The following is a 57,671-nucleotide window of genomic DNA, read 5'->3' as shown; positions in this document are numbered from 1 at the left end:
CGCCGCGGTGGAGCAATTGCAGAAGATTGAGGCCGCTATTTCCGCGAACGGCGACGCTGCGCAGACCGCTGCGGTGGTGAAGGCGCAGGCCTTGGTCGAGCAGGCGCGCTTCCAATTGCGCGGCTACACCTACAGTCTCAAACCCGAGCTTGAAGCACCGGCCAAAAAAGCCATCAGTGACGCTCGCGCCTACACCACTGTCCTTGGCCAGGCGCTGCCGGCGGCACAAAACGATGCCGTGCAGCACCTCGGCTCGGCCCTCGACGCTTATTTGCTGACGGTCAGCCAGTTCAGCGAGGCTCAAGCGGGAGCCGCCAACGCTCAGTTGGGGTTGAACGAAGACATTGCCAGCCTGTTTGCCGCCAGTAACGCACTGGCAAAAAATCAGGCCGTATTGCGCAGCGAAGATGTGGACGCCGCCCGTAACGTGTTGGGCGGCGCGACACTGGGCGCATTGATCCTCGGCATTCTTGCGGCCTGGCTGATCACTCGCTTGATTGTCCTGCCCTTGATGGACGCGCTTCGCACTGCCGAGCAGGTGGCCGGTGGTGACCTGACAAATGCCCGTGTGGTGTCGCGCAAAGACGAACTGGGCATGTTGCAACGCAGCATGGCGCGGATGACGGTCAACCTGCGCGAACTGATTGCCGGCCTGCGCAATGGCGTGACGCAGATCGCCAGTGCCGCCGAGGAATTGTCAGCGATCACCGAGCAAACCAGTGCGGGCGTCAATAGCCAGAAGATCGAGACCGATCAGGTGGCGACGGCCATGAACGAGATGGCGGCCACGGTGCAGGAAGTTGCACGCAACGCGGAAAGCGCTTCCGAGGCCGCGGCCACCGCCACCCGTGAGGCCCGTGACGGTGACGAGGTGGTGCGTCAGGCCATCAATCAAATTGAGCGCCTGGCCACCGAAGTCGGCCACTCGACGGTCGCCATGGCGGACCTGAAAACCGAAAGCGGCAAAATTGGCAGCGTCCTCGATGTCATCAAGTCAGTCGCTCAGCAGACTAACTTGCTGGCGTTGAACGCCGCCATCGAGGCTGCGCGTGCTGGCGAGGCGGGAAGGGGCTTTGCGGTGGTCGCTGACGAGGTGCGCAGCCTGGCCCAGCGTACCCAGTCTTCCACTGAAGAAATCGAGCAACTGATCACCGGTCTGCAGAGCGGCACGCAGCAGGTGGCGGGGATCCTTGAAAACAGCCGCGTGCTGACTGACAGCAGTGTCGAACTGAGCCGGCGCGCCGGGGTGTCCCTGGGCGGCATCACCCGCTCGGTGCTGTCCATCGAGTCGATGAACCACCAGATTGCCGCTGCCGCTGAAGAGCAAAGCGCCGTCGCGGAAGAGATAAACCGCAGCGTGATCAGCGTTCGCGAAGTCTCCGAGCAGACATCGGCCGCCAGCGAACAAACCGCAGCGTCCAGTGTTGAACTCGCCCGGTTGGGCGTGCACTTGCAGACGCTGGTCGGAAAATTCAAGGTGTGACCGCCGAGGCGCACTTGCACGACGGGCAATGGCGTCAGTCTGCGCGGGGGAGCGCGTCCACGACGCAGCTTCTGAACAATTCCAGCAGCGGTGTGTGCCGCTGCAGGTATTTGCTCACCAGCACGATCTCGCGGAAGAAGGTCAGCTCACCGAGGTCGATGATCCGCACGTCCTCCGCATGCTCCAGCCACAACCCGGCCATGGGCACCAGCGCCACGCCCAACCCGGCGCGGACCATCTTGACGATGGCGTCCAGCTCATCGAGCTCCAGGGTTTGCCGCACCTCAAGTTTGCGCTCGCGCAGGAACTGCGTGACCCGGCGGCCGCCGAACGAGCGCTGATCGTAGCGAATGAAAGGGTGGTCGCAGAGGATCTGCCGAGGGTCGTCGCCCTGCATGCCGGATGGTGTGATCAGCACGAAGGGTTCTCTGGCGAGGACCTCGGCGTGCAGCTCTTTGGGCAGGGCGAACGGCGGTTTGATCATGATCGCCAGATCGAGCTCGCCGGCGTCCACCTGACTGAGCAGGTTCAATGAAACCCCAGGCACCAGACTGGCCTCGATGAACGGCGCCTTGCTGCGCAGCGCCACCAAGGCTTGCGGCAGGATGCCGGTCTGCGCCGTGCTGATGGCGCCGATGCGCAGCGCGCCGCGAAAGTCATTGGCGCTGTCGGGGCTGCCCATGCGCCCGAACAGCTGCAGCATTTCTTCGGCCAGTGCCACGGCGCGTTGTCCGGCGGCGTTGAGGGTGGCGGCGCGGCCGGTGCGATCAAAGAGGGTGACGCCCAGAGCGTCTTCGAGGTTCTTGATCTGCGCGCTCACCGCCGATTGGGTCAGCCCGACCTCGCGCCCGGCCGCCGCAAAGGTGCCTCGACGCGCGACGCAGACGAAGGTTTTCAACTCTCTGATCATCGGCAGGTCCTTGAAGGAAATTCAAATCGGGCAGGGCGCACCCACAGGCGGCCGGCAGCGGATAGTAACCAGTGCCGTCGACAAATAAAAATGCCGCCTCAAGGGCGGCATTTTTTTACGCGGGACGCTTAACGATAGCGTTCCAGCCAGTGCGCGTAGGGCGCAGGCAGGGTCCACGAGGCTTTGTCGACGCCCAGTTCTTTGGCGGCGAAATAAGCCCAATGCGGATCCGCCAGGTGCGCCCGGCCGATCGACACCAAGTCCAGCTGACCGTTCTGCACGGCGGCCTGAGCCAGTTTCGGATCGCCAAAACCCCACGCCGAGGTCACCGGGATATCGGCTTCACGGCGTACGCGTTCGGCGATCGGGCCCATGAAGGCCGGGCCCCACGGGATGTTGGTTTCCGGGATGGTGAAACCGACGCTGACGCTGAGCAGATCAAGACCGCCGGCCTTGAAGCGGCGCGCCAGTTCGATGGATTCGCTGAGGGTCTGCTCGTCACGGCCGTCGTACTCGATCACACCGAAGCGTGCGGTCAGGGGCAGGTTTTCCGGCCAGACTTCACGCACGGCGGCCAGGGTTTCCAGCAGGAAGCGGCTGCGGTTGTCGAAGCTACCACCGTAGGCATCGGTGCGCTGGTTGGAGTGTTCGGAGAAGAAGCTCTGGCCCAGGTAACCGTGGGCGAAGTGCAGCTCGATCCACTCAAAGCCGACTTCACGGGCACGGCGTGCAGCGTCGACGAAGTCCTGCTTGACCCGGGCGATGTCGTCCAGGGTCATTTCCTGGGGGACTTTCGGCAGGTTGGCGCCGAAGGCGATGGCCGAGGGTGCGATGGTCTGCCAGCCACGGGCATCATCGGCGGCCATGTGGTCGTCACCTTCCCATGGACGGTTGGCGCTGGCCTTGCGACCGGCGTGGGCGATCTGGATGCCCGGGACCGAGCCGGCTGCCTTGATCGCTTGCACCGCAGGAATGAACGCCTTGGCGTGCTCGTCGCTCCAGATGCCGGCGCAACCCGGAGTAATGCGGCCTTCAGGGGAGACGGCAGTGGCTTCGACGACCACCAGGCCCGCACCGCCGCGGGCCATGCTCGCGAGGTGAACGTGGTGCCACTCGTTGATGACGCCGTCGTCTGCCGTGTACTGGCACATTGGAGGGATGGCAATGCGGTTACGCAGGGTCACGTCCTTCAGCGTGAAGGGTTCGAACAATGCAGACATGAAATACTCCTGATGATTGAATTCGCTTGTTCGATAGTATTCGAAATATGGCGAAGAATGAAACCCCTCGCTATGATGCGCGGCATGCGCGCCTTCAAACATCCGTTACCGACCGAACTCACACTTGAGCGTTTGCTTTACGCATTAAGTGACCCCGTACGCCTCGAAATCGTTCGCTGTCTTTCCACGGTGGCGGAGGCGACCTGCGGCGAGCTCGACGGCGGACGGCCCAAGTCCAGCATGTCTCACCACTTCCGCGTGCTGCGCGATGCAGGCCTGGTGCATACGCGCAACATCGGCACCACGCACATGAATTCGCTGCGCACCGAGGAGCTGGATATTCGCTTTCCGGGGTTGCTGGGGTGCATTCTGGCTCAAGCGTGAACCGGCGTTTTCAGACGTACGGTGCGGTTAGTAGACCCGCCCTCAGCGCAAACAAAAATGGCCCGATCTTGCGATCGGGCCATTTAATTTGCGGGCTTGAACCTGACGCTTAGACGGCGCCGACGATCTTCGCAGCCGGTTGGGTACGACGACCCATTGCACCGGCACCGGCTGCCACGAGGGCAGAAACCACGAGGGTGATCAGCAGGATCCAGGCGGCGCGGGAAATGTTTTTCGCCGCAACGTCAGCCGCTTCACGGGCTTTCTGCTCGGCTTGGGCTTTCAGCTCCTGGTACTTGGCGTACGCCTGGCGGTAGCTGGCCTGGGCCTGATCGACGATCTGGTTGGCTTCGGCGTCGGTCTTGTTGCCGCGGGCCTTGATCAGGTTGACGAAGGCCTGACGGTCAGCGGCGTCCCACGCCTGGTCGCCCTTGGCTTTCAGACGGTCGAGCAGGCCGCTCAGTTGCTCGTCAGCCTGTTGTGGGGCTTCGGCGCTGCGTTGTACGGTGTTTTTCGCGTCTTCCTGGGTGGTAGCAACGTCCTGCTTGACCTTGTTCGGGTCCAGCTCAGGCTTGCCGGTCTGGCGCATGGCTTGTTCGATTTCGCCCTGGATATCGTCCAGATTGAAGTCGATGCCTTGGGCGCGCAGCTGCTCCTGGATCTTGCCGCCAACGGCCGGGGCCACTTGCGCAATGCCGCTGCCCACTGCCGACAGGCCGCTGCCCGCCAGATTCAAACCGCCACGCACGACGCCGGTCACGGCGCTGGACACCAGGTAAACGCTGATCAGCGAAACGCTGGCCCAGACCAGAATGCCGTGGAAGGCGCCTTCGCGATGGGCCAACCGGCCGGCGGCCCAGCCCCCGACGAACAGGGAAATGACCATACTCACACCCAGCCAGATGCCGGTGCCTTTGCCCATGCCTGCCAGCGGATCGGCTTCTTGCAGCGGATCGATGCTGGCGCTGCCGATGGCGGTGCCCAGCAGGCTGAGCATCAGCGAGACCACGAGCGCGAGTACCACACCGGCCAGAATGGCGCCCCAGGAAATTCGTTTGAGCAAGGGGGCAACAGCAGTCCCCCGGTAGACAGGATCGTCGTAGGCGGCAGGTGTAACTCGGTCATCGCGAATCATAGTGGCAGTTCCTTTGGTCATTGGCAGAGCGCAAGACGTGTTGCGCGTAATTCAATGACCTCCGCACTTTTTGATTAGTTTTATGCAGGCGGAAAATAAAATGCTGGCAAAATGCCTAAGCATCAAAATTGCCGAAAATTCAAAGGTCTGCAAGCAGATTAAATTGGAATCAGTGTTATTCCCAGTCGCGATATGGCGTCACCCCGGACGCTGTCCTTGGCTACCTTCTATACCACCGTAATAATTTTTCCCGAGACAGCCTGATGAATACCCTCACCGCCGATGACCGCACTCAGGTCACTCGGGAAGCCACCGTTGAATACTGGAAACACATCATCCCGATCGTGCAAATCGCGTTCGCGATTCACGTGCTGTTGCTGGGTTTGTTCCTGATCGTGGACCTGCCCGTGATGTGGGTCACCAACGCGGCGAGCGTCGCGGCTTACATCGCCTGTCTGCTGGCAATCAAACGCCGGCTGTATCGCTGCGCCGGCATGCTCATCTGTATCGAAATCATCGCCCACGCCGCCATCGCCACCTGGGTGCTCGGCTGGGACAGCAACTTCCACCTCTACGTGTTCTGCATTGTGCCGATCATTGCTTTCGGCTTTCATTCCTCGCCGGTGCGCAGAGGCTGCCTCAGCGCCGCCGTGCTCATCGTCACCGTGGGCGGGTACCTGCTGCGCAACAAAGTGCCGGTCTTCAGCATCAGCGAAAACGTTCAGGACCTGTTTGGCGCAGCCAACGCATTGACCGCAACGGCGTTGTTGCTGCACGCCACGGCGTTGTCGGTGCGCTTCAACCTGTCGATGCACATGAACCTTTATCACTCCGCCCACCGCGACAGCTTGACCAATCTCTATACCCGGCGGCGGGTGCTGCAGCGTCTGCGTCAGCTAGGCGGGGGGCGGCGGGAGATCCCCACGGCGCTGGTGCTGATCGACATTGATCACTTCAAACAGATCAACGACAAGCACGGTCATGACATGGGCGATGTGGTGCTGCAGCAGGTGGCCGCTGTCATCGCCCAGTGTGTACGCACCACGGACATCGCCGCGCGCTGGGGCGGCGAAGAGTTTCTGGTGTTGATGCCCAACACCCGCTTCGAGGACGCCCGGCTGATCGCCGAACGGATACTCACGCACATTCGCGAACAGGGCGGGGAGATCAGGCAGAGCCTGAACCTTACGGCGACCCTTGCGGTGGCCATCCTGAAAAACGGGGAGACGTTCCGGGATGCGCTGAACCGGGCGGATCAGCGCTTGTACGAGGGTAAGCAGGAGGGACGCAACCGGGTCATGCTGGCGGAGTGAGCGCGGCGGGCCTCGCGAAGCCCGCCCGATGCACCCGCTGAATGTAAATTCTCTGCAAAGGTCGGGCTCGTCGCTTGTTCCTGCCGATCACGCAGGGCTAAATGTCGCAACAATTCGAAACACCTCAATCCGAACGTCAGCCTGCCGGCCAGGCGGCGCCTGCTGCACGACTGCAGCGCGCCGCGCGCATCGACGTCGCCTGGCGCAGCGTTTTGCACGCCATACCGATCCGCCCGGCAACGCGCTGGCCGACGGCTTCACTTTTGTCCCTTGGCCACAAAGAAGTAAACCATGACCCAGATTTCGGCAGCCCGCTCACGAAAGCGCCTTGTCCTTGCGCTCCTCATAGCCGTAGCCGTTGGGGCTGTTTATGTCTACTACCGGCACGCCTCCAACCCGACGCCGTCGACCGATGCTGGCGCGACTGTTTCCGCCGGACCCGGTGGTCGCCACGGTGGGCCGGGCATGGCGGACCCCAACGCAGCGGTCAGCGTCGCAGTGGGCACAGCCGGTACGGCGGATGTTCCAGTGATTCAGCAGGCGCTCGGCACGGTCGTCCCCAACTACTCGGTCACCGTGACCAGTCGGGTCGACGGTGAGCTGATGGCCGTGTATTTCACCGAGGGCCAGTACGTCAAGAAGGGCCAGTTGCTGGCGCAGATCGACCCCCGTGCCTACCAGGCCACCCTGGACCAATACCTGGGCGACATGGCCCAGAATCAGGCGCTGCTGAAAAGCGCGCAACTGACCGCCGAACGCTATAAGCGGCTGTTCGCCAAGGACTCCCTCGCCAAGCAGGACCTGGACACGCAGATCGCCACCGTCGGCCAGTACGCCGGCGCCGTGAAGGCCGATCAGGGCCAGATCGATGCGGCGAAACTCAATCTGCTGTACGCGAAAATCGTCTCGCCGATTGATGGCTACGTCGGCCTGCGGCTGGTGGATCCGGGCAACATCGTTTCGTCCAGCAGCACCACCGGCATCGTCACCGTGACCCAGACCAACCCGATCGCCGTGACCTTCAGCCTGCCCCAGGCGCAATTGGCGACCCTGCTGCCCAAGGTCCGCAAGGGCGAGCCGCTGAGCGTGCAGGCCCTCGATCAGTTGGGCAACACGCCGCTGGCCAACGGCGCGCTGAAATTCATCAGCAACGAAATCGACACCACCACCGGCAGCATCAAACTGAAGGCGCTGTTCGATAACCCCGCCGAGAAGCTTTACCCCAACCAGTTCGTCAACGTGAAGCTGACCACCGACACCCTGCACAACGCCGTGGTGGTGCCGTCGGCCGCCGTGCAATTGAGCAGCGACGGCGAGTTTCTGTATGTGGTGAAAGACGGCAAGGTCGCCCGCCGCAGCGTCAAGGTCGGCCCGGTCTTCGGCGAGCAAACGGTCATCAGCCAAGGCGTGGACAAGGGCGATCAGGTCGTCACCCGAGGTATCGATCATTTGCGTGACGGCAGCACGGTGACCATTGAGGCGGACAAACCGGCCGGCGCGGATGTCGCCGCATCCAGAACCCCTGCCAGCGCCACGCAGCCGGCTGCCGGCAACGCTGCCCCATGAATCCTTCAAGACTGTTTATCCAGCGCCCGGTGGCAACGGTGCTGCTGATGCTCGCGGTGATGCTGGCCGGTATTTTCGCGTATCGCCTGCTGTCGACCTCGGCGCTGCCGGAAGTGGACTACCCGACCATCCAGGTCACCACGCTGTACCCCGGCGCCAGCTCCAGCGTGCTGGCCTCGGCGGTGACTGCGCCGCTGGAGCGCCAGTTGGGGCAGATGTCGGGGCTGGCGCAGATGTACTCGACCAGTTCGGCCGGGGCGTCGGTGATTACCCTGAAGTTCTCCCTGGACTTGTCGCTGGACGTCGCCGAACAGGAAGTGCAGGCGGCGATCAATGCCGCCGACAGCCTGCTGCCCACCGACCTGCCGAATCCGCCGACCTATAAGAAGGTCAACCCGGCCGACACCGCCGTGCTCACCCTCGCGGCGACATCGGACAGCCTGCCGCTGACCCGCGTGCAGGATCTGGTCAACACCCGTGTGGCGCTCAAGCTCTCGCAGATTTCCGGTGTCGGCATGGTCAGCCTGGCCGGCGGTCAGCAGCCCGCCGTGAAGATCGAAGTGAACCCCACCAGCCTGGCGGCCCACGGCCTGACCCTGGAAGATGTCTACGACAAGGTCAACGCCGCTAACGTCAATGGCTCCAAGGGTGGCTTCGATGGCCCGTCCCACTCCATCACCATCGACGCCAACGACCAGTTGCGCGATGCGGTTGAGTACGGCGAGCTGGTGCTGGCCTACGAGAACGGGGCGGCGCTGCGTCTGAAGGATGTCGCGACCACGTCCGAAGCGCCGCAGGATCAGTACCTGGGGGCCACGGCGAACGGGCAACCGGCGATTGTCATTGCGGTCCAGCGTCAGCCGGGGGCCAACGTCATCGACGTGGTCGACAGCATCAAGCAGAAGCTGGCGACCCTGCAAACGGCCTTGCCCGACTCGGTCAAGCTGACAGTCATCAGCGACCGCACCCAGACCATCCGCGCCTCGATCAAGGACGTGCAGATCGAGCTGTTGCTGTCCATCGGGCTGGTGGTGCTGGTGACCTTTGCGTTCCTCGGCAACTTCACCGCGACGCTGATCCCGAGCCTCGCGGTGCCGCTGTCGCTGATCGGCACCTTCGGCATCATGTACCTGGCCGGCTTCAGCGTGAACAACCTGACGCTGATGGCGCTGACCATCGCCACCGGTTTCGTCATCGACGACGCGATTGTGGTGGTGGAGAACATTTCCCGGCACCTGGAGGAGGGCGAAGAGCCCATGGCGGCGGCGCTGAAAGGCTCCCAGGAAATCGGCTTCACCATCATTTCCCTGACCTTCTCGCTGATTGCCGTACTGATCCCGCTGCTGTTCATGGGCGACGTGGTGGGTCGGCTGTTCCGCGAGTTCGCCATCACCCTGGCGGTGGCGATTCTGGTGTCGATGGTCGTGTCACTGACCCTTACGCCGATGCTCTGCGCGCACCTGTTGCGGCATGTGCCCGAAGGCGAAAAGGGCCGCTTCGCCGCCTGGGGCGATCGCCAGTATCAAAAGGTGCTGAACGGCTATGACCGGGGTCTGGTGTGGGTGCTCGATCACCAACGTCTCACGCTGCTGGTGGCCGTCGGCACCGTGGCGCTCACCGGCTTCCTTTATCTGGTGGTGCCGAAAGGGTTCTTTCCGACCCAGGACACCGGCCTGATTCAGGGCTTCACCCGTGCCTCCCAGGACGTTTCGTTCAGCGAGATGGCCCGTCGTCAGCAGGCGTTGGTGGAAGTGGTGCGTCAGGACCCGGCCGTGGAGTCGGTTTCGTCCACCATCGGCGTCGACGGCAGCAATGATTCGCTGAACAACGGCCGCCTGCAGATCGGCCTCAAGCCCTTCGACGACCGCGACGACACCGCGACCCAAGTCATCACCCGGCTTGAGAAATCCGCCAGCGCCGTGTCCGGCATTCAGCTGCATCTGGTGTCGTCCCAGGACCTGACCGTCGATGACCAACTGACCCCGAGCCAGTACCAGTTCACCCTCGACGACTCGGAGAGCGCGAATCTGTCGACGCTGACGCCCCGGCTGATCGAGAAATTGCAGCACCGCCCGGAAATGCGCGACGTCGTCGACAACCTGCAAGACCAGGGCCTGGTGGCGTACGTCGAGCTGAACCGGGCGGCCGCCATGCGCTACGGCATCAGCGCCTCCGACGTCGATACCGCGCTGTACAACGCCTTCGGCCAGCGGCTTATTTCGACCATTTTCACCCAGTCCAACCAGTACCGCGTGGTGTTGCAGGTGCCGGGGCAGTTCCAGCAATCCCTGGCGGCGTTCGACAACATCTACCTGGCGGCGGCGACCGGTTCTGCCACGACGACGGCCAGCACGACATCGGGCACGTCTTCGAGCACCTCCACCCAGAGCACGTCATCCAGTTCGACCACCACCACCGGCACCCCGGCGCAAATGGTGCGCCTGACGGACATCGCCAAGGTCGGCCAGCGCACCGGTTCGCTGTCCCTCAGCCGCCTGGACCAGTTCCCGGCCGTGACGGTGTCGTTCAACCTGGCAGACGGCTATTCCCTGGAGCAGGCGCAGCAGGCCATCAGCGAGGTGATGACCGAGCTGAATGCGCCGACCAGCATTACCCTGCGTTACCAGGGCGCGGCCGAAGCGTTTCAGACCGCCACGGGCAACACGCTGTGGCTGATCCTGGCGGCGCTGGTCACCATGTACATCGTGCTGGGCATGCTTTACGAGAGCTTCATCCATCCGGTGACGATTCTTTCGACGCTGCCCTCGGCGGCGATCGGCGCCTTGCTGGCGCTGCTGCTGACCGGCACCGAATTCAGCCTGATCGCGCTGATCGGCGTGGTGCTGTTGATCGGGATCGTGAAGAAGAACGCGATCATGATGATCGACTTCGCCCTGGAGGGTCGCCAGCATCAGCGCCTCAACGCCCGGGACGCCATTCACCGGGCCGCGCTGCTGCGCTTGCGGCCGATTCTGATGACCACGCTGGCGGCGCTGTTCGGCGCGCTGCCGCTGATGCTCGCCACGGGGGCCGGCGCTGAACTGCGTCGGCCGCTGGGGCTGGTGATCGTCGGCGGGCTGTTGCTCAGCCAGGTGCTGACGCTGTTCACCACGCCGGTGATCTACCTGATGTTTGATCGTCTGTCCGAGCGGGCCAGGGCACGCTTCACGCGGGGCGGCAATCGGGGCAGCACCCGGAATGGCGATCAGGGCAGTGCGCGGCCATGAATCTGTCTCGGCTGTTTATCCGCCGTCCGGTGGCGACGCTGTTGCTGAGCCTGAGCATCACCCTGGCCGGCATTCTCGGTTACACGCTGTTGCCGGTGGCGCCGCTGCCCCAGGTGGATTTCCCGACGATCATGGTCAGCGCCTCGCTGCCCGGTGCCAGCCCGGAAACCATGGCCGCCACGGTGGCCACGCCGCTGGAGCGCAGTCTCGGGCAGATCGCCGGTATCACCGAGATGACGTCCACCAGCAGCCAGGGATCGACCACGTTGATTCTGCAGTTCGAACTGGATCGCGACATCAATGGCGCCGCCCGGGATGTGCAGGCGGGCATCAACGCCGCGCGCAGTCTGCTGCCCAGTTCGATGCCGTCGCTGCCCACGTACCGCAAAGCCAATCCGTCCGAGGCGCCGGTATTGATGCTGGCGCTGACCTCATCGACACGCAGCCCCGGCGAGCTCTACGACCTGGCCTACAGCAAGTTGCAGCAGAAGATCGCCCAGGTGAACGGGGTGGGCGAGGTGTCGGTGCGGGGCGGCGCCTTGCCGGCCGTGCGCATCGACGTTCAGCCCAACCTGCTCAACCACGCTGGCATTTCCCTGGAGGCCGTGCGGCAGACGATCAACGACGCCACCAAGGCCAAGCCCAAGGGCATTCTCCAAGGGGAAGGGCAGAGCTGGGTCATCGACGGTAATGACCAGATCGACAAGGCCGCCGATTACCAGGACCTGGTCATCACCTACCAGAACGGCGCTGCCGTGCGGTTGCGCGATGTGGCCAACGTCTACGATTCGGTGGAAGACACCTTCGTCGGCGGCTATTACAACGGCCAGCCCTCGGTGACGCTGGGGGTGACCCGCCAGGCCGGCGCCAACATGCTCAAGACCATCGACAGCATCAAGGCGCTGATGCCCGAGTTGCAGCGGGAAATTCCCGGTGATGTGCAACTGATCAGCGTCATCGACCGCGGTCCCACCGTGCGTTCGTCCCTGCATGACACCGAAGAAACCCTGCTGATCGCCACCTTGCTAGTGATTGCCGTGGTCTTCGTGTTTTTGCGCAACCTGCGCGCGACGCTGATTCCGGCGGTGGTGCTGCCGGTGTCGCTGATTGGCACCTGCTCGATCATGTACCTGCTGGGTTATAGCCTCGACAACCTGTCGCTGATGGCGTTGATCATTTGCACCGGTTTTGTGGTGGATGACGCGATCGTGGTGCTGGAAAACATCGCCCGCTATCAGGAGCAGGGCATGCGTCCGCTGCGTGCGGCACTGATGGGCACCCGTGAAGTCGGTTTCACGGTGCTGTCCATGACCCTGTCGCTGATCGCGGTGTTCATTCCGATCCTGCTGATGGGCAGCATTGTCGGGCGGCTGTTCCGGGAGTTCGCGGTGACCTTGAGCATCGCGCTGGGCCTGTCGATGCTGGTATCCCTGAGCCTGACCCCGGTGCTGTGTGTCCTGCTGCTGCGCCAGCCCGCCCATGACGCCCGCGAGCCGCGGTTTTATCGCTGGATTGAAGCTGGCATTGCGCGGATGCAGGGCGCCTATCTCACGGCATTGGCCTGGGTCATGCGCCATCGGCTGTTGACCATGTTCAGCCTGCTGCTGACCGTGGGGCTCAACGTGTACCTGTACGCCACGGTGCCAAAGGGGTTTTTCCCGGCCCAGGACACCGGCGTGCTGATGGGCGCCGTGCGGGCTGACCAGAACATCTCCTTTCAGGCGCTCAAGCCGCATTTGCTGCAGATCGCCCATGACCTGGCGGCCGATCCCGACGTCGAGGCGGTGATGTCGTCGACCGGCAGCGGGCGGGCCGGGTCGCGCAACACCGGCGACTTCTTCATTCGGCTCAAGGACTACAAGCAGCGCACCAGCAGCGCCGCAGCGGTGGCGAACCGGCTGACGCGGGCGAACAACAAGGTGGCGGGGATTCAGGTGTTTCTGATGCCCGCCGAGGACATTCGTGTGGGCGGGCGCAGCGCCAACGCCACCTACCAGTTCAGCCTGCAGGCGGATGATCTGGACCTGCTGCGGGTGTGGGAACCGAAGGTCGAGGCGGCGCTGCGGGCATTGCCGCAACTGACCGGTATCGACTCGGACTCCCAGACCGGCGGCCAGGAGATGAAACTGCACATCGACCGTGCCGCCGCGAGCCGGCTGGGAGTCAGCGTCAGCGACATCGACAACCTGCTGAACAACGCCTACAGCCAGCGGCAGGTGGCGACCTTGTACAAAACGTTGAACCAGTACCACGTCATCATGGGCCTGGACCCGGTGTACACCCAGGACGCGACGATGCTCGACCGCATGTACGTGATCAACGCCGATAACCAGCAAGTGCCGCTGACCGCGTTTGCTACCTTCAGTCCGGACAATGCGCCGCTGGCCGTGGCGCATCAGGGTCAATCGGCGACCAGCACCATCGCCTTCAACCTGCAGGACGGCGTCTCTCTGGAGCAGGCCACGGCGGCCATTAATGCGGCCGTCGACAAGGTCGGCTTGCCCCGGGACATCCAGTACGGTTTTGCCGGGACCGCTCAGGCTTACGCCGCACTCGCCGCCAGCATGCCGTGGTTGATCGGGGCGGCCTTGCTCGCGGTGTACATCGTGCTAGGGGTGTTGTACGAAAGTTACATCCACCCGCTGACGATTCTGTCGACCTTGCCGTCGGCGGGGGTCGGCGCGTTGCTGCTGCTCAAGGCGGTGAACATGCAACTGACGGTCATCGCCCTGATCGGCATTCTGTTGCTGATCGGCATCGTCAAAAAGAACGCCATCATGATGATCGACTTCGCCCTGATGGCCGAGCGCGACCGCAAGATGTCGCCTGAGCAAGCCATCATTGAAGCCTGTCGCATGCGCTTCCGGCCCATCATGATGACCACGCTCGCCGCCTTTTTCGGCGCTTTGCCACTGGCCCTCGGCAGCGGCGGCGACGCCGACCTGCGCAAGCCGCTGGGCGTAGCGATTGCCGGCGGCCTGGTGCTGAGCCAGTTGCTGACCCTGTTTACCACCCCGGTGGTGTACCTCTATCTCGATCGCCTGAGCCGTTCTTCGCGGCGTTTCTGGCACACGCGTATCCGCCGCACTCACGTGCCCGGCTGACTGACAAGGTTGAATGAATGAACGCTGCGCTGCCGTCCCGTCTGTCCATCGCTCTGCTGCTGACCGGCACCCTGTTGACGGGCTGCATGGTTGGGCCTGACTACCAGAAACCCAGTGCGCCGATCTCCGCCACCTTCAAGGAAGCCCAGGGCTGGAAGGCGGCGAGCCCCCAGGACGAGTTGCCCAAGGGACCGTGGTGGGCGCTTTATCAGGACCCGCAACTGGATGCGCTGGTGTCCCAGGTGCAGCTCAATAACCAGAACGTCGCGGTCTACGCCGCGCAATACCAACAGGCCCTGGCGCTGGTGCGTCAGTCCCGCGCCGAAGAATTTCCGACGTTGACCGGCACCGGGGCGAGCAGCCGCAGCGAGTCCGCCAGCGGCTCGTCGTCCAGCGGGGCAGGGGGTGTGAGCAAGGTGCATTCGGCCACCCTGGACCTGAGTTGGGAGGCTGACATCTGGGGCAGACTGCGCCGCACCAACGAACAGGACCGCGCCAGTGCACAGGCCAGCGCGGCCGATCTGGCCAACGCCACTCTCAGCGCGCAATCGTCCCTGGCGCAGGATTACTTCCAGCTGCGCCTGCTGGACCGGCGTATCACGCTGTACCGCGAGACTATTGCCGGCTACGAGCGCTACCTGCAAATCATCCAGAACAAGTACGACGAGCAGATCTCGTCGCGGGCCGATCTGGCGACGGGCAAAACCCAATTGCAGAGCGCTCAGGCCTCGATGCTCGACTTGCAGTGGCAGCGCGCCCAGTACGAGCACGCCATCGCTTTGCTGATGGGCAAACCGCCGGCGGACTTCTCCCTCGCCGCAGACCCGGCCTGGCAGTACCACGTGCCCGGCGTGCCGTTGGGTGTGCCCAGTCGCTTGCTGGAACGTCGCCCGGACATCGCCGCCGCCGAACGGCAAATGGCCGCCGCCAACGCTGCGGTCGGGGTGGCAACGGCGGCGTATTACCCGGACCTGACGCTGAGCGCCAGCGGCGGCTACCAGAGTTCCACCCTGAGCAACCTGTTCTCGCTGCCCAACCGCTTCTGGTCGATCGGCCCGAGCCTGACCGGCACGATTCTCGATTTTGGCGCCACCCGTGCCAGCGTCGAACAGGCCCGTCATTCCTACGACGCCACCGTCGCGACCTATCGCCAGACCGTGCTGACCGGTCTGGGCGAAGTCGAGGATTACCTGGTCGAACTGCGCACCCTGGAGCCTGAGCTGGAAGCCCGACGCAATTCCGCGCAGTCGGCGGAAGATTCCGCAGCGGTGAGTCGCGATCAGTACGAAGCCGGCGTCATCGACTACCTCGACGTCGCCACCACCCAGGCCACCAGCCTGAACGAACGCCAGACCCTGCTCAATCTGGTCGCCACGCAGTTGATCACCAGTGTTCAGCTGCAGGCAGCGCTGGGTGGGTCGTGGGTGACAGAGTGATTTCAGGCGGGTGCTGCTGATTCGGTGTCGGCTGCTTTTGATTGGTAGGACCGGCTTCAGCCGGGAAGGGACCGGTGCGTTCGCCATCAATTTTGCAGTGTTGCACCCGACGCCTTCCCGGCTAAAGCCAGTCCCACTAAAGGGACGCGGTGTGTCAGTGGCGGATGCTGTTGATCTCAGTGGGACCGGCTTCAGCCGGGAAGAGGCCGGTGTGGACGCCATCAATTTTGCAGTGTTGCACCCGACGCCTTCCCGGCTAAAGCCAGTACCACTAAACACGTGCGGTGTGTCAGTGGCGGATGCTTTTGATCTCAGTGGGACCGGCTTCAGCCGGGAAGAGGCCGGTGCGTACGCCATCAATTTTGAGGTGTTGCACCTGACGCCTTCCCGGCTAAAGCCGGTCCTGCTCTGCGCATTCCCGCTTCTTCAGCTGAGTCGGGTCAGATACGCCGGGACGGGCTGTTCAGGCAGTACCGACAAGACTTTCAGCCGCTGCAGCATCCGCTGACGGGCACGGTTGAGGTGTTCCTTGAGGTTCAGCGCGGCCGCATCAAACGCGCCGTGCAGCAGTAATTCGAGGATCAACCGATGCTCGGCGAGCATCGCTTCGTCGGGGCCGATGCCCAACTGACTGTAGAAAATCCGGCTGATGATCATCGGGCTCTGGCCCTGGCGGATCAGCGTCGCAATCTTGCGGTTGCTGATGCCCGCCAGGCAGTGGTGATGCAGGTCTTCTTCCAGTCGCTCGATGTCTGCCAGGCTGCACTGCGGATTGTTCTGCGCGGCTTCAACGCGCGCGAGCATGGCGGCCAGGTCGTCCCGGCTCAGGCTTGGCGCGGTCTGGCGCAGTGCTTCTGGCTCGAGGCAGGCCCGCAGCTCGTAATCCTCGGTCACTTCCCGAGCGGTAAGCGGCCCGGCCAGCCACTGGGAGTAAGGCTCCTTCTCCACCAGCCCCCGGTCACGCAAACGCATCAGCGCCTCGCGCACCACGGCCCGGCTGACGCCATAGTGCTCGGCGGCAATTTGCTCATCGAGCCGATAATGACCGAACGCGATACAGGTCGATAACGCCGCACCGATTTCCTCGAAAATCCGTTCGCCGAGGGGACGCGTGTCCACCAGCTCTTCACTGCTATCGAGGCCCAATTGATGGTGGGTCAGGGCCAGGCGCACTGGCTGTACGTCGTTGCCGTTGGGATTGACCAGATAACCGCGCCCATCAAACCGACTGATCAGGCCTTCTCCATGGAGCATATCCAGCGCCCGACGCACCGGCACCCGACTGGTGCCGAACAGCTCTGCCAGCGGCGCTTCGAGCAGCACCAATCCCTCAACCACGTCACCGTTGACGATGGCATCGCGCAGGACCTGTCGGATCGTGGCGTAGCGGGACGCGGTGCGGGAATCCTCGGCGGACATCGATTTCATACACTTCTCGGAAGGCGGGCGGCGATTCTCGCACAAGACAGCGCGTCACTGCGGGACACGGCAGAACGCACGGTATTGGAGCTGTTGTTACTTTTCTGCACTAAAACGTACCTTTGCATAACTATCCATCCTTGATGGCATACCTGTGATGACGCTTACAGTCCTGCGCACCACCTCGTGCTTTAAAATCGCACGAGGTATCTAGCGCGGGGATCTTGGCCCGCATGCCCACGCAATCATCGCTCCGCGAATCAAGGTACTCAGACTCTGGCACGCTTTCTGCCTTTAAGAAATGTACATTCTCCAAATATGTACATTAAAGGGTAGATGAAATGTCCGACGCTCGCTTCCCGGATCCGACACTCGCCGATGCGCTGGCAATGGCCGAAGCGTTCGCCAACGGGACGAACGACCCGGTGCAGGCCCTGGACGCAGCGCTGGCGAAGGCTGCCGCCGTCGATGACGTGTTCATCTCTTTCTCCACTCCCCGGGCACGCCGCGAAGCAGAAGCCTCGGCGGCACGCTGGAAGGCCGGGCAACCGGCGAGCGCTCTGGACGGCGTGCCCATCGCCTGGAAAGACTTGTTTGACCTCGCTGGCAGCCCGACCACCGCCGGCGCCGCGTTGCGCCGTGAATACGCGCCGGTGCTGCTGGATGCGCAGAGCGTCGGCCTGCTGTCACGGGCCGGGATGGTCAGTGTCGGCAAAACCAACCTCAGTGAATTCGCTTACTCGGGGCTGGGCCTGAACCCCCATTTCGGCACGCCGCATAATCCCCTCGGGCGTGACCAGCCACGCATTCCGGGTGGCTCTTCGTCCGGCTCTGCGGTCGCGGTCGCATGGGGTATCGTCCCTGTCGCCATGGGCACCGACACGGCCGGCTCGATCCGCATTCCGGCCGCCTTCAACGGCCTGGTGGGCTTTCGCAGCAGTTGCCGCCGCTACAGCCGCGACGGGGTCTTCCCCCTCGCGCACACCCTCGACAGCCTCGGCCCGCTGACCCGCAGCGTGCGCGATGCGGTCGCCATTGACGACATCCTGCGGGGTCGCACAAAACCGACCTCTTTGCTGGCGCGCCCGTTGGCCGGTCAGCGGTTCCGGGTCGATCAGGCTGTTCTTGAGGACGACCGCGTCGAGCCATCTGTGCGGGACAACCTGCTGCGCTGTGTGAGCGCGATGCAGGCCCAGGGCGCGCTGGTCGAGGTGCGTCCTTCGCCGGCTTTTCAGGCCGCCCTTGATCTCATTCAGCAGCAAGGCTGGCTCGGCGCGGCAGAAGCCTTCGCCCTGCATCAGCCCTTGCTCGACAGCGAGGCGGCCGCGCAACTCGACCCTCGCGTACGACGCCGGCTTGAAGCGGCGCGGGCATTTCCGGCCAGCCACTTGATCAACCTCTACAGCGCCCGCGAGCGGCTTCAGCAACAGATGAGCGACGAACTCGATGGCGCCTTTCTGATCACCCCGAGCGTGGCCCATGTGGCGCCGCCGCTTGCGCCGTTGCTGAGCGACGACGACCTGTTTACCCGCACCAACCTGGGCACGTTGCGCCTGACCATGCCGGGCAGTCTGCTGGACATGCCGGGCGTGTCGCTGCCCAGTGGCTGCGACGCCCTTGGCCTGCCCACCGGCCTGTTGATCAGCGCGCCCAGTGGCGAAGACTCACGTTTATTGCGCGCAGCGCTGGCCGTTGAAGCCGCGTTGCGCACGTCCCGAAACCAAGGATCCGATAACTCCGCTGGAGAACGATGATGGCTAAAGAAATTCTGTGCGCCTTCGGTGTCGACGTAGACGCCGTGGCAGGCTGGTTGGGTTCGTACGGTGGCGAGGATTCGCCGGATGACATTTCCCGTGGCCTGTTCGCGGGGGAGGTCGGTGCGCCGCGCCTGCTCAAGCTGTTCGAGCGCTACGGCCTGCGCACCACCTGGTTCGTGCCCGGTCACTCGATGGAGACCTTTCCCGAGCAGATGAAGGCCGTGTTCGACGCCGGCCACGAAATCGGGGTCCACGGCTACAGCCACGAAAACCCGATCGCCATGACGCCCGAGCAGGAAGAAATCGTCCTCGATAAGTCCATCGAGCTGATCACTCAGATGACCGGCAAACGTCCGACCGGCTACGTCGCGCCGTGGTGGGAGTTCAGCAAGGTCACCAACGAGTTGCTGCTCAAGAAAGGCATCAAGTACGACCACAGCCTGATGCACAACGACTTCCATCCGTACTACGTGCGCGTGGGCGACAGCTGGACCAAGATTGATTACACCCAGCACCCCGACACCTGGATGAAACCGCTGGTGCGCGGTGAGGAAACCGACCTGGTGGAGATTCCGGCCAACTGGTACCTCGACGACCTGCCGCCGATGATGTTCATCAAAAAGGCGCCCAACAGCCACGGTTTCGTCAACCCGCGCCATCTGGAAGAGATGTGGCGCGATCAGTTCGACTGGGTCTACCGCGAGCACGAACACGCCGTGTTCACCATGACCATTCACCCGGACGTCTCCGGGCGCCCGCAAGTGCTGCTGATGCTGGAGCGTCTGATCGAGCACATCCAGAGCCACGCAGGCGTCAAGTTCGTCACCTTCGACGAAATCGCCGACGACTTCGTCCGCCGTAACCCGCGCCACAGCTGATAGCCCCTTCATTCCGAGGCGTGACCCATGTCCATTTACAACAAGCTTGATCTGACCGGCTGGAAACCCCGGCAACTGACTTCCGAAGAAGTCCGCTACGCCACCTGGATCGCGTTCTTCGCGTGGGTCTTTGCGGTGTACGACTTCATCCTGTTCGGCACCTTGCTGCCGGAAATCGGCCGGCACTTTCAGTGGGGCGAAGCGGAACAGGCGGAAATCGCCACCTGGGCCGCGGTCGGCACGGCGGTCATCGCACTGGCCATCGGTCCGTTGGTGGACCGCCTCGGCCGGCGCATGGGCATCATTTTCACGGTCACCGGTTCCGCGATCTGCTCGGCGCTGACGGCGCTGGGCGGGTCATGGGGCAAGTCGCCGTTGATCCTGATCCGTTCTTTGAGCGGGCTGGGCTACGCCGAAGAAACCGTTAACGCGACCTACCTCAGCGAAATTTATGCGGCGTCGGAAGACCCGAGACTGGCCAAACGCCGTGGCTTCATCTACAGCCTGGTGCAAGGCGGCTGGCCGGTCGGTGCGCTGATCGCTGCAGGCCTGACCGCCGTGCTGCTGCCGATCATCGGCTGGCAGGGCTGCTTCGTCTTCGCCGCCATCCCTGCGCTGGTAATTGCGTTCATGGCGCGCAAGCTCAAGGAAAGCCCGCAGTTCCAGATTCACCAGCGCATCACCCAGCTGCGCAAGGCCGGCGACGCCGAGCAGGCCAAACAAGTGGCAATGACCTACGGCGTGGATTACGAAGAGCATCGCACCGCCGGCATCGGCGCAGCGTTCCGTGGCACCTCGCGCCGGGCGACCCTGGTGATCGGCGCGGCGATCCTGCTCAACTGGGCGGCGATTCAGGTGTTCAGCGTGCTGGGCACCTCGGTCATCGTCAGCGTGCACCACATCTCCTTCGAGAACTCGCTGATCATCCTGGTGCTGTCCAACCTGGTGGGCTACTGCGGCTACCTGAGCCACGGCTGGATGGGCGACAAGATCGGCCGGCGCAACGTCATCGGCCTGGGCTGGATGCTCGGCGGTCTGTCGTTCACCGGCATGCTCTTCGGCCCCAGCAACATGCCCACGGTGGTCGGTCTGTACAGCCTCGGGCTGTTCTTCCTGATCGGTCCGTATTCCGCCGCCCTGTTTTTCATCAGCGAAAGCTTCCCGACCAGCATCCGCGCCACCGGTGGCGCGATCATCCACGCCATGGGCCCGATTGGCGCCGTGGTCGCAGGTTTTGGCGCGACCTCGGTCCTGAGTGCCGGCGGCGACTGGCAGACCTCGGCGCTGTATTTCGGTGCCGTGCCGTGCTTTCTGTCCGGCGTGTTGATGTTCGCCGCCCGCCACGTGCGCCCCGAAACCGTCCAATAGCAACCGTCCGATAGAATCCCTCCAATAAGGAACTGAACATGACTCGCAGAGTAGCGTTGATTACCGGGGCCGCCAGCGGGATCGGCCAGGCCCTGGCGGTGGCGTTCGCGCACAAGGGCGTCGCGGTGGTGGGCGGCTATTACCCGGCCGACCCTCATGACCCGGAGATCACTGCGCGGCTGGTCGCGGAGGCGGGCGGCGAATGCCTGATGGCGGAGCTGGACGTCACTCAAACGGCCTCGGTTGATGCCCTGGCCGAGCAGGCCATCAGCCGCTTCGGCCGCATCGATTACGCCGTCGCCAATGCCGGGCTGCTGCGTCGCGCGCCGTTGCTGGAGATGACCGACGCGCGCTGGAACGAGATGCTCGATGTCGATCTCACCGGCGTGATGCGCACCTTTCGCGCAGCGGCTCGGCACATGGGCGAGGGCGGCTCGATGGTGGCGATTTCGTCGATTGCCGGGGGCGTCTATGGCTGGCAGGACCACGCCCACTACGCTGCGGCCAAAGCCGGGGTGCCGGGGCTGTGCCGCTCGCTGGCGGTGGAACTGGCACCCCGGGGGATTCGCTGCAACGCGGTGATTCCGGGTTTGATCGAAACGCCGCAATCGCTGGACAGCAAGAACTCACTGGGACCGGAGGGCCTTGCCAAGGCGGCCCGTGCCATCCCGCTGGGCCGTGTCGGCAGGGCCGATGAAGTCGCCTCGCTGGTGCGATTCCTCTGCAGCGAGGAGTCCAGTTATCTCACCGGGCAAAGCATCGTCATCGATGGCGGCCTGACCGTGCGCTGGCCGGAGTAGGGCGCAGCGCTGATCCGCTGTTGATCGCGCTACAGGCGCTGGACTGAAAGAGGAAACACCATGCAACTGAAAAACAAGCGCGCTGTGATCACGGGCGCCGGCAGCGGGATCGGTGCTGCCATCGCCCGCGCGTTCGCCGAGCAGGGCGCGCGGCTGGTCTTGGCCGATCGCGACGCCGTTACCCTGGCGACCACCGCTCAGGCCTGTCGCTCATTAGGTGCCCAAGTGGTCGAAAGCGTGGCCGATGTCGGCACCGTCGAGGGCGCGCAGGCAGGTGTCGATGCCTGCGTCGAGCACTTTGGCGGCATCGATATTCTGGTCAACAACGCCGGCATGCTGACCCAGGCCCGCTGTGTCGATCTGACCCTGGACATGTGGAATGACATGCTGCGCGTGGACCTGACCAGCGTGTTCATCGCCAGTCAGCGCGCCTTGCCGCACATGCTGGCGCAGCGCTGGGGACGCATCATCAACGTCGCGTCGCAGTTGGGCATCAAGGGTGGCGCCGAGCTGACCCACTACGCCGCGGCCAAGGCCGGGGTGATTAGCTTCAGCAAATCCCTTGCTTTGGAAGTGGCCAAGGACAACGTGCTGGTCAACGCCATCGCGCCGGGGCCGATCGAGACGCCGCTGGTGGCCGGTATCAGCAGCGCCTGGAAAACCGCCAAGGCGGCCGAGCTGCCCCTGGGGCGCTTTGGCCTGGCGGAAGAAGTCGCGCCCGTCGCGGTGCTGCTCGCCAGCGAGCCCGGCGGCAATCTGTTCGTCGGCCAGACCCTGGGGCCGAATTCCGGCGATGTGATGCCTTGATGCATCAGATCGAATAAAACAGGAGCGAAAGACCATGTGTGGACTCTGCGGCCTGCTGGGTGAAGACGTGCACTGGAGCGACCCGCTGGGCGACGAACTGCCCCGTCGCCGCGAACGCCTGCGCCGGATTGCCGCGATCAACAAGGTGGTCGCGCCGTTCCGCCTGAAGGTCGAGGACTTTCAGGGCGTCTCCTACCTCCTGCTCGGCGCCACCGGCAAGCAGGAACTGGCGAGCGGCCTCGACCAATTGTGGCAACGGGCCGAGCAGTTGATCGGCCGCCCGCTGGATCCGCTGGATGAACGACTGCTGGACCACCTGGAGCAGCACCCATGAGCATCGCGCTGAACGTCATCACCGGTTTTCTCGGCAGCGGCAAGACCACCTTGCTCAAGCGCCTGCTGCAGGGCGAAACCCTCGGCGACACGGCGCTGCTGATCAATGAGTTCGGCGACGTCGGGATTGATCACCTGCTGGTAGAAGAGGTGGCGCCGGACACCGTCCTGCTGCCCAGCGGCTGCGTCTGCTGCTCCATTCGCGGTGAGTTGCGCGACGCGCTGACCGACTTGCTCCAGCGCCGGGCGCGGGGCGAAGTGCCGGCGTTTCGACGCATCCTCCTGGAAACCACGGGCCTGGCCGACCCGGCGCCCATTCTGGCGACGATCAACAATGACCCGCACCTGCGCGGCCGTGTTCACATCGGATTGGTGGTGACGGTGGTCGACGCCAGCCATGCCGCGCTGCAGGAACGCCTGCACCCGGAATGGATGGCCCAGGTCGCGGCCGCCGACCGGCTGCTGATCAGCAAGACCGACGTCGCCGACGAAGACGCGCTGCGAACGCTGCAGCAGCGTTTGCATGCCATCAACCCCGCGCCGGTGCTGACCACGGATGCCATTCAGAGCGGCGATCAACTGCTGCTCGGTGACGGGCTGCACAGCAGTGATCCCGCCCAGGAGGTCGCGCGCTGGCAGCTGATGGGCACGCGCTCGACAGCCGCCCGCCACGGTGAGGCGCAGGTCTGCTACCTGACCTTTGAACGCCCGCTGGACTGGGTCGCCTTCGGGGTCTGGCTGTCCATGCTGCTAAGATGCCACGGCGAACGAATTCTGCGCGTCAAAGGACTGCTCAACGTGAACAACAGCCACGCCCCCGTCGTCATTCATGGCGTGCAGCATTGCCTGCACGCGCCGGTGCACCTGCCTTCATGGCCGGGCGACGACCATCGTTCGCGGCTGGTATTCATCGTGCGCGGGCTGGACACCGCGCTGCTGCGCCGCTCGTTCGAGGTGTTCAGTGAACGCCTGGCGCCGGCGCCCCGGGAAGCGCTGGCATGACCGTGACGCTGAGGGTACTGGGCACTTCGGTGACGCTGCTTGAATCCCTGCGGGTTCGCGCCGAAGCAGACCTCGGTATCAAGCTGGTCTATCAGGTGCATGACGTGCAGACCGCCCAGCGCATCGCGGTCATGCAGCCCGACAGTTACGACCTCTATGACCAGTGGTTCCACAACGTGGATTTCGTCTGGCCCGCCCGCGCCATTCAGCCCATCGACACCCGCCGTGTTGCCCTGTGGCACGAAATCAACGACCTGCCCAAACGCGGCAGGCTGTCGGCCAGTGACCGCCTCGGCAGCGGCAGCGTGCCCAGCGAGCGCCTTTTTGTGCAGCACGACGGCAGCCTCGGCAGCGCGGTGAGTGAGCGCATCAGCATGTTGCCACTGACCCACAACGCCGACAGTTTCGCCTATCGTCCCGAGCGCCTTCCCGCCGGCTTCAGCTCGGCGGACGAGAGCTGGGGCTGGCTGATCGATCCGGCCTGGTGCGGGCGGGTGGCCCTGCAAAGTGACGCGGCCATCGGCGCACTCGACGCCGCGCTCGCCGTGCAAGGCGCAGGGCTGGCGCAGTTCCGCGACATCGGCAACCTGAGCATCGAAGAGATCGACGTGCTCGCCGACATCCTTGTGCGCAAGCAGGGGCAGGGCATGTTCGGCGCGTTCTGGTCAGACGATGAAGAAGCGGCGGAGCTGATGTTGCATCCGACAATCGACATCCAGAGCTTATGGTCGCCGACCCTGGTGCGCTTGCATCGGGCCGGCGTGAAATACCGCGTCGCCGTCCCGCGCGAGGGTTATCGCGGCTGGTTCGGCGGGTTGTCCCTGTCGCGCCATACCAAGGGCCCGGTACTCGATGCGGCCTACGCCTACCTCAACTGGTGGCTGTCCGGCTGGCCCGGGGCGGTGATGGCCCGCCAGGGTTATTACATCGGCAACCCGGCCCGCAGCCGCGAACACCTGAGCGCGGCCGAGTGGGATTACTGGTACGCCGGACTGCCCGCCCGGGAACAACTCATGGGCAGCGACGGCCTGCCGCTGATCGACATCGGCGAAGTGCGCGATGGCGGCTCCTACGAGCAGCGCATGGGCCACATCGCGGTGTGGAATGCGGTCATGGATGAGCACAACTACCTGGTGCGCCGCTGGGGGGACATCTCCCGGGCCGGCAGCAAGGGCTCGCGCAGGCAGTGAAGCCCTCGCGCGAGCCGCAAGCCGGGGCGTGGCGGACCGCTGCGGCGGCGTCCCTGCAAAATGCCCGGCGGGCTGATTGACCGATAAACACATTCACAAGCGTCGATTACTCATGGACTATAGGCGCCATTTGGCGCGCCCCTCATGGGGCCAGCGCTCGTAGCTTCAGGATCCTGTGAATGAACATCAAGATTGACGCGCTGATCGCCCGCAAGATCGGCTTCGCCTCCCACCAGAATGCCGTTCCCCTCGTGCGTGAATTGAGCCTCTGGAACCAGGAAGAAACCACCCTCGAAGACCTGGTGCTGACCCTGAGCACCGACCCGGAGTTCGTTGAAAGCCGAAGCTGGAATATTGATCGCATCCACGCCGGCGATCGCCTCAGCATCCCTGATCGCGACATCAAGCTGAACGCCGGTTACCTGTCCGGCCTGACGGAAAGCCTTAACGCCGACGTGGTGATACGCGTGTCCCGGGGCGAAACGGTGCTTGTCGAACAGCGCTTCCCCACCGAGCTGCTGGCCCGCACCGAATGGGGCGGTCTGAGCGCGATGCCGGAATTGCTCGCCGCGTTCTGCATGCCCAATGACCCCGCAGTCGACCGGGTGCTCAAAGCCGCCTCGCAAGTGCTGCGCCGTGCCGGCAAGAAAGACGGCATCGACGGCTACGAAAGCAAATCCCGCACGCGCACCTGGGAACTGGCTTCCGCCATCTGGTCGGGGGTGTGCAGCTTTCAACTGAGCTATGCGTTGCCACCCGCCAGTTTCGAGCAGCAGGGCCAGAAGATCAGACCACCGAGCGTGGTGCTGGAAAACGGCGTCGCGACCTGCCTCGACACCGCGTTGCTGTTCGCGGCCGCGCTGGAGCAGGCCGGTTTGAATGCGTTGCTGGTCATGACCAAGGGTCACGCATTCGCCGGCGTCTGGTTGCAGCCTCAGGAATTTTCCCAGTTGCTGACCGATGAAGCGTCGGCGGTGCGCAAGCGTCTCGACCTGAAAGAAATGCTGGTCTTCGAGACGACCCTCGCGACCCAGGCACCCGCGCCGAGTTTTTCCCGGGCGGTGGCCGCCGCCGAGCGGGAACTCGACGATGAGCAGTTCATCATGGCCATCGACGTGCACCGCGCACGAATGCAGAAGATTCGTCCGATGGCGCTGGTGTCAGCGGTTGTTCCAGTCGATGGCGCCGAGGAAGCACCGCCCGTGGCGGAAGGGCTGGAAGAAGCGCCGTCGCTGCCGGGGTTCGATGTCGAGATCAATGAAGACGCCTCGGGGCCGGCCGGAAAACTTACCCTGTGGCAACGCAAACTGCTCGATCTGACCACCCGTAACCGTCTGCTTCACTTGCCGGACAGCGCCAAAGGCGTGCGTCTGCTGTGCCCCGATCCGGCGGCCCTTGAAGACCTGCTCTCCAGCGGCCAGCGCATCCGCGTGGTGGCCGTCCCCGATTTGAAAAGCAGCGGCCGCGATGAGGCCCTGTATGAACAGCAGAACAACGAAAGCCTGGTCGACGAGGTGGCCCGTCAGGCGCTGGCGCGCGGCGAAGTCCTGGCCAGTCTGGAGAAGGTCAAGCTGGAGGCCACGCTGATCGACCTGTTCCGCAAGGCCCGCAGCGATATCGAGGAAGGCGGCGCGAACACGCTGTTCCTGGCCATCGGCTTTCTGAAGTGGAAGAAAAGCGTCGACGACCCGAAAACCTATTCCGCACCGCTGATTTTGTTGCCGGTGAAACTCGAGCGCAAAAGCGCTTTGTCCGGGGTCACCCTGAGCCTGCTCGACGAGGAGCCGCGCTTCAACCTGACCTTGCTTGAGCTGCTGCGCCACGACTTCGAGCTGGTGATTCCCGGGCTGGACGGTGAGCTGCCCAGCGATGGCAGCGGCATTGATGTGGCCGGGATCTGGAACAGCGTGCGCCGGGCGGTGCGCGATGTACCCGGCTTCGAGGTCAGCACCGAGCTGGTGCTGGGCACCTTCTCGTTTGCCAAATACCTGATGTGGAAAGACCTGAACGCCAACGCGGCGCAGCTGCTGCAAAGCCCTCTGGTCAAGCATCTGCTGGACCCCGACGCAGCGGGTGAAGGCTTTTCCGGTTCGGCCGAATTTCCCCGCCCCGAGCGTCTGGATGCGACCGTCACGCCGGCGCAGCTGTTCGCCCCCTTGCCGGCCGACTCGTCACAAGTGGCAGCGGTGGTGGCGTCGGCCAACACCCACAGCTTCGTCATGGACGGGCCACCCGGCACCGGCAAATCCCAGACCATCGCCAACATGATCGCCCACAACCTGGCCCTCGGCCGGCGTGTGCTGTTCGTGGCAGAGAAACGCGCCGCCCTTGACGTGGTGTTTCGTCGTTTGGCTGAAAAGGGCCTTGGCGAGTTCTGTCTGGAGCTGCATTCCAGCAAGGCGTCCAAGGTTGAAGTGCTCAAGCAGCTGGACCGCGCCTGGGACGTGAGTGAAGCGTTGAGCGCCGAGGAATGGGAGCGGGAAGCCGCCCGGTTGCAGACCCTGCGCTCACGGCTCAATCAACTGGTCGACGTGCTGCACCGACGCTGGGATAACGGCCTGACCTTGCATCAGTCCATCGGTCGGGTGGTTCGCGACCACAGCGCTCAGACGCCAAGAATGAGCTGGGGAACGGGCACGGAACACGATGGAACCGAGTACGCCGGGTTGCTGGATCTCGCCCGTCGCCTGGGACTCAACGGCAGCGCCGCCCGCGAGCTGTCAGGCAAGTTCGGCGCCCTGGCGCAGACGCAATGGTCGAACGCCTGGCAGGCACAGATCGCCAGCGTCGCCCGTGAGATTCCCCAAGCCCTTGATCAGTTGAACGCCGCCAGCGAGCGGCTCCTGGGTCTGACCCACGTGCCGTTGCCGGTTGCTGAAGTGGCGCAGGTCCAGCAGCTGCATGAGCTGGTTGCCCTGATCCTTGAATCCCACGGGCTGAACCTGTCATTTGCCTTTGCACCCGACGCTGCCGCGCGCATCGAAGCGGCCCGGCGCAGTTGCCAGTTGATCGAGAGCTATCGGGAGCTTGAAGAAACCCTGTCTCTGGATTACGCCGATGAAGCGTGCCGTCGTGTGCCGGTCGCGCAAATGCGCACCGAGTGGCATGAAGCCGAGGGCAAGTTCTGGTTCCTGGCGACGCTCGCCAAGAAAAAAGTGGCGAAGAAGCTGGCCTCTCTAGGGGGCGCGGCGGGCCTGCCGGACACTTTGGGCGACCTCGCCATTTTTGAACGCCTGCAGGCTCAGCTACTGGAGCTGGACGGGTTGGCCAGCGACATGCAATCGATGCCCGGCTGGAAAGGCATGACCAGCGACCCGGTGCGAACGCTGCAGGCCGTGACCTTGGCCGAGCGTCTGCGCGGCATGCTGATCGGGCTGGCGGAATCACCCGAGCACTTGGTTGCCTTGCGCGGCGCCGTGGCGCGTCTGGTGATCGAGGCGAACGACATGTTGGCGCCGAGCAGCCAAATCGCTTCCGCCTGCTTGACGTTGCAGCAGGCGCTGTCGCGCTTTGAGGAAGCGGCGCGGTCGTTCGCCGGCCTGGCGGGCACGGCCACCGAGACTCACCCGAGCGTGGCCGTTCTTCGGACCACGTCACTCGCCATCCAGCAGCACGAAGAGCAGCTCAAGGCGTGGTGTGACTGGTGCCGCGTGAGGGAACAAGCGAGCGAGGCCGGCCTGGCTACTCTGGCTCAGGCACTGGAAACCGGCAGCCTGTTGCCGTCTGCCGCAGAGGACACCTTCGTCACGGCTTATGCCCACTGGTTCGCGACCCAGGGCATCGACGGCGAACCCTTGCTGCGCAATTTCGTGGCGGCCGAACACATGAGCGACATCGGCGCTTTCGTGCGTCTGGACGACGAGCTGGCAAAACTGACCGTGCGCTATATCCGTGCCAAGCTCTGCGGCTTGATTCCGTCCAAGAATGACATTCCCAAGAGCAGCGGCTTCGCCATCCTCAAGCACGAATTGCAGAAGTCGCGCCGGCACAAACCGGTCCGGCAGCTGGCGATCGAGATGGGCGATGCGCTGAATCGCCTGGCCCCTTGCATGCTCATGAGCCCGTTGTCGATTGCCCAGTTCCTGCCCGCCGACCAACCGCCGTTCGATCTGGTGATCTTCGATGAGGCGTCGCAAATCGCGCCGTGGGACGCCATCGGTTCGATTGCCCGGGGCAAGCAGGTGATCATCGCCGGTGACCCTCGGCAGATGCCGCCCACCAACTTCTTCAACCGTGGCCCGAATGCCGGCGACGACGACACCGCCGAAGACATGGAAAGCATCCTCGACGAATGCCTGGGGGCAGGGGTGCCGAGTCACAGTCTGAGCTGGCACTACCGCAGTCGCCATGAAAGCCTGATTGCCTTCTCCAATCACCGTTACTACGACAGCAATCTGATCACTTTCCCGGCCGCGGAAACCCGCGCCAGTGCCGTAGAGTGGCGCAAGGTCGAGGGTGTGTACGCCAAGGGCAAGGGGCGTTACAACCAGGCCGAGGCCCAGGCCATCGTCGATGAAACCGTCAAACGCCTCACCGACCCCGCGTTCGTGGCGGCGGGGTATTCCATCGGCATCATCACGCTTAACTCCGATCAACAGAAACTGATCAACGACCTGCTGGACGCGGCCCGCAAGCAATACCCCCAGATCGAGCCGTTCTTCCAGGACACCCAGACCGAGCCGGTGGTGGTCAAGAACCTGGAAACCGTCCAGGGCGACGAGCGTGACCTGATTATGCTGGGCATTGGTTATGGCCCCACCGAACCCGGTGCGCCGGTGATGTCGATGAACCTCGGGCCGCTCAACAAGGACGGCGGATGGCGCCGGCTCAACGTCGCCATCACCCGGTCCCGCCGGGAAATGCTGGTGTTCACCTCGTTCGATCCGTCGATGATCGACCTCAACCGCACCAACGCGCGGGCCGTGCGCGATCTGAAGCACTTCATCGAGTTTGCTCAGCGTGGTCCGAAAGCGCTGGCCGAGGCGGTTCAAGGCTCGGTGGGCGGTTACGACTCGCCGTTCGAAGAAGCCGTGGCCCAAGGGCTGAGGCGTCTGGGGTGGCAGGTCGTTCCGCAGATCGGCGTGTCACGTTTCCGCATCGATCTGGGCATCGTTCACCCGGACCGCCCGGGCGATTACCTGGCGGGTGTTGAATGCGACGGTGCCACGTACCACAGCGCTGCCACCGCCCGGGACCGGGACAAAGTGCGCGGGGCGATTCTCACCGGCCTGGGCTGGAACCTGCTGCGGCTGTGGTCCACCGACTGGTGGGTGGATAAGGAAGGGGCGTTGCAGAAGCTGCACGTGGCGCTGAACGACCTGCTGGCTGAATCGCGACGGGACGGCGCTGCCGAACGGGCCGATGAGGCCGTCACCGCGCCGCTCCTGGTCGACTTCACAGCGTTACCGGAACCTGAGGCTGCGGCTGACGACGAGGTGAATGAAACCCCGATTGGTTAGATTGATCTCCGGGGCCCGTCTTAGCAGATTCTGGTTTTACTTGCTGAATGCTGGCGGCCAGTCGAGGTGACAGAGGCGCCTGATCGTCAGCATCTCACTGACCGCACGCGGTCTTTCAGTGGGACCGGCTTCAGCCGGGAAGAGGCCAGTGCAAGCGCCCTCACTTTTGCGGTGTGGCGCCTGACGCCTTCCCGGCTAAAGCCGGTCCCACAGTCGAGTTCACGCTCAATCTCACTGACCGCACGCGGTGTCTTAGTGGGACCGGCTCCAGCCGGGAAGAGGCCAGTGCAAGCGCCATCACTGTTGCGGTGTGACGTCTGACGCTTTCCCGGCTAAAGCCGGTCCACATTGCTGCCTCGGCCTCGGCTGACACCGGGGCCTGGCTTCGTCCGACTGGTTAAAGGTCAGTGATCTCTTTGTGGCGCGGTACCAGCGTCTTCATCACACTCCACGCCACCAGGTAGGCGAGGGCGCAGATCGCGAACATGATCATGTAGCCGGTGTGGATGTCGTTGATCGACTTGTAGTAGTCGAACACCCAGCCGCCGATCTTGGTCATGACCACGCCGCCCAGGCCGCCCGCCATGCCACCGATGCCGACCACCGACGCCACGGTTTTCTGCGGAAACATGTCGGAGACGGTGGTGAAGATGTTGCAGGACCACGCCTGGTGTGCGGACGCGCCGATGCCGATCAACAGGACGGGCACCCAAAAGCTGATATAGCCGAACGGTTGCGCCAGCAGCACCACCAGCGGGAACAGCGCGATCACCAGCATGGCCTTCATCCGGCCGTCATAAGGCTTGTCACCGCGAGCCATGAAGTAGCTCGGGAACCAGCCGCCGCCAATGCTGCCGACCATGGTCATGCTGTACAGCACGAACAGCGGCAGCACGATGGCCTGGCCTTTCATCCCGTACTGCGCCGATAGGTAGGTCGGCAGCCAGAACAGGAAAAACCACCACACGCCGTCGGTCATGAACTTGCCGAAGGCAAACGCCCACGTCTGGCGATAGGTGAGCAATTTGAACCAGGAAACCTTGGCCGCAGGCGCGCCCGGCAGCGGGGCCGCCTTGACGTGCTCAACCTCGTCACTACGGATATAGGCCAGTTCTTCAGCCGTCAGGCGTTTTTGCTGATCCGGCTTTTCGTACAGCGCCATCCACACGCCCAGCCAGACAAAACCCAGCAGGCCGACCACGATGAACGCGGATTCCCAGCCCCAGAATACCGCGATCAGTGGCACGCAAATGGGCGCCGTGATCGCGCCAACGTTGGCGCCGGAGTTGAAAATGCCGGTGGCGAACGAGCGCTCTTTTTTCGGGAAGTATTCGGCGACCGCTTTGATCGCAATCGGAAAGTTACCGGCCTCGCCAACCGCCAGCACGGCCCGCGACAGCATGAAACCGGCAATGGACACCGGAATGGCGGCGAATCCCAGGGCGGTGGTGATCGCGCCAATGCCTTGTCCCAGCGGCACGGCAAACGCGTGCATGACCGCGCCGGTGGACCAGACACTGATGGCCACCACGAAAGCGGTTTTGGTGCCTATCCTGTCGACCAGACGCCCGGCGAAAATCATCGAGATCGCATAGACGAACTGAAACACCGAAGCGATGTTGGCATAGTCGGTGTTGCTCCAGCCAAACGTCGTGGACAGCTCCGGTGCCAGCAGGCTGAGCACCTGACGGTCCAGGTAGTTGACTGTGGTGGCGAAAAACAGCAGCGCGCAGATCGTCCAGCGGTATTTGCCGATGGACCGGGTGGCCGCCTGGGTAATGCTTTGGGGGTGGGTAGACTCGTTCGGGATCATGGCATCACTTTTTTATTATTGGGGTTATCGATTGTGATCGTCTGTCGTCGTACAACGCTGTAGGTATAGCGAGCGTTTCACCAGGCTGTCAATGTTTGCACGCGAAACATCGCCGCCCCATGCTCATCAGGCTTCAGATGTCACCCGGGGGAGGCGCTGGCTTTTCGGAAAAGCCGTGAGGTGTGGCCCTAAGGTCCGCGTCAGCCTGATCGGGTCATGCCGCCTGGCTGACTATCAGATCGGTCTATCAGATCGGCGTGTTCATGAGTTCACGCACGCGGGCGGCCAGGGTCTCGATGCCGAAAGGCTTGATGAGCACATGCATGCCAGGCTCCAACTGGCCGGCACCGATCGCCGCCCCCTCCGCGTAGCCGGTGATGAACAATGTCCGCAGGCCCGGACGCACCAGACGCGCAGCGTCTGCCATCTGGCGTCCGTTCATGCCACCGGGCAGACCGACATCGGTGACGAGCATGTCGATGCGCATGTCGGAGCGAAGCAGATTCAGGCCACTGGCGCTGTCCGTCGCTTCCAAGAGGGTGTAGCCGAGTTCAGCCAGGACCTCGGTCACCAGCATGCGCACCGTGGGTTCATCATCGACGACCAGAATTGTTTCGCCGATGCCCGCTGTCGAGGCCGCGGCATCTGGTTCGTACAGCTCATTTACGCTGGGCGTTCCGTGGTAGCGGGGGAGGTAGATGGACAGCGTGGTCCCTTGTCCGACCACCGAGGCGATACGAACCTGCCCCCCGGATTGCTTGGCGAAACCATAAATCATCGAGAGGCCCAGGCCAGTGCCCTGACCGATGGGTTTGGTGGTGAAGAAGGGGTCGAAAGCCTTCGCCACGACGTTGGCTGGCATGCCCGTTCCGGTGTCGGTCACGCTGAGGGTCAGGTATTCGCCCTCGGGGACCTCCAGCAGCGGTGCTTCCGCTGTTCCCACGAACTGACAGCGGGTTTCGATGGTAATGCTGCCGCCGTCCTGCATGGCGTCCCGCGAGTTAATACACAGATTCAGCAACGCATTTTCCAGCTGGCTCGCATCGACCAGTGCCACGCAGCTGTCCGGCGAGCCAACGGTCTGCACGCTGATGCTGGGGCCCACGGTGCGCTGGATCAGCTCGGTCATGCCCTCGACAAGGCTGTTGATCTCGGTGGGCCGGGGATCCAGGGTTTGCTGGCGGGAGAACGCCAGTAATCGGTGGGTCAGGGCAGCCGCCCGTTTGGTCGCGCCCTGGGCCGTCGTCAGGTAGCGGTCGACATCCGTCAGACGACCTTGAGCAAACCGCGCACTCAACAACTCCAGCGAGCCCGAGATGCCCGCGAGCAAGTTATTAAAGTCATGGGCAAGCCCGCCCGTGAGTTGCCCCACGGCTTCCATTTTCTGTGACTGGCGCAGCTTTTCCTCGGTCTGCATCAACGCGGCGGTGCGTTCCGCCACGCGCTGTTCCAGGGTCTCATTGAGGGTACGCAGGGCCGCGGTTGCCAGGTCGCGCTGGGCTTCGACCGAACGCCGCTCCTCGACGTCGATCAGCACGCCCGGAAAGCTGAGGGGAACACCGTCCTCGCTGAAGTTGACGCGCCCGTTTGCCTCGATCCAGTAGTATTTGCCGTCCGCCCGACGGACCCGGTATTGATGGGCGTAGGCGCCGCCGCGACGGATGGCCTCGTCGATTGCCGTCATCAGGCCCGCCCGGTCTTCCGGATGCACGGTCGCCACCACTTGCTCAAGGCTGAGGCCTTCGTAACCCAGCATCGGGTCGAGGCCGAAGGCCCGGGCGAACGCTTCATCGACGGTGAAACTGTTGCTGGGCAAGTCCCAGTGCCAGGTGCCGAAAATGGCCCCGGCGGCCAGGGCCAGCTGCACCCGCTCGACGTTCGCGCGGGCGATGGCTTCGCTCTGGCGCAGACGCTCCTCGGCATCACGCCGCCCCGTCACGTCGTTGAAGATGATCGCAATCTGGCATTCGGCGGGATCGCCAACGGGAACGGCGCGCACGTCAAACCAGCGCTGAAAAGCTTTGGCGTAGCTCTCGAAGGTGGCCGGCACGCGGGTTTTGGCAACCCGTCCGTAGGTATCGAACCAGAATTGTTCCAGGTCCGGGGCAAATTCCCGGACCCATTTACCGCGCAGGTTGACCCCGGCCTCACGTTCGAAGGCCGGGTTGGCTTCGAGGAAGCAATAGTCGATCGGGTAGTCATTGGCATCGAACTTGACCTGAACGATGGCGAAGGCGGCTTCGACCGTTTCCAGAATCGTCCTGAAACGCTCCTCGCTCTGCCGCAGTGCAGCCTCGGTGTCACGAATCGGCGTGAGGTCGAGCATCGCGCCGATCATGCGCACCGCGTTGCCTTGAACGTCGCGGATGACGTGGCCACGGTCGAGGACCTGAGCGTAGGTCCCGTCCACCCGGCGAAACCGATACTCCTCACTCCAGCCGGTCTGTCTGCCGTCGATCACGTCATGGATCGAGGTGACGATGCGCTGCCTGTCATCGGGGTGAATCTGCGCAATCCACCAGTCGCCGGTCATTTCGACCGTGGCGAGCGGATGCCCGTAGACCCGTTCCAGGGCGTCGTTCCACAGGACATGGTTTTCCTTGAGGTCCCAGTCCCAGATCGCATCGTTGGTCGCTTTGACCGCGAGGCGGTAGCGGACCTGAGCGTCTTCGATCGCTTGCTCGGCAACCTCTTCGGCGGCGCGCTCGGCCGTGTGGTCGAGCGAGCCGGCGACATCGTTCGGTCGTGTGCCGGTGCACAGACTGTCCAGCCTCATGGCTTCACTTTTCTTCAACGCCGACCGCAACTGCATGACTTCAGCCTCGAGGGCTTCCCGGGTCAAATGCTTCAAGTTTCCACCTGCAAACGTAACGTTATGACCTGAGGTCGGAGGTGCGCCATGCTCCCTCCGGGACTGCGCCAGCCGGCTGATCCAGCACGTATCGGCGGCCAGCGTTTTACGCTGCATGCTGGCAGAATGCAATTTGGCTTGCAGAAAAGACTCGGGCGGCAAGATAAAGGTTCCGGCGCCGGGAATGATTCGCCAGGCCGGTATGGAATATTTGTTCAGTTCGGGGCTGAGCTTTTAGTTTGCTGACAGCTGCGCATCGCCTGCGTCCCACCCGCCGCCCAGCGCCCGGAAGGTCGCGACCGCAGCGCGGGCGTCGTTGGCGTTGAGCTGGGGCATCTGATCGCGGGCCCTCAGCAGTTCGCCCCGGGAGGCAGCGAGTGGTTTGGGCAAACAGCTCGATCAGTTCCGGCAGGCGCGCGGCGGGGGTGGCGCCGTACAGCGTGTTCAGCAGGCACAAGCCATGAACGTTCTCGGGATGCTCCAACGCGAAATTGATAGCGGCAGGGCCTGCGGCATCGTGGGCAACCGGGACGATTTTGCCCAGCTGCAGGCCCTCGACCACCGCCTGCAAATCGCCCAATTGCTGCCTGAAGCTGTAAACCGCGCCGTCGTGTTTGTCCGAAGCACCAAAGCCCAGAAAATCAAAGGTCACCACGCTACGGCCAGCGAGGGTCAGGTGAGGCACCAGACCGTCGTAGATGTGCAGGTTGTCGGGAAAGCCGTGCATCAACACAAAAGCCGGCCCGGTGCCTGGGTAGTGCCGCGCATACAGCCGACCGCCCTCGCGGGCAATCCAGTGTTCGGTGTAGGGCGTGGCCAGGGGCTGGTCAGAAATGCTCATCAGAAATCCTCACGGTTAAAGGTGCAGCCGAGCATGGCCGGGGCCTGTCGAGGCCCGCGTTCATCGATCAATGCAGTGACTACGGGTGGGGCACCCCGGGGTTGGCCGGTGCCGATGTGAGACAGGATGCGGCTCTTGGATGATGGTCACAATGTCATTGATCCCACCTTTTCGGACACAGCTTTCACAGGCGTCGCGGGAGCAGTGGCCTCCGCGAATTTCCTTCTCCATCCATTGCTCCTGCCTGCCCCGGCGCGCTTCGATGGCCTCCTGGTAAAGGGGTTTTCTGGGGATTTCGACCGCCGCGCTACGGCCCCGCGTACCCTCGTAGGACTGGCTTTAGCCGGGAACGCGTTGGGCGTCACGCTACAGACGGATGACATGCACACTGGCCTCTTTCCGGCTAAAGCCGGTCCTACGAAAAGCACCGCGTATAGCCGCCAGGACCGGTTTTGGCCGGGAAGGGGCGTCTGGCGCTAATCTGCCATCCGCCCCAGCACCAACGCCATGAACGCCACCGACGTTGCGCTGTGGTAGTTGTTCTTGCGGCGCAGGAGCGAGGCGCCGCGTTGGGGCGCCGTGTCGGTCAGCGGGAGGGTATGCAGTCCGCGGTCTCGCGTGGCAATCGTTTCGGGGAGAAGGGTCGCCACCGGCGTGTGGCGGATCACCTCAAGCAGGGTGGCTACCGAGTTGACTTCGATCACCACCCTGGGCGTGATGCCCGCGCGGGCGAAATAACCGTCGATGCAGGTCCGGGTCGCGAAGTCCGCCGTCAGCAGCGCGAAATCCAGGTCCGCCACCTGAGCGGCGGTCAACGGGCTCGGTGAGTCGTACAAGGGGTGATCCCGGCCCACCATCAACCCGAGGGTTTCGACAAATGCCGGGATGCACTCGATGTCGGGGTTGCGCACCTGATCGAACGCGATGGCGATGTCCAGCGAATCATCGGCCAGCCCCCGTTCGATGTCGCCCATGGACAGCTCGAAAATGTCCAGATGGATGTTCGGGAACCGCGCGGCGTAGTCACGCACCAGCGGGCCGACCAGATACGCCATGAACGTCGGGGTCATGGCCAGGCGCAGGCTGCCCCGGGACAGATCCTTGACGTCGTGCAACGCGCGCTTGCCCGCCGCCAGTTCCACCAGCACCCGCCGCGCGCATTCGATATACGCCAGGCCTGCGTCGGTGGGTTTGACCGTGCGAGAGGTGCGGTCGAAGAGGCTCACCCCGAGGCTCTCTTCGAGCTGGCGGATCTGCTGCGAAAGCGTCGGCTGCGAGACATGCAGCACCTCCGCTGCACGGGTGAAACCTCCGTGGTCGGCGACCGCCAACAGATAACGCAGGTGTCGTAACAGCATGGGATTGTTCACCAAGGGCAAGGGCAGACCGGGTGAGTGTACGTCCCGCCTCGCCTCATGCGGCGGCATTTGCCTGGCGAGCGTGCACGGCGCAGGTGGAAGGGTGATCCAGCAACGACTTGAAGCTGCGGTTATCGGCGTCCAGGGCGTCGATCGAGCCAGTCTCGATGTCGTAGACCCAGCCGTGCAGATTCAACAGACCTCTGTCCTGAGCCAGGCGCACGCTGGGGTGGGTTTGCAGATTGGCCAGTTGCGCGATGACGTTTTCGCGCACCATCGAACCCACCTTTGCCGCTTCGCTGATGTGACCCCGCGACTCGTTGATGACCTTCGCCGAGGCCGCATGCTCCAGCCAGCCGGCCACTGCGGGGAGGTGATTCATGCAAGTGCACTTGGCGACCGCCGTCATCGCGCCGCAATCGGAATGGCCGCAAATCACGATGTCGGTTACGCCCAACACGGCGACGGCGTATTCAACGGTGGCCGACACGCCGCCCGGGTGCGGACTGTAAGACGGCACGATATTGCCGGCGTTGCGGATCACGAACAGCTCGCCGGGTTCCTGCTGGGTCAACAGCTCCGGCACCACGCGGCTGTCCGAACAGGTGATGAACAGCGTCCCGGGATGCTGGGTCGTCGCCAGGTGCTTGAACAGATCGGTGCGTTGTGGAAACACTTCTTTCTGAAACTTTAAAAGACCGTCGATGTGTGCCTTCATGATGTATTCCTCTCTCCCTCATTCCACGTAGGTTGTGATCAGTGAGTTCAACCGCTGCCCTTTAGTGCTTGAAGCGGGCCCCCCGTTGCGGCGGGCCCACGTCTCTGCGCGGGTGCAACTTAGAACGGACGCAGTGGGAGGAACTTCCCGTCCAGGGTAATCACTGCACGATGGCCGCCTTCAGGGTCTTCAACTTTCTTCATGTCCAGTTTGAAGTTGATCGCGCTGATGATGCCGTCGCCGAATTGTTCGTGGACCAGCGCTTTGAGGGTGGTGCCATAGATCTGGATCATCTCGTAAAAGCGGTAGATGGTCGGGTCGGTAGGCACGCCGCCAAGGCTGCCGCGCAACGGGATGATCTGCAGGCGGGCAACGGCGTCGTCATTCAGCTCAAGCTTCTCGCCAATCACTTTCGCCGCATCCGCCGGCAATGGGTGCTGGCCCAGCAGCGCGGCGGTGACATAGGCCAGGCCCAGGCCGGTGCCGTCGGTCAGGTCCTGGAAGGACAGGTTCTTGCGCTGTTTGGCGTCGAGGATTTCGGCGGTGAGTGCGAGGCTGGTGTCGTTGTAGGCGTGGGACTGCGTCATGGTTTTCTCCTGGCGATGGTTGGACTTGCCGGTTGATGATGCTGATGTGGGTGGTGAGGCGTGGAGCAATCATCTTCCCATCCGCCGATAGCGTCCAAGACCGATAAACAATCCTTCGCATAACCGCTGCCTATAGATCCGCGCCAGCGTGGCCATTGGTCTCAGGCTCTGGCTCAATCCCCTCGAAATCGGCTGCCCATCGTGGTGCGAAAATGCTCGACCAGAAAAAATCCACGAACACCCGGGTTTTGGGCTCAAGGATGCATTCGGGCATTGAACGATGTGTTTTAAACGGCAATCGAGAATGCGCTTGACCTTGCCGCAATGGAAAGGTCTAGCGTGACGGCTTCGTCTCTACCCTCATCCAGGATGCTTCGTCATGAAAAAGATTGCCGCCGTTGTCAGCGTCATTGCTCTGCTTTCCGTAACCGCCGTCAGGGCCGACCAGACGGAGGACGTCAAACAGATGCATGAGGCCTACCAGCAATCGATGGGCGCCATGAAAGACGACATGCACCACGGCATGATGAGCGACGACCCCGATGTGGCGTTTGCCGCCGGCATGCTGCCGCACCACGAAGGCGCGGTGGAGATGGCGAAGATCGAGCTTAAATACGGCAAGGATCCGGAGATGCTGGAGCTGGCGCGCAAGATTGTGGCGGCGCAGGCGGCGGAAATTACGCAGATGAAGAATTGGCTGAAGGCGCATCCGGCTCAATAAAGCAACGAAGTAATACGCCCCTGATCAGGGGCGCAGACAGCGGGGGCAGGGCAAGGAGGTCGCTGCGTCGAGCGCGTCAATGGGTGATGTTCGATTCGATTTTCTTGCCCATGCTGATGCGCGGTTCGGTTGAGTACCCCATAGACTCATAGAACGCCTGGACGCTTGCATTGGTGCTGACGACCTGCAGGTTGATTTTCATGCACCCCCGCACTGTCAGGGCGTGCTCTGCATGACGAACCAGCTGCATGCCTACGCCATTTCTGCGATGAGACGGGTGCACCGCCACCGCATACAGCCATCCACGATGACCGTCGTACCCGGCCAGAACGGTCCCCACCACCTCGGTGTTCGTCAGCGCAACAAAAAAGAGGCCGTCCGATACAGCCAGCTTTTTGTCGATGGCGAGGCCGGGCGTGTTATGGGCGGTTTCGTAGCCGAACACGGTGTCCCAGAGTTCGATCACGGCCTGGCGATGAAGCGTGTCCGAATAGTCGGTGATGACAGCCATGGTGAGGCTCCTTATTCAGCGGAATGGGCGGTGAGATTTTCTGCGCTGGCGATCGCCAGCTTATCTTCCCGGAACCAGTGCCAGCCGACAGGCCAATCCCAGAAAGACCGCACCCAATAGCTGATTAAGGCGCTTGGCAATGCGGGCATTGGTCGCCAGCGTGTGCCCGATTTTACTGGCGAGGAGTATCACTGCGCCGTTCACCAGCAAACCGATGACGTTCAGAACCGTGGCGAATATCAGCATCTGCGCGACCAGCGAAGCTTTCGTCGGATCAACGAACTGCGGAAACAACGCCAACACGAACAGTGCCATTTTTGGGTTGAGCAGATTGGTCACGACTCCCTGCCGAAAGATACTCAGAAGGGGCGTGGCTGCGAGGTCCGCATCTGCACGCAGCGGCGATGGGGCGCTGAACGCTTTCCAGGCGAGAAAAACCAGATAGGCAGCCCCCGCGAACCGCACCGCGTCGTAGGCAGCGGGGACATTGATCAACAATTGCGACAGTCCGAGTGCGGCAGCCAGCGCGTGACAATAGGTGCCCACCTGAATACCCGCCAGTGAGACGAAACCGGATGCTCTGCCCTGACTCATGCTCCGCGATGCAATCAACAGCATGTCCGGGCCCGGTGTCAGCGTAAGCGCCAGGCAGGCGCCAGCGAAAAGCAGCAATACTGAGAGATCGATCATCAAGTTCCTTCCCGAGGCAATACGAACGGCATGTGCAGGCACGCATGTTACCGGAAGGTGGCGCTGGCTGGAGGTCCCTTGCGGGATGACGCCATTCAGTGGCGCCACGAGCCATGGGGCAATTCCACGTGCCTTTCAGCCCTGGCCAGCGCGACTTTCAGCGCCTCCCGGTTTAATGGAACGCAGTAAGCGGGTTTGGCCCGTTCGAATCGCCAGCTTTCGTCGAGGTTACCGGCGTCGACCGCGTCGAATCCCACCTCGTCCAGCAGCTGTATGGCCAGCGCTTTCGCTGCAGGGTCATCGGCGGCCACCGGCAGTGCGCGTCGGTCGTGCGCCGTACCTGGCCGAGCATCCCGGATGAGGTCATCCGCCAGGATCGCATTGAACACCTTCACCACTGTGGCGCCAGGCAGATGCTCGGCGAGCCGCCTGCTGGTGGTGGTCTCACACCTGTCGAGCGCCGGGAAAAAGCCGTCCCGTTCGGGGTAGTAGTTATTGGCATCCAGCACCGTTTTACCGGCAAGCCATTTAGCTGAAAGGGTGGGGTAGTGCTTGAAGGGAATGGCGACCAGGACCACATCGCCAAAGGCAGCAGCGTCCTCAATCGTGCCGATCCGGACGCCGGGTATCTGGACGAGCAAGCCGTTCAGGGTCTGTGGGCCACGTGAATTGCTGAGCATGACTTCATGACCTCCGGCGATGACCCGTTGCGCCACTGCCTGGCCGATAAAGCCTGCCCCGATGATGCCTATGCGCATGTGACTGCTCCCGATGGTTTGCAAGAGCCGCCATGATGATTGCGAACCAGCTGCAGATAAATGATCATCAGGCACTTAGTCTCCCCACCCGGAGTGTTGAATCATGGATCGTCTCAGCAGCATGGAAGCCTTCGTCACGGCGGCGGAATGCGGCTCCTACGCCAAGGCGGCCGAACGCCTGGGGTTGTCGCCGCAAATGGTCGCCAAGCATGTCGCTGCGATCGAGCATCGACTCGGCGCACGACTGCTGAACCGCACCACTCGGCGCCAGAGCCTGACCGATCTGGGCCAGGCGTATCTGGAACGCTGCAAACACATCCTGAGTGAAGCGAAGGCGGCGGATTCCCTTGGGGAGATGATGAACGACACCCCGCGCGGCAAGCTGAAAATCAGCGCCCCCACTACCTTCGGCTCCTCTCGCCTCATGCCCTTCGTGACGGAATTTCTCCGGCAGCATCCCGAGATTGAGATCGATCTGCAATTGACTGATCGCTTCGTTGATCTGATGGAGGAGGGGGTCGATATCGCGTTCAGGATCGGCCCGCTGGACGTCTCCAGCCTGACCGCCCGGCCGCTGGCGCCTTATCAACTGGTCGCTTGCGCCGCGCCTGGCTACCTGACCGAACGCGGCGTGCCGCAACGTCCGCAGGACCTGAGCCAGCATGAGTGCCTGGGGTACGCCTGGTGGTCGCGGCCGACTGACCGCGAGTGGGTTTTCTGCAAAGGGTCAACGGTGGAACGGGTTCAGGTGGCCAGTCGATTGAGGGTCAATGAGGTCCGCGCGCTGCTCTCTGCGGCGCTGGACGGTTTCGGCATTGTGCTCGGCCCTTGGGATTTCCTCGAGTCCGCGGTACGCAGCGGCGCGCTGGTGCGAGTGTTGCCTGACTATGAGGCGCCGAGCCGGGCCATGCATATGCTCTACACCGGCAGCCGACAGCGAACGGCCAAGCTGCGCCGATTCATTGATGCGGCGCTGCTGCAGTTCGGTTGAGCGCTACGTGCAGGTCGGCGCCGCGCCTGGTTTGAGGACACAGCTATTGCGTTTACCGCACACCGGACGACGCTGGCGCCTGTTTCTCCCTCTGGCTGCCTTGTCCTGAATGCCGGATCGGCCAGACCTGCGCAACGGCAAACACCCCCTCGAACACCGTAAACCCGAGAATCAGAAAACTCGCACCGTGGGCGACCGCATAAAGCTGCCACGTCGCGAACAGCGTTCGCGCCAGTGCGTCGTATAACCCCACGCGACGGCTCGGTTGCGCCAGGCGCCAAAGCGACCAGACCACCACCAGGTTGCCGAGCAAATTGGCGAACAGCATTCCGCTGACATCCAGCACGGGCACCGGCCGCTCCAGTGCCAAAGCGGCCGACAGCGCGGAAAAGGCGCTGAACACCCACGCGGCGGTCCAGGGCGTCATGAACCCCGTCGTCATTATCAAATCGTAAAAGGCGCTGCTTCTGACGATGCGTCTGTTGGTCTTTGCGCTGATCATGATCTTCCCTCACAGTTGAGCCCGCAGGCTAAAGCCTGGTCTTAGGTCCAGAGTCAACGTGAGCATTGAACGTCATGAAAATAGGCGAAGTGGCAGTGCGTGCGGGGGTGTCCGTGGACGCCTTGCGTTTTTATGAAGAGAAAGGCCTGATCAAACCGCAGCGCAGTGCCAACGGCTATCGCCACTACCCGGAGGAGACCCTGCAGCTGGTGGGGTATATCAAGCTGGCGCAACAGCTGGGGTTTTCGCTGAAGGAGATTGGCGAAAACCTGCCGTTGCTGTGGAACAGCGAGCAGGTCTCCAGCGACGTGCTGAGAGGATTATTCGCCGAGAAAATCGCGATGCTGGACGAGCGCATCGGGCAGATGCACGCGCTGCGTAATCTGTTGGCCGAGCGGGCGGGGCAGGTCTGTCCGTTGTTGGGCACTGGCGCCGCTGACGTGCCCTGAAGGACACGTCACTTCGCAATACCCGGACGTCAGTTACGACGCCATCAGTCGCACAACGCCTGGCTGCGACGCATCGCAATCGGCCGCACCAGGCTCAGCAATCCTGCCAGCGCCATGGCCGCACCGACCCACAGCGGCGAACGCAGACCCAGGCCTGCATCGATCGTCACGCCGCCCGCCCAACTGCCGAATGCCAGCCCGGCGGTGATGACCGAGGTGTGCATGATGTTCACCAGCGCGCCGGGCTCGGCGGCTTTCATGACGCGCGCGACCATCGCGGGGTTCAGCGCCACGCCGGTCAGCCCGAGGGCGAGGAAGCACATCAGGTTCAGCCACAGATGATCCCCGGCCAGGGCGAAGCCCGACAATGCCAGCACCATGATCGCAAGACCCCAGCCGACGATCGCCATCATGTATCGATCCGCCAGCCGGCCCACCACCCAGTTGCCCAGCACGTTGGCGACGCCATACAGCGCCAGCAGCGGGGCGACGAATTTCGGTGCCACGCCGACTTCTTGAATCAAGATGGGCGTGCAGTAGCTGAACGCGGCAAAGGTGGCGCCGATGATCAAGCCGCTGGTGAGGTACGCCGCCCAGAGGGGCGGATTCTTCATGTCCGCGACTTGTTGGCGCAGCGGCGGTTCGCTGCCATTGGCGCCTGCCGGCAGGCGCTTGCTCGCGAGCACCGTGCAGAGCATCGCCAGCACTACTACAAGCCAGGCGCTCGCACGCCAGCCGAAGTGTTGCTCGACCCACGTGGTCAGCGGCACGCCGACGACAGGGGACAGCATCAGCCCGGCGAGGACCACCGAAACCGCTCGACCGCGTCGTTCCGGAGTGACGAGGCCTGCGCACACCGTCATGCACAAACCGATGCAGACGGCACTGGAAATGCCCATGACCACGCGTGCGGCAGCGAGCACCAGGTAACTTTGAGCGGCCGCTGCGACTGCGCCGGCCAGCACATAGCAGACGAGCAGCGCGATCAGAGAGCGTTTGTTGCTGACGCCTTTGGACAGCAGCAACACGGTCACAAGGGGGCCGCCGATGGCCATGCCTAAAGCGTAAAAGGCGATCAGGTTGCCGACTTGGGCGAGGCTGACCGAGAACGCGTCGGCCAGCGCGGGCATCATGCCGGCGACCATGAATTCGGCCGTCACCAGCGAGAAGATCGTCAGGCCCAGAAGGTAGACGGTGGACGGGAGTTTGCTGCGGCTGGACATGGGGTTCCTGAGGGGTAAAGAAGGCCGGCTACCCTAGGGATTGAGGCGGGGCAGGTCAACAGGCAATCAGCTAACTGCCCTGGCAAGCCAGTGCCTGCTGCATCATTTCGAGGTCGGCGGCTGCCTGGCCAACCATTCGTCGCGCGTCAACTCCCAGAGCTCCTGAGCCATTGGACCGGAGACAAAGTGGCCGTCCCGGCGTTCGATCATGCGCATGCCTTCGCGTTGGGAGATCTTCCTCGATGCCTCGTTGCCCGCCGCTTTGGGCACCTGCATCACCGGGCGCTGCAGGGTTTCGAACCAAAAGGCATTGATCACTTCGCACGCCTCCCGCATATACCCCTGACCTCGCCATTGCGGCGCCAGCCAGAAACCCCGGTGGTTCTCGGGCTGATCGTGCAGGCTGATGCAGCCGATTACGCGCTCGGGTTCAGAAGTCAGGCGCAGGGTCCAGTGCCATTCGCGCCCCTCTGCCATGGCAGGAAGCGCGAAGTCGCGGAGGTAGGTCAGCGCGCCGTCGTCGGGATAGGGCCATGGCACATGGCTGTCCAGATACCGGACCACGTCCCACCGGGGAAACAGTTGTTGAATCACGGGCGCGTCGGTTAGCCGCAGCGGGGCGAGTGTCAGTCGGGGAGTCTGGAGCGTGGGGCTTTCCATGCGGTTTTTTTCCATGCAAGCAGTGCAGCGACATTGATGCCATATACAGAGGACAGAGAACAAGTGTCTCGAGACTGGCTCTCGGACTTTGTTGATCTTCGGCTTCTGGTATCTGCTGTTGCCCCACTGGCAACCACTGCGAAAGTCGATGCGCGCGTATGGCACGCGATCAGATCGAACTCCTGGGAATCAGTCCCGGTCAGAGCATGACGGATGCACCGTCACCCCTTATTCAATCAGCGGCACTCGTTTGCCAAAGGATCTGATCATGCTCGGAAAGAAATTCCTCCCTCATCTGCTGTTCACCGCAGTATGCGCAGTCAGCAGCTTCTCCTACGCTGCCGAACAGCCAAGCGTGACGATGGATCGCCCGGGCGCAGGGGTTAAGGAAATGAAGGAAGGCGACAACGTCCCTGATCAATACCAACGTCCCAGTCTGGCGCTTAAAGACTGGAAAGCACGTCACCTGAGCGCGCCGGACAAAAATCAACAGTGGGTGGAGATCAAGGACCAGTACCTGTTGGTTGATATTCCGACGGGCACGATCAAACAGATGGTGCCCAAGGGCAAGGCGCATAAATACCGCCATTGGCCGAGACCTCGTTCCCCAGCCAACGAATGGCAGCGTGACGTCAGACGCCTTCCCGGCTAAAGCCGGTCCCACAGTGGGTCTTCCGCCAGTCTCACGGGACGTAGGCGATCGTTGGTGGGACCGGCTACGTAGCCAATCCCACTGGATGCACGCGGTGCTTTTTAGTGGGCCCGGCTTAAGCCGGGAAGAAGCTCAGCCGATGCCCTTAATGGTAAATCTCCATCAAGATAAAATTCATCCAGTTGAGGCGGTGGTATGCGGGTACCGGGCAGCATGGCGTGAACCTGTCCTCGGTGGTGAATCTGGTGCTGGAACAGATGTAGCAACAGGCAATCCACTCGTTCCGGAATAATGCCCGTCGCCCGCACTACACCCGCTCGTCGACCAAGCGCGTGCTCATCCAGACCTTCGCAATAGGTAACAAGTCGGCCGTCTGCCTCGGTTTGGAGCCGGACGATTTCCTGCAGCGAGAGATGCTCGGGCAGCTCCTTTCGTTGACCTTCGAGATCAAACGTCAGCGCGGCCAGGTAGAACTGATCGACATCCAGTATGTGCCGCAGCGTCAGCTCAATTGAGGGAAAAAAACCTGTTCGCGGCGCCAGGTATTCTTCATTGCTCAACCCCAGGCATGCCGAAAGCAGGCGCCGGTTCGACCATCGATTATTGTGTGCCTGCGCCAGATAGCTGTTCATCGGTAGGCCCTGGGTGGATAGCTGGAATGAATGTCATGAATTCAGGGATGTCTCGTCACCCGGCGTTTCACTCCCGCGACTGGATGGCGCACCGAAAAGTGCCACGCAAACCCATACAGCCCATCCGACGAAAGCCTTCGAACCGGCACTAACAATCCGGAACTCTGCCGGTCCAACCTGTTCCCCGAGCCGGTTGCGACAACCGGTTCACAGGTCGTCAGTATTCCAGGCAGGAGCAGCGCATGAGCATCACCCCCACTTTCGATATCCGCAATTACGGCGCCAAGGGCGACTCCGTCACTGACGATACCGTCGCCATCCAGAAGGCAATTGATGCCGCAAGCGCTGCGGGTGGGGGCAAGGTTTACATTCCTGGCGGCACCTGGCTTGTGTCGGACAGCGACGGTTCGGGCAACGCCTTGGCGGTGAAAAGCAACGTCACCCTCACCGGGGAGGGCGCAGGTGACAGCGTGCTCAAGCTGGCCGAGGGCGCCGGATCGAATACCACCGCTCTGTTGGGCGTGGTAGCAGGCAGCAGCGTGCGAGACGCGACCGTCAGCAATCTCTCGCTGGATGGCAATCAGGTCAACGGAGGCGGGCAGGTCAGTGGCTGGTCTCAGTCGGGGGCGAGCAGTACTAATCTGTTGATCGACGGCGTCACCGCCACACACTTCAGCGGCAGCGGTTTTGACCTGACCGGCGCGTCGGTGCATTTGACGGTGCGCAACAGCACGGCCACAGACAATGCCTCTGACGGTTTCGTGCTGGGCGGGTCGCTGCCGGCGCTGACCTTCCAGGACAACCGCGCGCTGGACAACGGCGGCAATGGCATCAATGTCGGGCTTGGCAGCGTGGCGATGTCGCTCACCGACAACCAGGCTTCCGGCAATGCTGGCGACGGCATTCACGTCCATGAAGAAAGCGGCGTCGACACCGGCTTTTTTAGCGTCATCGGCGGCGACGTCTATGGGAACGGCGGCGACGGCGTGCACATGCGCGGCATCGAATACGGCGGCGTGTATCGCCTCGACATCCATGACAACGGCGGGTCGGGCGTCAATCTGCAAGGCACGACCCACATCGAAGTGTCCGACAACGTCATCCACGCCAACGCGCAGAGCAACGACGTGCCGGAAGTGGCGATCCGCAACCTGGGCAGCGAGAACGGCACGCAGAATTTCGTCTACGACAACCTGATCACCGGCAGCGCCGGATCGACCTGGGGCGTGGCCGAGGTGCCGTCGGACGTGGCGAGCGTCGAAGGCAGCGTGATCTTCGGCAACGTCATCAACGGCACTCATTCGGGCGACATCAGCGCGGCGGGCAACAACACCCAGGTCTACAACAACAGCGATGTGCTGATCGTGCGCGGCAGTGCGGGCGCCGACACGTTGATCGGCAGCCGTTCGGACGAATTCATCAGTGGCGGAGCAGGGCGCGATCGCATCGACGGCGGCGCCGGTGACGACGTCATCCATGGCGGTGCAGGGGCGGACCGCCTCAGCGGTGGCACCGGCAGCGACGTGTTTCGTTTCACCTCGGTCAGCGACAGCTATCGCACGGCCACCACGTCCTTCACCGATCGCATTACCGATTTCAACGACAGCAGCGACCGTCTCGACCTGACCCTGCTGGGACTGTCCGGGCTGGGCAATGGCCACAACGGCACGTTGAAGGCGTCCTACAACGCTGGCACCGACATTACCTACCTGTCGAGCCTGGACGCCGATGCCGCCGGCAACCGCTTTCAGCTGGCACTCGATGGCAACCACCTGAGCACGCTGAGCGCGACGAACTTCTTCTCGTCGATTACCGGCACGGCCAGTGACGACAAGCTGTTTGGTACCGCTGCCGATGACGTGCTGATCGGCGGCGCAGGGCGAGACACGTTGTCGGGCGACGGCGGCGCAGATCGGTTGCTCGGCGGCAGCGGCGGCGACACCCTGACGGGCGGGGCAGGCGCGGACACCTTCGTGTACACCAGCGTCAGCGACAGCCTGCGCAACGATGCCAGCGGCAGCTACGCGCAACGCGACCTGATCACCGATTTCAACAGCAACGGCCATGATCGCCTCGACCTTACTGCCCTGGATTTCAAGGGCCTGGGCAATGGCTATGACGGCACGCTCAAAGTCGTGTTGAACCTGGCCGGCGACCAGACGGCGCTTAAGTCGCTGGAGCCGGACGCCGACGGCAACCGCTTCGAAATCCTGCTTAACGGCAACCACCTCTATGACCTGACCGCGAGCAATGTGCTGTTCGCCAACCCCGATGACACGCGCACCGATTCGTCTCAGCCGCTGACCTCGGTGAACGCCACCGGCACGGCAGGCGCCGACACGCTGTATGGCGACTGGGGTAATGACACCCTGTTTGGCCTGGCGGGCAACGACGTGCTGGCGGGCAGCGTCGGCGATGATTTGCTGGTTGGCGGTGCTGGCAGCGACAAGCTCACCGGCGGATCGGGCGAGGACACCTTCCGCTTCGATCACATCAGCGACAGCTACGTCGGCGCGGCGGATCTCATCACCGACTTCACCACCGGCCACGACACGCTGGATGTTTCAGCGCTGGGCTTCACCGGATTGGGCGACGGCCGCGACGGCACCTTGCAGGTCAGCTACAACGCCAGCAGCGACCGCACCTACGTGCGCAGCAACGAGGCGGACAGCACAGGTCAGAAATTCCAGGTCACCCTGGCGGGGGACTACAGCCATAGCCTGAAGGCCGAGGATTTCGCTTTTAGCCCGGCAGCGAACGCGACCGAGATCAAGGCCGTGGGCGTGCAGGCAGCGATGGACCATGTGGTTTTGTCCGACGCCTGATCACCTTCAACGCATGCGGTCTCTGAGGCTGCACGCGATCTCAGTGTAGGACCGGCTTCAGCCGGGAAGAGGGCAGCCCGCACACCCTAAGATGTGCGGTGTGACACCTGACGCCTTCCCGGCTAAAGCCGGTCCTACAGTGGGTTGAGCCAGTCCGACTTCCGCCTGGCAGTCAGCCCTGCCTCACCCAATGACTCCAATCTGTCACATCCTCGCCCCTGAATTGCCACATTGACGCCGTAATGTCCTCGCCAATGAGATCGATCTCAAGCGAGTGAACATGAGTGACCTGAAAGAAGTCGCACGGGTGGCAGGGGTTTCCAGAGCGACCGCCGCCCGCTGTTTCGCCTCTCCCGAAGTAGTGCGTCCGACGACCCGTGACCAGGTGTTCGCCGCCGCGCGGGAACTGGGTTTTCGCCCCAACCTGCTGGGCCGCCAGTTGCGCCTGCAGACCACCCGGCTCATCGGTGTGGTCGTACCGAGCCTGCTCAACCCGGTGTTCGCCGAACAGTTTCAAGCCATGGAGCGCGCCGCGCGGTTGCGGGGCTACAACCTGTTGCTGGCGACCACCGATTACAGCGCCGAGCGGGAAAGTGCGGTGGTTGAAGAGCTGCTGCGCCAACGGGTCGATGGACTTGTCCTCACTGTGACCGACGCCCACAGCAATCGCGTGCTGCAAAGCCTCAGCACCGAAGACACGCCCTTTGTCCTCGCCTATCACCAGCCCGGCAGCACCGAATACAGCGCCGTGTCGGTGGACAACCGCGCCGGCATGGCCCTCGCCACACGCTATCTGCTGGACGCCGGTCATCGACGCATCGGTATGGTCGCCGGGCCGACGTTGCAGTCCGACCGCGCGCGGCAGCGTTACGCGGGCTACTGCGACGCCATGGCTGAACACCGCTTGAACGCCATGCCCATCATCGAAATGCCCAGCCACACCCAGGCCGATTTCACCGCGCTCGCGCCGTTGCTACGCGGCCCTAACGCGCCCACCGCGCTGGTCTGCTCCAACGATTTGCTGGCAATCAGCCTGATCGCCGAACTGCGTCGCCACGGATGGGCGGTGCCGCAGCAGCTGTCGATCATCGGTTTCGACGGCATCGACATCGGCACCCAGATGCACCCGACCCTCTGCAGCGTGGTTCAGCCGATTGCCGCCCTGGCCACCACCGTCATCGATCAATTGCTGGCGCAAATCGCCGGCGCCGCACCGACTTCACACCGCCTGCCGTGCCACATCCGGCCGGGCGAAAGTACTCAGCCCTACGAGGAGACGCTCCATGATCCGCTTCCGTAAAACCCTGGCGGCCCTGCTGCTGTGTGGCGTGGCCAGCCTGACCCAGGCCGCCGAAACCGCGATTTGCTACAACTGCCCGCCGGAATGGGCGGACTGGGGCACCCAGCTCAAGGCCATCGCCGACAGCACCGGCGTGCAAGTGCCGCTGGACAACAAGAACTCCGGCCAGTCCCTGGCGCAACTGGTGGCCGAAAAAGCCGCCCCGGTGGCGGACGTGGTGTATTACGGCGTGACCTTCGGCTTGCAGGCGCAGAAGGCTGGCGTGGTCGGCACCTACAAACCCGAAGGCTGGGAGCAAATTCCCGCAGGCCTGAAAGACCCGGAAGGCCACTGGTTCGCGATCCACTCCGGCACCCTAGGCATCATGGTCAACGTCGATGCACTGGGCGGCCTGCCGGTCCCGCAAAGCTGGGCTGATCTGCTCAAGCCGGAATACAAAGGCATGGTCGGTTACCTCGATCCGTCCAGCGCGTTCGTCGGCTACGTCTCTGCCGTGGCGATCAACCAGGCCATGGGCGGCACCCTGGACAACTTCGCGCCGGCCATCGACTACTTCCAGAAACTGGCGAAGAACGCGCCGATCGTGCCCAAGCAGACGGCCTATGCGCGGGTGCTGTCCGGCGAATTGCCGATCCTCGTGGACTACGATTTCAACGCCTACCGCGCCCGCTACAAGGACAAGGCCAACGTCGCTTTCGTCATCCCGAAGGAGGGCAGCATCAGCGTCCCTTACGTGATGAGCCTGGTCGCCAACGCGCCCCATCAAGCCAACGCCGAGAAGGTGCTGGATTTCGTGCTCTCCGAGCAGGGCCAGGCGCTGTGGGCCAAGGCGTATCTGCGTCCGGTTCGCACGATGAAGATGCCGGCCGACGTCGCCGCGCAGTTTTTGCCGGACAGCGATTACGCCCGCGCCGGTGTGGTGGATTACCAGCACATGGCCGACGTGCAGGAAGCCTTCGCCGCGCGTTACCTGAGCGAGGTCAAGTAAGTGAGCAGCACGGTGTTGAAGGCGCAGAACGTGGCCGCGCGTAGGTTGTTGAAATGGCGTCTGCGCCCAACAGCCGCGTGGGCCCTGGCACCCGCGGCGGCAGTATTGGCGGCGTTCTGGCTATTGCCATTGGCGCACCTGATCGTGCTCGGCGGACAGCAGCGGGATGGCGCCGGCAGCGGATATTGGCAAGTGCTCAGCAGCCCGCAGTATCTGGGCAGCCTGGCGCAAACCTGTGTGCTCGCCGTCGTGGTGACGCTGGCGGCGCTGCTGGTCGGCGGCATCACCGGCGTGTTCCTCGCCCGTCAGCGCTTTTTCGGACGCGCCACTCTGGTGGCGCTGCTGACCTTTCCCTTGGCGTTTCCTGGCGTGGTGGTGGGTTTTCTGGTGATTTTGCTGGCAGGGCGGCAGGGTCTGTTTGCCATGCTCGGCCTGAAACTGGCCGGTGAGCGCTGGGTGTTCGCCTATTCCCTGGCGGGCCTGTTCCTCGGCTATCTGTATTTTTCGATTCCGCGGGTGATTCTTACGATCATGGCCGCCTGCGAAAGCCTCGACCGCAGCCTGGAAGAAGCCGCCCATTCCCTCGGCGCCGGGCACTGGCGGGTGGTGTATGACGTGATCATTCCCGGGCTGGCGCCAGCGCTGGTGTCCTGCGGGGCGATCTGTTTTGCCACCTCCATGGGCGCGTTCGGCACAGCCTTCACCTTGGGGACTCAACTGAATGTCACCCCCGTGGCGATCTACAACGTGTTCACCAATTACGCCAACTTCACCGTCGCTGCAGCGCTGTCAGTGGTGCTCGGCGCGCTGACCTGGGCGGTGTTGCAGCTCGCGCGGCGCATGGTCAAGCAATCGAGGACCGTCCTGTGAAGCGTTCTTCGCTGTTCATCGCGCAACTGCTGTTCACGCTCCTGGTCTGCGCCTTCATGCTGGTCCCGGTGCTGATGTCGCTGCTGGCCGGGCTGACGCGCAATTACTTTCAGGGCGTGTCCAGCGGACTGACCTTCGACTGGATTGCTCAAGTCTGGCAGGCCTATTCGCCGACCGTCTGGCTGTCCCTGCAACTGGCCTTGGCCTGCGCGGTGTGCGTCTGCGTGATTGGCGTGCCGGCCGCGTATGCGCTGGTGCGGATGAACAATCGCTTCAGTCGCGCCTTCGAAGAATTAATGGTCTTGCCCGTGGCCATGCCCGGCCTCGCCAGCGCCCTGGCCCTGCTGCTGACTTATGGCCAGTTCGGCAGTTTCCGCAGCAGCTGGCTGTTCATCCTCGTCGGCCACGTGCTGTTCACCCTGCCGTTTCTGGTGCGGCCGGTGATGGCAGTGATGCAGCGTCAACACCTGCCGACGCTGGAGGAGGCCGCCGCCAGTCTTGGTGCCGGGCCGTTGCGACGGTTTTTCAGCGTCGTGGTGCCCAACTGCCGGGCGGGGATTCTCGCCGGCGTGCTGATGGTGGTCACGCTGTCCCTGGGCGAATTCAACCTGACGTGGATGCTGCACACGCCCATGACCAAAACCCTGCCGGTCGGTTTGGCGGACAGTTACGCCTCGGCGCGGCTGGAGGTCGCCAGTGCCTACACCCTGATATTTCTGTTGATGATCGTGCCGCTGCTGGTTGCGTTGCAGGCCATCAGCGCGCGCCTTTCCCGTGGAGAGCAAAGATGACTGGAACCACGCTGCGGCTGATCGGCTGCCGCAAGGCTTTCGCCGACGGCACTGTCGCCGTTCACGACCTCAACCTGACCATCGAGGCGGGGGAGACCCTGGCGATCCTCGGCCCGTCCGGTTGCGGTAAGACCACCACGCTGCGGATGATCGCCGGGCTGGAACGGCCGGACGTCGGCCAGGTGTTCTTCGGCGATCAGGACGTCACCCGTCTGCCCATCGAGCGCCGCGACGTCGGCATGGTTTTTCAGAACTACGCGCTGTTTCCCAACCTCTCGGTGGAAGGCAACATCGTGTATGGCCTGAAGGTGCGCGGCATGGCCGTCGCCGAGCGCAACAAGCGCTGCGCCGAACTGCTGGAACTGGTTGGCCTGCAGGAACACGCCAAGCGCGGTATTCACGAGTTGTCGGGCGGGCAGCGGCAGCGGGTGGCACTGGCCCGCGCCCTGGCGCCACGGCCGAAAGTCCTGCTGCTCGACGAACCCCTTGCCGCACTGGACGCGCAGCTGCGTGAACGCCTGCGCAGCGAACTCGATCAGCTGCTGCGCGGACTGGGCATTACCTCGGTGTTCGTCACCCACGATCAGGGCGAAGCCATGGCCCTGGGCGACCGGATCCTGGTCATGCAGCAAGGGCGCATCGCCCAGCTTGGCACCCCGCGGGAAATCTATCAGCAGCCGGCCAATCCGTTCGTGGCCGGTTTCGTCGGCAATCTCAACGCCTTCTCGGTGGCAGGCCGCTCCGTCAACGGCCTGAAAGTCAGCGGCGGCGAACTGCCGTGGAGTGGGGCGGGTGAGCCGTCCACCGTCTATTGCCGGCCCGAGCACCTGCGGGTGGTGAAGCGCGAAGGGCACCTGCACGGGCGTTTGCTCGGTCAGTTCTTTCAAGGCGCCCAGAGCCGTTTGCTGATTGAAGTCGGCGCGGCGCAACCCTTGCTGGTCGACAGCGCCGACAACGTCATTCATGCCCCGGGTGATCTGATCGCCTTGGCCGTCGAGCCGCAGGCGTTGTTCGCCCTGCACCCCTAATCATTGTGTAAGTGAGTTGAATGTGAGCGTCCCGTTTCTCATCGCGCAGATCAGCGATCTGCACCTCAAAGCCGGCAACAAGCTGACCTATGGCGTGGTCGACACCCTCGGCGCGTTACGTCGCGCGGTCGACCATCTGAACGCCAGCACGCCGCGCCCGGACATCGTGGTGATCAGCGGCGACCTGGTGGATTTCGGTCGGTCGGATGAATACGCCGTCCTGCACCCCGAGCTGGCGCGCTTGGTCATGCCGTACTACCTGGTGCCTGGTAATCATGACGTTCGCGAGCACCTGCTGGCTGAATTCGCCGATCACGTTTACCTGCCGCTTTGTCCCAAGTCACCCCTGGATTGGGTCGTCGAAGAGCACCCGGTGCGCCTGATCGGACTGGATTCGACCATTCCTGGCGCCCACGGCGGGCAAGTGCTGGACAGCCAGATGGCCTGGCTCGATGAAGTGCTTGGCCGGCGCCCGGAGGTGCCGACCTTGCTGATCATGCACCACCCGCCGTTTATCACCGGGATCGGCCACATGGACCGCGAGGCGTTCATCAACGGCGCGGCGCTGGAGCAAGTGGTCGCCCGTCACCCGCAAGTCGAACGTGTTTTGTGCGGCCATCTGCATCGGCCGATGCAACGGCGCTTTGCCGGCAGCATCAGCTGCACCTGCCCGGGCACCTCGCACCAGATCGTGCTCGACCTGCGCGAAGATGCCCCGGCGCATTTCAACCTTGAGCCGGCGGGCTATCTGCTGCATCGCTGGGATGCGGAACAGGGCCTGGTCACCCACAACGGCATGTTCGGTGATTACCCGGGGCCGTATCCGTTTTATGACGCGCAGGGGCTGATCGACTAGCTCGCACCATCCCGGAGGTTGTCCTATCGTCTTGGCCCGGCGGGGCCTGGAGGGTTGCGGGCCTGTGGGTGCCGCTGCATCGCTAAAATGACATCATCTATAATCAGTCTATAGTCGCTCTATAGTGATTCTATAATCCGCTATAAACGTAAAGTTTCACCCTTTCTATAATTGGTCTATAGTCGCTCTATAATTGCCTATAGAGCTGTGCTTGAGGTCTACAGATGCCCGAAATCTTCTACCACCGCCCCGAGTTGGCCACCCGACTCTCCAAGCTGATCATGCAGATATCCGTGGGCAGCTCGGCCAGTTCAGGCGTCTTCCTGGCAGCGCCACGGCGCACCGGCAAATCCACCTTCGCCCGCGAAGACCTGCGTCCTGCGCTGGAGAAAGCGGGGGCAATTGTGCTGTATGCCGACCTCTGGCAAGACCTGACCAAAGACCCCGGCCTTGTCATCGTGGAAGCCATACGCGAAGCGGTTGACCGAAACGATGGCTTCATCACACGGCTGGCGAAGGCTTCCGGGATAGACAAGGTCGCTCTAGGCGGCTTGAATTTCAGTCTGGATAAAATCGGCCTCGGCAAGGACATCGACCTCACCACGGCGCTGGTGGCGCTCTCCGACGAATCGCAGAAGCTCATCGTTCTGATGATCGATGAAGCGCAGCACGCGATTACCACCGAGGCGGGTGTGGCGGCGCTGTTCGCGCTCAAGGCGGCGAGGGACGAACTCAACAGCTCCCGGCACCACGGCCTGCGCATCGTTTGCACCGGCTCGAACCGGGACAAGCTGGCCATGCTGCGCAACAGCAAGGACCAGGCGTTCTTTGGGGCATCAATGGTGCCGTTCCCTACGCTCGATCAGAACTACATCGACTGGCTGTGCGCCAACATCGATCTGCCATCCCCGCTCGATCCGGCAGAAGTGTTCCAGCTGTTCAAAGAAAGCGGCTATCGGCCCGAATTGCTCGGCGCAGCGGCTGATGCCATTCGCTTCGATTTTTTCATCGACCCTGAAAACGTACGTGAGCGGTTTGCCGAGCTTGTTCGCGCACAGGCGGATGAATTGAATGCGAACCTCAAGAAGGTGATCCACAGCCTCACCCCGATTCAGTCGGCCGTGATTCGCGTCATGGGCAGCATGGGCGATAACTTCGCCCCGTTCGAGGCGCCCACCATGGCGTTGTACGCCACAGCGATGAAGCAGGCGGGCATCCCGGAAAGCGACATCAAGGTTGAGGTGCCGGGCGTGCAACAAGCGCTCATCGCGTTGCAGGAAAAGAATCTGGTCTGGAAGGCTTCGCGGGGTGTGTATGCGGTGGATGAGCACGTGATCGTTGATCTGCTGCGCGCCGACGGGCTGCTGGAAGGTTTGTAGCCTCGCGGCAGCCCGGGATGCTTACCTCTTGAGCGCGATGGCCTCCTGGACAAGGCACTCAAGGGCGAACTGCTCGGTGTAGGTCATCTGAATGGGCGTGGTTTCGCCCTTGACGGTTCTTTCGCCGTCCAGGATGTAGCGGATGCGCTTGTCGGTGACACCGATGCGCTTGGCGATCCACGAAGGTGTTTGGCCAATCCGCGAAATCAGCTTGTCAGCGTAGTCGGTAGAAGGGTTATAGAGTTCTGCGTTGGGTGTCATGTGACGTCCGGATAGAGGTTAGGCGCTGTGTGTTCAGGCGAATGCTGCACAGTGTGCCCATAACCGGGCTGCGTCGCGACCCCAATGGTGTTCGCCAGAGCTGCGACGGGTCTGAGGGGGAGGCCCCGGGGAAGACATTCACCCTGGGTTCAAGCGCCGCTGCCCGTCCTGGCGGGTCGTGCAAATGCTGCAGATACTGATTCAGGCAAAATCAGGTTCAGAAAATCGTATAGCCAACGTGCGTGAAGATTTGATCATGGCGGCACACTCATCACTTGTGACGGGTTTACTGAAAAGATAGCCCTGAATTTGATCGCAGCCATGTTTGACAAGCAACTCTAGTTGGTCAGATGTTTCGACGCCTTCCGCAATGACGTTTAGATCCAGTTCGTGCGCCAATACGATGACCGCGCGGGTGATCGCCGCGTCTTCATGATTGCTTGTTATATCTTTTATGAACATTCTATCGATTTTAAGAGTGTCGATAGGGAATCGCTTCAAGTAGGCGAGGCTGGAATAACCCGTTCCGAAATCATCGACCGAAAGCCCTATGCCATACGACTTTATCTCTCGAAGTATTTCAACCGCCGACTCGGGTTCAATCATCAGCACGGATTCAGTGAGC

47 protein-coding genes (2 of these 47 running past the window's edge) are annotated in these 57,671 nt (G+C 63.0%); 28 read left to right on the top strand and 19 right to left on the bottom strand.

Annotated elements, in window-relative coordinates:
• Positions 1-1,483, top strand: the 3' portion of a protein-coding gene (locus tag AC07VF_RS12630) for a HAMP domain-containing methyl-accepting chemotaxis protein (RefSeq protein ID WP_495009627.1). 413 nt of this gene lie to the left of the window's left edge; 1,483 of the gene's 1,896 nt are visible here — the last part of the coding sequence; its start codon lies beyond the left edge, outside the window; the stop codon is at positions 1,481-1,483.
• Positions 1,484-1,517: 34 nt separating this feature from the next.
• Here AC07VF_RS12630 and AC07VF_RS12625 read toward each other — a convergent pair whose 3' ends face one another.
• Together AC07VF_RS12625 and AC07VF_RS12620 are read right to left on the bottom strand one after the other, a co-directional pair.
• A complete protein-coding gene (locus tag AC07VF_RS12625; protein WP_282371654.1) occupies positions 1,518-2,393 on the bottom strand; it encodes a LysR family transcriptional regulator in 876 nt (291 codons plus the stop codon).
• Positions 2,394-2,521: 128 nt separating this feature from the next.
• Positions 2,522-3,613 carry an NADH:flavin oxidoreductase/NADH oxidase gene (locus tag AC07VF_RS12620; protein ID WP_282371657.1) on the bottom strand — a complete coding sequence of 364 codons (1,092 nt, stop codon included), beginning with the start codon at positions 3,611-3,613 and terminating at the stop codon, positions 2,522-2,524.
• Positions 3,614-3,697: 84 nt separating this feature from the next.
• Between AC07VF_RS12620 and AC07VF_RS12615 the strand changes: the two genes are divergently transcribed.
• Entirely contained in the window at positions 3,698-3,997 is a 300-nt protein-coding gene (locus AC07VF_RS12615) for an ArsR/SmtB family transcription factor (RefSeq protein ID WP_192172634.1), read from the top strand.
• Positions 3,998-4,106: 109 nt separating this feature from the next.
• On the opposite strand, the gene AC07VF_RS12610 is transcribed toward AC07VF_RS12615, so the two are convergent.
• Positions 4,107-5,132, bottom strand: a complete 1,026-nt coding sequence (locus tag AC07VF_RS12610) for a hypothetical protein (RefSeq protein ID WP_495009616.1) — start codon at positions 5,130-5,132, stop codon at positions 4,107-4,109.
• A 263-nt stretch (positions 5,133-5,395) separates the two neighbouring features.
• On the opposite strand from AC07VF_RS12610, the gene AC07VF_RS12605 reads away from it, so the two are divergent.
• The 5 genes from AC07VF_RS12605 (at position 5,396) to AC07VF_RS12585 (ending at position 15,778) form a co-directional block, all read left to right on the top strand.
• Complete coding sequence (locus AC07VF_RS12605) at positions 5,396-6,445, top strand: GGDEF domain-containing protein (protein WP_495009617.1); 1,050 nt, start codon at positions 5,396-5,398, stop codon at positions 6,443-6,445.
• 291 nt (positions 6,446-6,736) lie between these two features.
• Positions 6,737-8,011, top strand: a complete 1,275-nt coding sequence (locus tag AC07VF_RS12600; RefSeq protein ID WP_495009618.1) for an efflux RND transporter periplasmic adaptor subunit — start codon at positions 6,737-6,739, stop codon at positions 8,009-8,011.
• On the top strand, positions 8,008-11,238 hold the full coding sequence (locus AC07VF_RS12595; protein WP_192172519.1) for an efflux RND transporter permease subunit: 3,231 nt from the start codon (positions 8,008-8,010) through the stop codon (positions 11,236-11,238). The genes AC07VF_RS12600 and AC07VF_RS12595 overlap by 4 nt, the downstream gene beginning before the upstream one ends.
• The gene (locus AC07VF_RS12590) at positions 11,235-14,342 is read left to right on the top strand and encodes an efflux RND transporter permease subunit (protein ID WP_192172520.1); all 3,108 of its coding nucleotides are present in this window, start codon (positions 11,235-11,237) and stop codon (positions 14,340-14,342) included. Before AC07VF_RS12595 ends, AC07VF_RS12590 begins: the two co-directional genes overlap by 4 nt.
• Before the next feature lie 17 nt (positions 14,343-14,359).
• Positions 14,360-15,778 (top strand): efflux transporter outer membrane subunit, encoded by a 1,419-nt coding sequence (locus AC07VF_RS12585; RefSeq protein ID WP_192172521.1) that lies wholly within the window; start codon positions 14,360-14,362, stop codon positions 15,776-15,778.
• 426 nt (positions 15,779-16,204) lie between these two features.
• Here the strand turns inward: AC07VF_RS12585 and AC07VF_RS12580 are convergent, their stop codons facing one another.
• Positions 16,205-17,206, bottom strand: a complete 1,002-nt coding sequence (locus tag AC07VF_RS12580; RefSeq protein WP_346628981.1) for a GntR family transcriptional regulator — start codon at positions 17,204-17,206, stop codon at positions 16,205-16,207.
• A gap of 332 nt (positions 17,207-17,538) precedes the next feature.
• Here AC07VF_RS12580 and AC07VF_RS12575 point away from each other — a divergent pair, with 332 nt between their 5' ends.
• From AC07VF_RS12575 to proA, 9 genes are all read left to right on the top strand, one after another.
• Positions 17,539-18,951 carry an amidase gene (locus tag AC07VF_RS12575; protein WP_495009428.1) on the top strand — a complete coding sequence of 471 codons (1,413 nt, stop codon included), beginning with the start codon at positions 17,539-17,541 and terminating at the stop codon, positions 18,949-18,951.
• The gene (locus AC07VF_RS12570) at positions 18,951-19,832 is read left to right on the top strand and encodes a polysaccharide deacetylase family protein (RefSeq protein ID WP_192172524.1); all 882 of its coding nucleotides are present in this window, start codon (positions 18,951-18,953) and stop codon (positions 19,830-19,832) included. The genes AC07VF_RS12575 and AC07VF_RS12570 overlap by 1 nt, the downstream gene beginning before the upstream one ends.
• Before the next feature lie 27 nt (positions 19,833-19,859).
• A complete protein-coding gene (locus AC07VF_RS12565) occupies positions 19,860-21,200 on the top strand; it encodes an MFS transporter (protein ID WP_282371672.1) in 1,341 nt (446 codons plus the stop codon).
• Positions 21,201-21,238: 38 nt separating this feature from the next.
• Positions 21,239-22,000 (top strand): SDR family NAD(P)-dependent oxidoreductase, encoded by a 762-nt coding sequence (locus tag AC07VF_RS12560; protein WP_495009429.1) that lies wholly within the window; start codon positions 21,239-21,241, stop codon positions 21,998-22,000.
• A 60-nt stretch (positions 22,001-22,060) separates the two neighbouring features.
• Positions 22,061-22,807 carry an SDR family NAD(P)-dependent oxidoreductase gene (locus tag AC07VF_RS12555; protein WP_495009430.1) on the top strand — a complete coding sequence of 249 codons (747 nt, stop codon included), beginning with the start codon at positions 22,061-22,063 and terminating at the stop codon, positions 22,805-22,807.
• A 34-nt stretch (positions 22,808-22,841) separates the two neighbouring features.
• A complete protein-coding gene (locus AC07VF_RS12550) occupies positions 22,842-23,141 on the top strand; it encodes a hypothetical protein (RefSeq protein ID WP_065989066.1) in 300 nt (99 codons plus the stop codon).
• On the top strand, positions 23,138-24,142 hold the full coding sequence (locus tag AC07VF_RS12545; RefSeq protein ID WP_495009431.1) for a CobW family GTP-binding protein: 1,005 nt from the start codon (positions 23,138-23,140) through the stop codon (positions 24,140-24,142). Before AC07VF_RS12550 ends, AC07VF_RS12545 begins: the two co-directional genes overlap by 4 nt.
• Positions 24,139-25,332 (top strand): ABC transporter substrate-binding protein, encoded by a 1,194-nt coding sequence (locus AC07VF_RS12540; protein WP_495009432.1) that lies wholly within the window; start codon positions 24,139-24,141, stop codon positions 25,330-25,332. Before AC07VF_RS12545 ends, AC07VF_RS12540 begins: the two co-directional genes overlap by 4 nt.
• Positions 25,333-25,511: 179 nt before the next feature.
• Positions 25,512-30,791 carry an anti-phage protein ProA gene (gene proA / locus AC07VF_RS12535; protein ID WP_495009433.1) on the top strand — a complete coding sequence of 1,760 codons (5,280 nt, stop codon included), beginning with the start codon at positions 25,512-25,514 and terminating at the stop codon, positions 30,789-30,791.
• A gap of 397 nt (positions 30,792-31,188) precedes the next feature.
• Here proA and AC07VF_RS12530 read toward each other — a convergent pair whose 3' ends face one another.
• The 6 genes from AC07VF_RS12530 to cynS all read right to left on the bottom strand — a co-directional run bounded on the left by AC07VF_RS12530 (position 31,189) and on the right by cynS (position 38,959).
• Entirely contained in the window at positions 31,189-32,604 is a 1,416-nt protein-coding gene (locus AC07VF_RS12530) for an MFS transporter (RefSeq protein ID WP_495009434.1), read from the bottom strand.
• 247 nt (positions 32,605-32,851) lie between these two features.
• Positions 32,852-35,416: a PAS domain-containing protein gene (locus AC07VF_RS12525; RefSeq protein WP_495009507.1), complete on the bottom strand. Its 2,565-nt coding sequence runs from the start codon at positions 35,414-35,416 to the stop codon at positions 32,852-32,854.
• Positions 35,417-35,561: 145 nt separating this feature from the next.
• The gene (locus AC07VF_RS12520; RefSeq protein ID WP_495009435.1) at positions 35,562-36,296 is read right to left on the bottom strand and encodes an alpha/beta fold hydrolase; all 735 of its coding nucleotides are present in this window, start codon (positions 36,294-36,296) and stop codon (positions 35,562-35,564) included.
• Positions 36,297-36,772: 476 nt separating this feature from the next.
• Positions 36,773-37,654, bottom strand: a complete 882-nt coding sequence (cynR, locus tag AC07VF_RS12515) for a transcriptional regulator CynR (RefSeq protein ID WP_423574268.1) — start codon at positions 37,652-37,654, stop codon at positions 36,773-36,775.
• 55 nt (positions 37,655-37,709) lie between these two features.
• Positions 37,710-38,372 carry a carbonic anhydrase gene (locus AC07VF_RS12510; RefSeq protein WP_495009436.1) on the bottom strand — a complete coding sequence of 221 codons (663 nt, stop codon included), beginning with the start codon at positions 38,370-38,372 and terminating at the stop codon, positions 37,710-37,712.
• Between the two features lie 119 nt (positions 38,373-38,491).
• On the bottom strand, positions 38,492-38,959 hold the full coding sequence (gene cynS, locus AC07VF_RS12505; RefSeq protein WP_192172533.1) for a cyanase: 468 nt from the start codon (positions 38,957-38,959) through the stop codon (positions 38,492-38,494).
• A 379-nt stretch (positions 38,960-39,338) separates the two neighbouring features.
• On the opposite strand from cynS, the gene copM reads away from it, so the two are divergent.
• Positions 39,339-39,680, top strand: a complete 342-nt coding sequence (copM, locus tag AC07VF_RS12500) for a CopM family metallochaperone (protein ID WP_346625727.1) — start codon at positions 39,339-39,341, stop codon at positions 39,678-39,680.
• Positions 39,681-39,756: 76 nt separating this feature from the next.
• Here copM and AC07VF_RS12495 read toward each other — a convergent pair whose 3' ends face one another.
• The 3 genes from AC07VF_RS12495 to AC07VF_RS12485 form a co-directional block, all read right to left on the bottom strand.
• Positions 39,757-40,191 (bottom strand): GNAT family acetyltransferase, encoded by a 435-nt coding sequence (locus AC07VF_RS12495; RefSeq protein ID WP_495009437.1) that lies wholly within the window; start codon positions 40,189-40,191, stop codon positions 39,757-39,759.
• Positions 40,192-40,251: 60 nt separating this feature from the next.
• A complete protein-coding gene (locus AC07VF_RS12490; protein WP_495009508.1) occupies positions 40,252-40,881 on the bottom strand; it encodes a LysE family translocator in 630 nt (209 codons plus the stop codon).
• A 95-nt stretch (positions 40,882-40,976) separates the two neighbouring features.
• Complete coding sequence (locus AC07VF_RS12485) at positions 40,977-41,639, bottom strand: NADPH-dependent F420 reductase (protein ID WP_495009438.1); 663 nt, start codon at positions 41,637-41,639, stop codon at positions 40,977-40,979.
• A 103-nt stretch (positions 41,640-41,742) separates the two neighbouring features.
• Here AC07VF_RS12485 and AC07VF_RS12480 point away from each other — a divergent pair, with 103 nt between their 5' ends.
• Positions 41,743-42,630: a LysR family transcriptional regulator gene (locus tag AC07VF_RS12480; RefSeq protein WP_495009439.1), complete on the top strand. Its 888-nt coding sequence runs from the start codon at positions 41,743-41,745 to the stop codon at positions 42,628-42,630.
• Between the two features lie 52 nt (positions 42,631-42,682).
• Here the strand turns inward: AC07VF_RS12480 and AC07VF_RS12475 are convergent, their stop codons facing one another.
• Positions 42,683-43,057, bottom strand: a complete 375-nt coding sequence (locus AC07VF_RS12475; RefSeq protein WP_495009440.1) for a hypothetical protein — start codon at positions 43,055-43,057, stop codon at positions 42,683-42,685.
• 149 nt (positions 43,058-43,206) lie between these two features.
• Between AC07VF_RS12475 and AC07VF_RS12470 the strand changes: the two genes are divergently transcribed.
• Positions 43,207-43,581, top strand: a complete 375-nt coding sequence (locus AC07VF_RS12470; protein WP_495009441.1) for a MerR family transcriptional regulator — start codon at positions 43,207-43,209, stop codon at positions 43,579-43,581.
• A 44-nt stretch (positions 43,582-43,625) separates the two neighbouring features.
• Here the strand turns inward: AC07VF_RS12470 and AC07VF_RS12465 are convergent, their stop codons facing one another.
• Together AC07VF_RS12465 and AC07VF_RS12460 are read right to left on the bottom strand one after the other, a co-directional pair.
• Positions 43,626-44,804: an MFS transporter gene (locus AC07VF_RS12465; protein WP_495009442.1), complete on the bottom strand. Its 1,179-nt coding sequence runs from the start codon at positions 44,802-44,804 to the stop codon at positions 43,626-43,628.
• Positions 44,805-44,906: 102 nt separating this feature from the next.
• Positions 44,907-45,464, bottom strand: coding sequence for a GNAT family N-acetyltransferase (locus AC07VF_RS12460; RefSeq protein ID WP_495009443.1), 558 nt, complete (start codon positions 45,462-45,464; stop codon positions 44,907-44,909).
• A gap of 268 nt (positions 45,465-45,732) precedes the next feature.
• On the opposite strand from AC07VF_RS12460, the gene AC07VF_RS12455 reads away from it, so the two are divergent.
• Complete coding sequence (locus tag AC07VF_RS12455) at positions 45,733-46,116, top strand: RcnB family protein (RefSeq protein ID WP_495009444.1); 384 nt, start codon at positions 45,733-45,735, stop codon at positions 46,114-46,116.
• Positions 46,117-46,217: 101 nt separating this feature from the next.
• On the opposite strand, the gene AC07VF_RS12450 is transcribed toward AC07VF_RS12455, so the two are convergent.
• On the bottom strand, positions 46,218-46,748 hold the full coding sequence (locus tag AC07VF_RS12450; RefSeq protein ID WP_495009445.1) for a DinB family protein: 531 nt from the start codon (positions 46,746-46,748) through the stop codon (positions 46,218-46,220).
• A 242-nt stretch (positions 46,749-46,990) separates the two neighbouring features.
• On the opposite strand from AC07VF_RS12450, the gene AC07VF_RS12445 reads away from it, so the two are divergent.
• The 8 genes from AC07VF_RS12445 to AC07VF_RS12410 all read left to right on the top strand — a co-directional run bounded on the left by AC07VF_RS12445 (position 46,991) and on the right by AC07VF_RS12410 (position 56,785).
• Positions 46,991-49,573, top strand: coding sequence for a M10 family metallopeptidase C-terminal domain-containing protein (locus AC07VF_RS12445; RefSeq protein WP_495009446.1), 2,583 nt, complete (start codon positions 46,991-46,993; stop codon positions 49,571-49,573).
• A 280-nt stretch (positions 49,574-49,853) separates the two neighbouring features.
• Positions 49,854-50,873, top strand: a complete 1,020-nt coding sequence (locus tag AC07VF_RS12440; protein WP_192172545.1) for a LacI family DNA-binding transcriptional regulator — start codon at positions 49,854-49,856, stop codon at positions 50,871-50,873.
• Positions 50,857-51,861 (top strand): ABC transporter substrate-binding protein, encoded by a 1,005-nt coding sequence (locus tag AC07VF_RS12435; protein ID WP_495009447.1) that lies wholly within the window; start codon positions 50,857-50,859, stop codon positions 51,859-51,861. Before AC07VF_RS12440 ends, AC07VF_RS12435 begins: the two co-directional genes overlap by 17 nt.
• A 48-nt stretch (positions 51,862-51,909) precedes the next feature.
• Positions 51,910-52,731 carry an ABC transporter permease gene (locus tag AC07VF_RS12430; RefSeq protein WP_197983826.1) on the top strand — a complete coding sequence of 274 codons (822 nt, stop codon included), beginning with the start codon at positions 51,910-51,912 and terminating at the stop codon, positions 52,729-52,731.
• Positions 52,728-53,522: an ABC transporter permease gene (locus tag AC07VF_RS12425; protein WP_192172548.1), complete on the top strand. Its 795-nt coding sequence runs from the start codon at positions 52,728-52,730 to the stop codon at positions 53,520-53,522. The genes AC07VF_RS12430 and AC07VF_RS12425 overlap by 4 nt, the downstream gene beginning before the upstream one ends.
• Positions 53,519-54,550, top strand: a complete 1,032-nt coding sequence (locus AC07VF_RS12420; protein WP_192172549.1) for an ABC transporter ATP-binding protein — start codon at positions 53,519-53,521, stop codon at positions 54,548-54,550. Before AC07VF_RS12425 ends, AC07VF_RS12420 begins: the two co-directional genes overlap by 4 nt.
• Positions 54,551-54,572: 22 nt before the next feature.
• Positions 54,573-55,406 carry a metallophosphoesterase gene (locus tag AC07VF_RS12415; RefSeq protein ID WP_192172550.1) on the top strand — a complete coding sequence of 278 codons (834 nt, stop codon included), beginning with the start codon at positions 54,573-54,575 and terminating at the stop codon, positions 55,404-55,406.
• 224 nt (positions 55,407-55,630) lie between these two features.
• Positions 55,631-56,785, top strand: a complete 1,155-nt coding sequence (locus AC07VF_RS12410) for an ATP-binding protein (RefSeq protein WP_495009448.1) — start codon at positions 55,631-55,633, stop codon at positions 56,783-56,785.
• A gap of 21 nt (positions 56,786-56,806) precedes the next feature.
• Here the strand turns inward: AC07VF_RS12410 and AC07VF_RS12405 are convergent, their stop codons facing one another.
• Both AC07VF_RS12405 and AC07VF_RS12400 read right to left on the bottom strand, forming a co-directional pair.
• Positions 56,807-57,046, bottom strand: coding sequence for a hypothetical protein (locus AC07VF_RS12405; protein WP_346625741.1), 240 nt, complete (start codon positions 57,044-57,046; stop codon positions 56,807-56,809).
• A gap of 201 nt (positions 57,047-57,247) precedes the next feature.
• Positions 57,248-57,671 carry the 3' portion of a putative bifunctional diguanylate cyclase/phosphodiesterase gene (locus tag AC07VF_RS12400; protein ID WP_495009449.1) on the bottom strand. 2,495 nt of this gene lie beyond the right edge of the window, so 424 of the gene's 2,919 nt are visible here — the last part of the coding sequence; its start codon lies beyond the right edge, outside the window; the stop codon is at positions 57,248-57,250.

The sequence above is a fragment of the Pseudomonas sp. GW821-FHT02H06 genome, from assembly GCF_059421525.1.
The sequence above is the reverse complement of the archived record's forward strand: the minus strand, read 5'-3'. Positions and strand labels throughout refer to the sequence as shown.

Excerpts from the sequence above, each read along its gene's own strand:
- AC07VF_RS12625 (WP_282371654.1), bottom strand. The coding sequence starts at position 2,393 with ATGATCAGAGAGTTGAAAACCTTCGTCTGCGTCGCGCGTCGAGGCACC.
- AC07VF_RS12620 (WP_282371657.1), bottom strand. The coding sequence starts at position 3,613 with ATGTCTGCATTGTTCGAACCCTTCACGCTGAAGGACGTGACCCTGCGT.
- AC07VF_RS12615 (WP_192172634.1), top strand. The coding sequence starts at position 3,698 with ATGCGCGCCTTCAAACATCCGTTACCGACCGAACTCACACTTGAGCGT.
- AC07VF_RS12610 (WP_495009616.1), bottom strand. The coding sequence starts at position 5,132 with ATGATTCGCGATGACCGAGTTACACCTGCCGCCTACGACGATCCTGTC.
- AC07VF_RS12605 (WP_495009617.1), top strand. The coding sequence starts at position 5,396 with ATGAATACCCTCACCGCCGATGACCGCACTCAGGTCACTCGGGAAGCC.
- AC07VF_RS12600 (WP_495009618.1), top strand. The coding sequence starts at position 6,737 with ATGACCCAGATTTCGGCAGCCCGCTCACGAAAGCGCCTTGTCCTTGCG.
- AC07VF_RS12595 (WP_192172519.1), top strand. The coding sequence starts at position 8,008 with ATGAATCCTTCAAGACTGTTTATCCAGCGCCCGGTGGCAACGGTGCTG.
- AC07VF_RS12590 (WP_192172520.1), top strand. The coding sequence starts at position 11,235 with ATGAATCTGTCTCGGCTGTTTATCCGCCGTCCGGTGGCGACGCTGTTG.
- AC07VF_RS12585 (WP_192172521.1), top strand. The coding sequence starts at position 14,360 with ATGAACGCTGCGCTGCCGTCCCGTCTGTCCATCGCTCTGCTGCTGACC.
- AC07VF_RS12580 (WP_346628981.1), bottom strand. The coding sequence starts at position 17,206 with ATGAAATCGATGTCCGCCGAGGATTCCCGCACCGCGTCCCGCTACGCC.
- AC07VF_RS12575 (WP_495009428.1), top strand. The coding sequence starts at position 17,539 with ATGTCCGACGCTCGCTTCCCGGATCCGACACTCGCCGATGCGCTGGCA.
- AC07VF_RS12570 (WP_192172524.1), top strand. The coding sequence starts at position 18,951 with ATGGCTAAAGAAATTCTGTGCGCCTTCGGTGTCGACGTAGACGCCGTG.
- AC07VF_RS12565 (WP_282371672.1), top strand. The coding sequence starts at position 19,860 with ATGTCCATTTACAACAAGCTTGATCTGACCGGCTGGAAACCCCGGCAA.
- AC07VF_RS12560 (WP_495009429.1), top strand. The coding sequence starts at position 21,239 with ATGACTCGCAGAGTAGCGTTGATTACCGGGGCCGCCAGCGGGATCGGC.
- AC07VF_RS12555 (WP_495009430.1), top strand. The coding sequence starts at position 22,061 with ATGCAACTGAAAAACAAGCGCGCTGTGATCACGGGCGCCGGCAGCGGG.
- AC07VF_RS12550 (WP_065989066.1), top strand. The coding sequence starts at position 22,842 with ATGTGTGGACTCTGCGGCCTGCTGGGTGAAGACGTGCACTGGAGCGAC.
- AC07VF_RS12545 (WP_495009431.1), top strand. The coding sequence starts at position 23,138 with ATGAGCATCGCGCTGAACGTCATCACCGGTTTTCTCGGCAGCGGCAAG.
- AC07VF_RS12540 (WP_495009432.1), top strand. The coding sequence starts at position 24,139 with ATGACCGTGACGCTGAGGGTACTGGGCACTTCGGTGACGCTGCTTGAA.
- proA (WP_495009433.1), top strand. The coding sequence starts at position 25,512 with ATGAACATCAAGATTGACGCGCTGATCGCCCGCAAGATCGGCTTCGCC.
- AC07VF_RS12530 (WP_495009434.1), bottom strand. The coding sequence starts at position 32,604 with ATGATCCCGAACGAGTCTACCCACCCCCAAAGCATTACCCAGGCGGCC.
- AC07VF_RS12525 (WP_495009507.1), bottom strand. The coding sequence starts at position 35,416 with ATGCAGTTGCGGTCGGCGTTGAAGAAAAGTGAAGCCATGAGGCTGGAC.
- AC07VF_RS12520 (WP_495009435.1), bottom strand. The coding sequence starts at position 36,296 with ATGAGCATTTCTGACCAGCCCCTGGCCACGCCCTACACCGAACACTGG.
- cynR (WP_423574268.1), bottom strand. The coding sequence starts at position 37,654 with ATGCTGTTACGACACCTGCGTTATCTGTTGGCGGTCGCCGACCACGGA.
- AC07VF_RS12510 (WP_495009436.1), bottom strand. The coding sequence starts at position 38,372 with ATGAAGGCACACATCGACGGTCTTTTAAAGTTTCAGAAAGAAGTGTTT.
- cynS (WP_192172533.1), bottom strand. The coding sequence starts at position 38,959 with ATGACGCAGTCCCACGCCTACAACGACACCAGCCTCGCACTCACCGCC.
- copM (WP_346625727.1), top strand. The coding sequence starts at position 39,339 with ATGAAAAAGATTGCCGCCGTTGTCAGCGTCATTGCTCTGCTTTCCGTA.
- AC07VF_RS12495 (WP_495009437.1), bottom strand. The coding sequence starts at position 40,191 with ATGGCTGTCATCACCGACTATTCGGACACGCTTCATCGCCAGGCCGTG.
- AC07VF_RS12490 (WP_495009508.1), bottom strand. The coding sequence starts at position 40,881 with ATGATCGATCTCTCAGTATTGCTGCTTTTCGCTGGCGCCTGCCTGGCG.
- AC07VF_RS12485 (WP_495009438.1), bottom strand. The coding sequence starts at position 41,639 with ATGCGCATAGGCATCATCGGGGCAGGCTTTATCGGCCAGGCAGTGGCG.
- AC07VF_RS12480 (WP_495009439.1), top strand. The coding sequence starts at position 41,743 with ATGGATCGTCTCAGCAGCATGGAAGCCTTCGTCACGGCGGCGGAATGC.
- AC07VF_RS12475 (WP_495009440.1), bottom strand. The coding sequence starts at position 43,057 with ATGACGCCCTGGACCGCCGCGTGGGTGTTCAGCGCCTTTTCCGCGCTG.
- AC07VF_RS12470 (WP_495009441.1), top strand. The coding sequence starts at position 43,207 with ATGAAAATAGGCGAAGTGGCAGTGCGTGCGGGGGTGTCCGTGGACGCC.
- AC07VF_RS12465 (WP_495009442.1), bottom strand. The coding sequence starts at position 44,804 with ATGTCCAGCCGCAGCAAACTCCCGTCCACCGTCTACCTTCTGGGCCTG.
- AC07VF_RS12460 (WP_495009443.1), bottom strand. The coding sequence starts at position 45,464 with ATGGAAAGCCCCACGCTCCAGACTCCCCGACTGACACTCGCCCCGCTG.
- AC07VF_RS12455 (WP_495009444.1), top strand. The coding sequence starts at position 45,733 with ATGCTCGGAAAGAAATTCCTCCCTCATCTGCTGTTCACCGCAGTATGC.
- AC07VF_RS12450 (WP_495009445.1), bottom strand. The coding sequence starts at position 46,748 with ATGAACAGCTATCTGGCGCAGGCACACAATAATCGATGGTCGAACCGG.
- AC07VF_RS12445 (WP_495009446.1), top strand. The coding sequence starts at position 46,991 with ATGAGCATCACCCCCACTTTCGATATCCGCAATTACGGCGCCAAGGGC.
- AC07VF_RS12440 (WP_192172545.1), top strand. The coding sequence starts at position 49,854 with ATGAGTGACCTGAAAGAAGTCGCACGGGTGGCAGGGGTTTCCAGAGCG.
- AC07VF_RS12435 (WP_495009447.1), top strand. The coding sequence starts at position 50,857 with ATGATCCGCTTCCGTAAAACCCTGGCGGCCCTGCTGCTGTGTGGCGTG.
- AC07VF_RS12420 (WP_192172549.1), top strand. The coding sequence starts at position 53,519 with ATGACTGGAACCACGCTGCGGCTGATCGGCTGCCGCAAGGCTTTCGCC.
- AC07VF_RS12410 (WP_495009448.1), top strand. The coding sequence starts at position 55,631 with ATGCCCGAAATCTTCTACCACCGCCCCGAGTTGGCCACCCGACTCTCC.
- AC07VF_RS12405 (WP_346625741.1), bottom strand. The coding sequence starts at position 57,046 with ATGACACCCAACGCAGAACTCTATAACCCTTCTACCGACTACGCTGAC.